The following is a 55,204-nucleotide window of genomic DNA, read 5'->3' as shown; positions in this document are numbered from 1 at the left end:
CCAGCCTGACCGCGAGCCTGATGAATTCGCGCATCAAACGGCTTCACCGAACCTTTTATTGCCTCCAGCGACAGCGCCCCCGCCACCAGCCCGGCAGCAAAAACCTTCTCGCCTTCAAACAGGCCCCGTAGCGCAAGCGCCGTAGAAACCTGCGTCCCGTTCAGCAGCGCCAGGCCTTCTTTTGGCCCCAGCACCAGCGGCTCAACGCCCGCCAGCTTCAGCCCGTCGACGGCAGGGATCTGCTCGCCGTTAACCCTTACGTTCCCCTCGCCCAGCAGCATCAGCGACAAATGCGCCAGCGGGGCCAGGTCACCGGAGGCGCCCACGGAACCTTTCTCCGGGATGACCGGCATCACGCCCGCGTTGAACAGCGCAATAAGGCTGTCAATCACCAGCAGGCGAACGCCCGAATGCCCGCGTGACAGGCTAATAATTTTGCTGGCCATCACCAGGCGAACAACGTCATCAGGCAAAGCTTCACCAAGCCCGACGCTGTGGGAAAGCACCAGATTACGCTGGAGTTCGGCAAGGTGATCGGTGGCGATGGTCGTTTGCGCCAGCTTGCCAAAACCAGTGTTAATGCCATAGACCACGTCACCGTGGGCAACGATAGCCTCTACGGTACCCAGCGCGCGCTCAACGGCAGCGACCGCGCCGGGATCGAGCCTCAGCAACACGTTGCCGTGATAAATTTCGCGCAGGGTGGCCAGTGAAACGGAACCTGGAGTGAGACTGCATAGCTTCTTTTGCGTTGACATGTCGGCATCCTGTTTGCATCGGATTTTTGTCTATATTTGTATATACAACTTAACTAATAAACCAAATAATCCGCCAGCGGGTCATAGGACTTTTTTATCGAACGGTGAGCAGGATCGCGCTTGTGAAATTTATCCAGCACGGGATGCTGTGAAGCATTTACGGGAAAGGGAGTTGGATAGCGCAACCGCGCCTGAGCAGCACGTTCTGATGATAATCAGCAAGAAGAGAGACTATTGCCCGGTACTGAGGCCGGGCATCCGGCTACAAATAGGTGATTTCGCTGAATAGCAGCTGGCCTTCATTTTTTAACAACCGCAGCGTGTGGCTGCCCTCCTGCCACCAGGCGCCCTGGTCGGGTGAAAGCAGTTTATCTTCCAGCTGCCACTCGCCGCTCAGGACATACACTACCCCGCCTCGGGTACCAAAAGTGGTAAAGGTTCTGTCCGCCACGCGCACCTGCGCCCGGCAGCGGTCACGGTGCGTCATGACGTTAAAATCCATCGACATTCCTCGAGTCAGCTCCGCTTTTACCGGCTGCTCGCCGGCAAAGGTAAACGGCTGGTAGCGCTTGAGCGTATGCCGAAACGCTTTTCCCCCGTCGAGCACCACCTCACTGCCTTCCAGCAGCGTCATCACCCGGTCGACCTGCGGGAAGACGGGAAACTCGCCGTTGTGGGCCAAAGAGGCGATGCTGGCCCGCCAGTTGAAGTCGCGCGTGGCGGGCGGAAAGCAGCATATTTCGCGAGTTTCCCCGGCGCCGTTACGCCAAAGGTTGACCGGCACCTTTCGTATATCAAAGAATTCCATCACCACTCCTGAGGACGCGCGAGATCCGCCCGCCCTGGCAATTGCTCTTTAAATTGAGCGGCACGCCGGACGGTGATTTCCGTTCTCAGCGGCCCGCTCATCTGTTCTCTGTTTTGTTCGCCGGATCTTTGTCAGGCTCCAGTGTTATCGGCAGCCGCAGACGGTTGCTGTAGCCCTGGTTCTATTTTTGTGACAATGATTTAGCGACTTTTTTGTCAGGAAGCAAAGCAAATTTCTTCCCCCAGGCGTCGGACGGCAAAAACTGCGGAGTCAGCTGCAATTTTCTTTGTAAGTTGCTGAAATTGAGTATTTAAAATGATTTGTGTTACCGGTCTGCCCGGCACTGAAGCGGCATCTTACAGATAAGGTGAGGTGTATCATCGGGGAAATAAGGCGATAAAACGAGAAAACCGCCGGTCCTGTTCACAGCGTACATCGCTATTGTGAACAAGACCGGCGGTCTTAATTTAGTCGCTCAGGCTTACTGAGCAGCTGGCATTTTACCTTCATGCGTAGGACGTTCTGTCAGACGCTTCTCAAAATTCGCATTAAACTGTTTTTTCTGATCCGGGGTCAGGATGTTGTAGATTTTGTTCTGGGTTTGCAGATGCGCCAGCATGCGCGTTTTGTTCTGCTCTGCCATTTTATCTACCTGCGCCTGAGCTTTAGCCTGGTCGAAGCTGTCGCTGGCAATCAGGTCGTGCATCGCCCGGCGTTCGTCAGCAGACGGGCGCTGCATTTTACCGCGCTGCTCTTTCATGATGTCTTTGATTTGCTGTTTCTGCGCATCGGTCAGGTTCAGGTCTTTGAACATCATCTCATGCATCGGGCCGCGCATCATTTTATGGTGCATCATCGGCGCATCGGTTTTTGCATCAGCAGCCGGAGTCGCATCTGCAGCGTGGGCCAGGTTAGCGGCGCCCAGAGCCAGGGTGGAAGCGACGAACAGTGCAGTTAATTTACGCATATTTTTTAACCTTCTCTTTTCATTAAATTGACGGCTCGCTTAAAACACGGTGCCGTGTTGACGAGAATGAGTTTACGAGCCTTATCGTCAAGGTGGCGGTGGCATTGGTAAATCATTGAAAGGGTATAAAACAATAATGCGTCAATTATGGAGGAAATAAGAATTAAGGCTGGAAAGAGTGCAACAAAATATAACAACACGATGATTTAAAAGATAATATGGAGAGTGTACAGTAATCACTCTGGTGAAGGAACCCTGTTTCCAGGAATTGTCTGTAAATAAATGCACAACACGAAATGATTAAGCAGCTCAATTATTCAGAGCTGCTTAAAATTTAAATGACTTCCAGCATTAATCCCGCCCGCAGCCCCAGCGCAACGTCCGGGTTGGGGAATAAAACGTACTCTTTTTCCCCCGCGACGACATAACGTTTGTCGCCATCTTCAGCCAGCAGAGTCCCCTTTGGAAATGCGGTAAAATTCTGCGTCTGCCCGGACATATGCAGCACAAACTTCTCTGACTGTCGGGTGATTTGCTGCGCCACCCGGTAGCGCAGCGGCTCGGCCTCCGTGGCGGGCGATTCTGCGCCGCTTAGCAAAGCTGAAATCGCCTCCTGGGTTACCGCAAACTGGCTCAAATCGTTCTGGCCAAACGGCTGCGCTTTTCCCAGCTCCAGCGTGCAGCTCAGGGCGCCAAAATGCTCGCTGCTGAAGTGGCTAAAAGTCCCGCCCGGTTTTTGATGGAACACCAGCGCCTGTAGCCCGGCACAGCCCAGCCACCTTAAAAACGTCTCGCTATATGGCAGAGGCCTCGCCGGAAGCACCCCAAACCGTGGATGATAAGAACTGCGAATCGCGGTGTGCATATCCAGGTGCCAGCGGGTTTGCTCTTCACTTCGCGACCAAAATTGCTCGAGGGCATGCTCAAGCCTTGCCGCTCGCTGTGTCTCAACGCTTTCCGGGAACTGCTGCCAGCGCCCGCCAAACATGCGGTTCATGTCGCTGTGGGTATAACGCTTACCGGCCCGCAGGGCCGCCGGATTACCGAAGATAATCATCGTGCGCCACTGCAGCGGCAACTGCCCCGCGATCAACCTGTCGGTCAACTGGCTGAGGATCTCCACCGGCGCCGTTTCGTTGCCGTGGATCCCGGCGGAAATCACCAGCGCCTTGCCCGTCGCCTCGTGCGGCGTCAGGGTCAGAATGCCCTCATCCCACCAGCGCCAGCTGAGGTGAACATTTTTGCCGGAAGTTTGTTCAGGCGCCTTGCCGGCCAGCGTCTGCGCCAGAAAATCCATCATTCTTTCTCCTCTATTGCTGGAACGGGTACACCGAGCCTAAATCCAGAATACGCGTCAGTTCATCAAGCGCTTCTCGCCCCTCGCGCAGCAGCAGCGGGTCGGCTAAATCCGCCTGCGTCAGGCGGTCGCGATACCAGCGATCGACCCAGCCATTTAACGTCATAAACAGCGTATCGTTCATCATCACCGCCGGGTTAACCGCCTTTAACTCTTCGTCCGTCAGCACCACCCGCAGGCGCAGGCACGCCGGGCCGCCGCCGTTGGCCATGCTTTCCCGCAGGTCAAAGACCTGCAGTTCGCTGATGGGGTTATCCGCCTCCAGCAGCTGATTAAGGTAACGCCAGACGCCGGGATGCTGACGAGATTCGTCCGGCAGCACCAGCGTCATGCCCCCGTCAGCGCGGCTCAGCAGCTGGCTGTTAAACAGATAGGTTGAGACGGCATCGGCAACCGAAACCAGGTTGTCCGGCACTTCAATAGCCTTGAAACCGGGGACATGTTTACCCAATTGCTGATAAAGCCCCGGCTGGTCAACAAACGCATGCTGATGGCAGAACAGCACCTCGCGGTTAGACACCGCGATGACATCATTGTGGAATACACCCTGGTCGATAACCGCCGGGTTCTGCTGAGCATAAATCACCTGTTCAGGCCGTACCTGATTCAAACGTGCCACGGCCTGGCTGGCTTCCAGCGTCTGCCGGGCAGGATAGCGAGCGGGCGCCTGACCACTTTTTGAATCTTCACGGCCATAAACAAACAGCTGCACGCCAGGGTCACCGTATTCGCCGCCCAGGCGATTGTGGTTTGCCGCGCCCTCGTCGCCAAATAACGCCACCTGCGGTAGCGCGCCATGTACGGCAAAACGCCCGGTATCACGGAACATCGCCCGCAGCACGTTTTCCGTCGTCGGCGCTTCGCTGGCGCGATGAAATTTATTATTCAGGTTGGCGACGGTGAGGTGCACTTTCCCGTCCAGCGTATCGGCCGAAGGCGCCACCGTTGCCGCGTTCGCCACCCACATAGATGAAGCTGAGCTGGCGGCCGACAGCAGCTGCGGAGCCTGGCGAGCCGCGCGTTCAACAACCTGCTCATCGCTGCCGCTGAAGCCTATCTGCCGCAAAACGCCGATATTAGGGCGCTCCTGCGGAGCAATGACGCCCTGCGGATAACCCGCATCCGCCAGCGCTTTCATTTTCAGCAGCCCCTGCTTCGCCGCCAGCTTCGGGTTAGACACGCGAAACTGGTGCTTAGTCGACGCTTCATTGCCAAACGACAGACCGGCGTAATGGTGGGTCAGCCCCACCAGTCCGTCGAAGTTGGCTTCACGAGCTCGCTTCATGGCTGCTCCTCGCGGCTAAAATCAAGGCCCGGACTTAACGTTTGCGGCAGCGCAAAGCTCGTGCTTTCCAGCGAGGCCATCGGCCAGGCGCAATAGTCAGCCGCATACCAGGCGCTCGCGCGGTGGTTGCCCGAAGCGCCCACGCCGCCAAAAGGCGCGGTACTGGCGGCACCGGTTAACGGTTTATTCCAGTTCACGATCCCGGCACGCGCTTCCAGCAGCAGCTGGTCAAACTGCTCGCGGGACGGCGAGATAAGCCCGCTTGCAAGGCCATAACGCGTGTCGTTGGCCATACGGATAGCGTCGTCAAAGCTGTTATAGCGGTAGATAGCCAGCAGCGGGCCAAACACTTCTTCATCCGGCACGTCGGCCACGCCGCTAAGCTCGACGATCCCCGGCGTCAGTAATGACGTTCCAGGGCGAATCATTTTCGGTTCCAGCAGTGGCTTACCGCCGCGCACGACGTGCTCCTGAAACGCGGTCAGCACACGCTCGGCGGCCTGCACGGAAATAAGCCCGCCGATGAACGGCTGTGGAATGGCATCCCATTCGCCCGGCTGCAGGCGAGCAGAAACTTCAACCAGGCGGCGAATAAATTCATCCCCCTGCTCGCCCTGCTTCACCAGCAGGCGACGGGCGCAGGTACAGCGCTGTCCGGCGGTGATAAACGCAGACTGGATCGCCACGTGAACGGCCCCGTCGATATCCTGCGGATCTTCGACGATCAGCGGGTTGTTGCCCCCCATTTCGAGGGCGAGGATCTTCTCCGGCTGCCCGGCGAACTGGCGGTGAAGGTGGTAACCGGTGCCCGCACTGCCGGTAAACAACAGGCCGTCGAGATCTGACTGCTGCGACAGCGCCTGCCCGGTTTCGCGCCCGCCCTGTACCAGGTTAAGCACGCCGGCAGGAATACCGGCCTCTTCCCACAGTTTCATCACCTGTTCACCGATGCGCGGCGTGAGCTCGCTCGGCTTAAAAATGATGGTGTTCCCGGCCAGCAGCCCCGGTACGATATGGCCGTTAGGTAAATGGCCCGGCAGATTATACGGGCCGAAGACCGCCAGCACGCCGTGAGGGCGATGGCGTAAAGTTGCCGCGCCGTCCGGCATCGCGGTCTGCGTTTCGCCGGTTCTGGTATGGTAAGACTTGATTGAGATAGCAATCTTGTTAACCATCGCGGCCGCTTCGGTCGCGGCCTCCCAGCGCGGTTTCCCGGTTTCCTGGGCGATGGTCTCGGTGAGTGCGGCTTTATTCGCTTCCAGCAGCCCGGCAAAACGCTCGACAATCTCCTGGCGTTCGGCAAACGGGCGCTTCGCCCAGCCAGGAAACGCCGCGCGTGCGGCACGGCAGGCCTCATCTACTTGATCTTTATCCGCCACCAGCCCTTCCCACAGCAGCGAGCCGTTCACCGGGTTATGCTTTAACAGCGCTTCGCCGCGCCCTGGAACCCATTGTCCGTTAATCCAGTTAGTCATACTTTTTTCTCCTCGGGGCACAGGCGCACCACGCGCACGGTGTCTCCGCTGGCGCACTTCAGCGCGTCGGCGGTGGCGGCATCAAGAACCAGTTTCTCGCCTTTCGGGTCAGCTTTGATCAGCATGACGCGGAACTGGTGGTAATTTTCATTGGCGACCAGGCAGATCGGCAGCTCGTCGGTAGCGGGCTGGCCGATAGCCACGGTCTGCAGGCGGCTTTTACGGATAGCACGTACGCGGTCGATATCACATTCCAGCGTAGGGCCGCCGTCGAAAATGTCGACATAGTTCCGGTAGCGGAACCCTTCTGCTTCAAGCACGGTGCGCGCAGGCGCCGTTTGCGGATGCACCTGGCCGATAACCGCCTGCGCCTCTTTGGAGAGGAAGTCGGTATAAATCGGGTGTTTTGGCATCAGTTCGGCAATAAAAGCTTTCTGCCCGGTGCCGCACAAATAGTCGGCACGGGCAAACTCCATCGAGAAGAAACGATTGCCGAGGCTTTCCCAGAACGGAGAATGCCCGTGCTCGTCGATCACGCCGCGCATCTCGGCAACCACTTTGTCGTTAAAGCGCTCGCGGAAGGCCGCCATAAACAGGAAGCGGGATTTCGACAGCAGGTAACCGTTCCCCTCTTTACGCCAGGCCGGATCGAGGAACAACGTACAAAGCTCGCTGCTCCCGGTATGGTCGTGGCTCAAAAACAGCGTCGGCAGCGCGTTGTAGATATTTAACTCTTTGGAGGCGTGAACCAGCGTGCCAACTCGGTAGTTGTACCAGGGATCGTTCAGCCCCACCGCCACTTCGATAGCGCAAATCCCCACCACCTGGCCACAGCTGGAATCCTCCAGCACAAATACATAGCCCTGGTCGCCTTTCGGCAGCCCGCCCTGCCAGGTTTGCAGCGAGCGTTCGATGCGGTCGGCCAGCGTTTTTTCATCGGCGGGCAGCGAGGTCAGCCCGCCGCCGGTTTTCCCGGCAAGCGCGAGCAGCCCCGACAGATCGCCTCGTTCAACCGGGCGGATAACCATCATGATGAGACTCCAGCGAGGAAGCGTTCACAGGCGCGTTCAAAGCGATCCAGACCGAGCTGAACTTCCGCCTCGCTGACGATGAGCGCGGGCGCAAAACGCAGCACGTTAGCCCCGGCAATCAGCATCATCAGACCTTCCTGCGCGGCGGCCTGCAGAATAAGTTTAGCTTTACCTGCATGTTCCGGGCGCAGCGCACAGCCGATGAGCAGCCCTAAGCCACGAACTTCGCTGAACAGCTGATGTTTCTGGTTGATGTGGTTCAGGCGCTCAACGAACCAGTCATGGCGCTGCTTCACGCCGTTCAGGACTTCTGGCGTATTGATAATTTCCAGCACTCGCCCGGCAACCGCTGAGGCCAGCGGGTTACCGCCGTAGGTAGTGCCGTGGGTGCCGACAACCATCACTTTGGCAAAGCGATCGGTGGTCAGCAGCGCGCCGATAGGGAAGCCACCGCCCAGCGCTTTGGCCGTAGAAAGAACGTCCGGCGTCACGCCATAATGCATATAGGCATACAGCGAGCCGGTGCGGCCCACGCCGGTTTGCACTTCATCAAAAATCAGCACCGCGTTGTGTTTGTCACACAGCTCGCGCAGCCCCTGCAGGAACTCAGGCGTGGCGGGCACTACGCCGCCTTCCCCCTGCATTGGCTCAACAATGACCGCGCAGGTTTCATCGTTGATCAGCTCACGGGCGGACGGCAAATCGTTAAATACCGCGTGGTTGATTTGCGGAGGCAGCGGCGCAAAATCCTGGGAATAGGCAGGCTGACCACCGGCCGTGACGGTAAACAGCGTACGGCCGTGAAACGCATTCTTGAACGCTACAATACCGCTTTTCTGCGCGCCAAAATTATCATGAGCGTATTTACGAGCCAGCTTCAGCGCAGCTTCGTTTGCTTCTGCGCCCGAGTTACAGAAGAACACTTTCTCGGCAAAAGTGGCGTCAATCAGCTGCTTTGCCAGCTTCAACACCGGCTCGTTGGTGTAGCCGTTACCGGTATGCCAGAATTTTGCAGCCTGCTCTTCCAGCGCTTTGCGCATTTCAGGATGGGCGTGCCCCAGAGCGTTAACCGCGATGCCGCCGGCAAAGTCGATATAGTCTTTTCCCTGCTGGTCCCACAGGGTGGAACCCTCGCCGCGAACCGGAATAAAAGGCGCAGGGGCATAAACCGGCATCATCCATTCGTCGAAATGTTGGCGTGTAATTGACTGCGACATAGTGACCCCTCACGGTAAACAAAAAGTTTATTAAATGTTAAATAATTGAGTGTTTGCGCTGTAAATGTAGATTGCAGACATCGTGCCAGCCAGCGATAAAAATGCATAAACCTGTGAGGGAAACGAAAAATCAATAACTTAAAAACACCCCTCATTCACTAAAAGTGAATAATAAGTGCATAGTTTTAACGTAGCGCCTGATTAGCGACACGAAAACAAGAAATATTATGCAGTGGTAAAATATAATGCTGGAATTGTGATCGCCTTCGGGATTTGCCTGCCGTTTTCGCCCCCTTTTTGCGCATTGAGATCAATTTTGGTGCAAATGTTGCTTTATTTCTGCCCGTCAGGCGTGCCTATGGCAGCGATTAGCTTCGGCGCAGCAACCTGCGCCGTTTTCTGCTACCATCCTGCAACAATTAACCTGACAACCTGGCAGCGACTATGAAATTTGTCTCTTTTAATATCAACGGCCTGCGCGCCCGTCCTCACCAGCTGGAAGCCATCGTAGAACAGCATCAGCCGGACGTTATCGGTCTGCAGGAAACCAAAGTGCATGACGATATGTTCCCGCTCGAAGATGTGGCGAAACTCGGCTATCACGTGTTTTATCACGGCCAGAAGGGCCACTACGGCGTGGCGCTGCTGACCAAAGAGAAGCCGATTGCGGTACGTAAGGGCTTCCCGGGCGACGACGAAGACGCCCAGCGCCGCATTATCATGGCGGAAGTCCCTTCGGAGTTCGGCAACCTCACGGTGATCAACGGCTACTTCCCGCAGGGCGAAAGCCGCGATCATGAAACCAAGTTCCCGGCTAAAACCAAGTTTTACCAGGATCTGCAGGACTTCCTGCAGGGTGAGCTGCGCCCGGAAAACCCGGTACTGATCATGGGTGACATGAACATCAGCCCGACCGATCTGGACATCGGCATTGGGGAAGAAAACCGCAAGCGCTGGCTGCGTACCGGGAAATGCTCGTTCCTGCCGGAAGAGCGCGAATGGATGGCTCGCCTGCTCGGCTGGGGCCTGGTAGACACCTGGCGCCACGCCAACCCGGAAGCGCAGGACAAATTCTCGTGGTTTGACTACCGTTCAAAAGGCTTCGACGATAACCGCGGCCTGCGTATAGATCTGCTGCTGGCAAGCCAGGGGCTGGCGCCGCACTGCGTGGCAACAGGGATCGACTATGAGATCCGCGGCATGGAAAAACCGTCCGACCACGCACCTGTTTGGGCGCAGTTTAAGCGCTAAGAGAAATACTGAAGGTCGACATATCTTCAGAAAAGGACGGCGAGATGCGGTTTTTCCCCCTGACGAGGAGCAAACAGAATGCGTAAGATCCTGTTTTTGCTGCTGGCCACGCTGGTCATCTCGCTGTTAGTCCTGCTGCCGCCGGGCACCCTTAGCCTGGCGACGCTGCAGAAATACCATGCCCAGCTCTCGCTCTGGCACGCCGAGCGCCCGCTGCAGGTAATGGGGGCTTTTTTCATCGGCTATTTCCTGATTTCCGCCCTTTCTATTCCCGGCACGCGCATCATGACGCTGATGGGCGGCGCGCTGTTTGGGCTGATTGAAGGCACCGTTCTGGTCGCTACCGCGGCCGCCAGTGGCGCAACTGTGGCGATGCTGCTCAGCCGCTATCTGCTGCACGACTGGGTGCAGCGGCGCTTTGCCGCGAGAATGGCGAAGATTAACGAAAGCATTAAGAGCAATATCACGCAGTGCCTGTTTGCCCTGCGCCTTGTGCCCGTATTGCCCTTCTCCATCATCAACCTGCTCATGGGCCTGACGTCCATTTCCACCCTTCGTTTTGCGGTGATAACGCTACTCGGCCTGCTGCCGTCCATCGTGCTGTACATCAGCACCGGCCGCCAGCTTAGTCAGGTAGAAAGCCTGCGGGACATTATTTCTCCCGCCATGCTGCTGCTGTTTGCGCTGATTGGCCTGCTGCCGCTGGTTTCCCACTGGCTGATAAAAAGAGCCCGGCTCAAAAACTAAACGCCCCCGGCGAGCGAAGGCGTTTTGTCATTATCCTTGCGAAAGCAACGTCACCTCGACATTGCCGGTAATCGCCCGCGAATAGGGGCAGGTTGCATGGGCCGCTGCCAGTAAAGTTTCGCGCTGGGCTTCGCTTAGTCCCGGCAGCTTAACGTTGAGCGTGACGGCGAGAGCAAAGTGGCTGTCGTTATCCACTTTACCCAGCGAGACGCTGGCCTCGACAGCGGTCTCCTCCGGCACACGGATCGCCAGTTTTTTCCCCGCCAGACCTATCGCCCCCATAAAACAGGCCGAATATCCGACGGCAAAAAGCTGCTCCGGGTTGGTGCCTGGTTTCCCGGAGCCCGGCGTGCTGAGCTGCACGTCCAGGCTGCCATCGTCCGAACGCCCGTGTCCGCTGCGGGCACCAACGGTGGTGGTATGGGCGGTATACAGCACTTTTTCGAGTTTGGTGGACATGGTGATTCCTCAATCGTGGGTGGCAAGAGCCGCCATTTAACCGCTGCCGTGTATCTGCCATGTGTCCAGCTCCGGGCCAAAATGTATAAGCCTGTATCCACTTCATGACCTGGCTCAAGCACGCTGTCACTGCCCCTCCGCTATACTCCACGCCTTTACGGAAGTGGGATCGACATGACGATGGGCAAGCAAAAGAAAAGGATTACGCGTGCGTAAGATAATCTTCGCCCTGCTGGTGATAGCCGTGGCGCTCTTTCTTTTCCTGCTGCCACCGGGAACCCTGAGCTTGCAGGCGCTTCAGCATTCTCAGGCACAGCTTGTTCACTGGCACGCACAGCATCCCATGTTGGCGGCAGGCGCTTTTTTCTTCTGCTATTTTCTTACTGCGGCTTTTTCCATTCCGGGTGCCACATTGCTGACGCTGTTGGGCGGCGCGATGTTTGGTCTTGTGCAGGGCACGCTGCTGGTTGCTGTCGCTGCCACCGGAGGCGCCACGGTGGCCATGCTCATCAGCCGTTATCTGCTTCGGGACTGGGTGCAGCGCCGCTTCTCACGCATGATGGAGAAGGTGAACCAGGGCGTACAGCGAGACGGCGGTCATTACCTTTTTGCCCTGCGGCTCGCGCCGGTCTTCCCGTTCGTGCTGGTGAATTTATTAATGGGGCTGACGCCGATGGGCGTGGTTCGCTATGCCGTAATTAGCCTGTTGGGCATGCTGCCCGCCATCGTGGTGTACATCAATACCGGCAGGCAGTTGAGCCAGCTGCAAAGCCTGAGCGATATTCTCTCGCCCGGCATGATGCTGATGTTTGCCCTGCTGGGGCTGCTGCCGCTGGCCTCGCGCTGGCTGGTCAGGCTCACCGCTAAATAACGTTTTAAGGACACTCTCTTGCAACGCTTTATTCCTGGTATGCGGGCGCTGATGTTTGCCCTGTCACTGGTCGGCTTTAGCGCCGTCGCACAAGCCCAAAGCTGGCAGGAGATTCGCCAGCAGGCGAACGGCCAGACGGTTTACTTCAACGCCTGGGGCGGCGATCCAGCCGTCAACGCATACCTTGCCTGGGTCAGCCAGGAGGTAAAAAACCACTACGGCGTGACGCTCAAGCTTGTGAAGCTGGCGGACGCAGCCGATGCGGTCAGGCGTATTCAAAACGAAGCGGCGGCGGGCAGAAAAAATGGCGGCTCCGTAGACCTGCTTTGGGTCAACGGCGAAAACTTTAGCGTGCTCAAGCAGGCGGGTTTACTCAGCGAAAGTTGGGCCGAAAGCCTGCCAAACTGGCGGTATGTCGACCTTAATAAACCGGTGCGCGAGGATTTTTCGGTGCCGGTTAACGGCGCGGAAGCGCCCTGGGGGAGCGCGCAGCTGATGTTTATCGGCGATAAGCAACGCACGCCCGGGTTCCCGCAGAATGCACAGCAGCTACTGGAGTTCGCCAGGGCTAATCCCGGCAGGCTCAGCTACCCGCGCCCGCCGGATTTTACCGGTACGGCGTTTCTGGAGCAGTTGCTGATTGTGCTGACCGAACGGCCGGAGGCGTTGAAAACCGCGCCTAACCCGGCGAGCTTTGAACAGGTTACCGCCCCGCTCTGGCGCTATCTCGACCAGCTGCAGCCTTACCTTTGGCAGAAAGGCAAAGCCTTCCCGCCGACGCCAGCGAGAATGGATCGCATGCTGGCCGACGGCGAGCTGTTAGTTTCCATGACGTTCAATCCGGCGCACGTGGACAATCTGATTGCCCGCCGCCAGCTTCCTGCGTCGGCAGTCTCCTTTGGCTTCCGGGAAGGTATGCTGGGTAACGTGCATTTTGTGGCTATCCCGGCGAACAGCAGCGCCAAAGCCGGTGCGCAGGTGGTAGCCAACTTCCTGATATCCCCGGCAGCGCAAATTCGTAAAGCTGACCCGGCGGTATGGGGAGATGCAAGCGTGCTGAACGGCGATGCACTGCCCCAGCGTCAAAAAGTACAGCTGCAGAAACTGATGCCCAAAAGTCAGCACCCTGTACCCTTCCTTGCCGAACCGCACGCCGCCTGGGTCACCGCCATTGAACAGGCCTGGCTGCAACGCTACGGTTCCCGATGAGCCGCAGCTTTGCGCTAGCCGGATGGCTGGCGGCAGGCCTGGTGTTTATCCCCGTGCTGCCGGGGCTTGCCCTGATGATTCCGCCCTTATTGAGCGGTGAAACCTGGCTTGCCCTCTGGCAGGACTCGCAGTGGCCCGAAGCCTTACTGGCCACGCTGGTATCAACCCTTATCAGCGCCGGCGGCGCATTGCTGCTGACGTTGATAATTATCTGCGGCCTGTTTCCCGGCGAGCGCTGGCAGCGCTATCTTCGGCGTCTACCGCTGCTGCTGGCTCTGCCGCACGTCGCCTTTGCCAGCGGCTTTTTCTTTCTATTTTCAGACAGCGGCTGGCTGGCCCGCCTGCTTAACCTCTCGCTGCCGCCGGATAACTACGGCGTAGCCCTCGGGATTATGCTGGCGCTGAAGGAAGCCTGGTTCTTGCTGTGGTTCTCGGCCGCGCAGCTGCCAGGCGAACGGCTGAGCCAACAGCTAACGCTCGCCAGAACGCTCGGCTACGGCGGGCTTCAATCTCGCCTGTTTGTGCTCGTGCCGCAGCTTCTGCCTCGCCTGGGCTGGGCGCTGGTGGCGGTAGTTGCCTACAGCCTGTCCGTGGTGGACGCCGCGCTGATACTGGGCCCCGGTAACCCACCAACGTTTGCCGTGCTGGCCTGGCAGTGGCTAACCGACAGCGATATCTCCCGCCAGCACATGGGGCTTGCCGCATCCGGCGTCTTGTTGCTGATGCTCGGAGGCATTGTTATTGGCGGGCGTGTAACGTGGAAACTGATCGAGCCGCGCAGCATAAAATTTTCAGGCAAACGTCATCAACTGAGCATTATCTTTATGGGCGAAGGGATAAGCCGCGCGCTCTCACTGCTTGCTCTCGCGGCTATCCTGATGCTCGCCATCTGGTCCTTCGCTGAAGGCTGGTTCTATCCCGCCCTGCTTCCGGAGAACTTTACCCTTAGCGGCTGGCGGCAGGCAGAACTTGCGCCGCTTTGGACAGGCCTTATTGCGGGGCTTATCAGCGCCTTTCTCGCGCTGCCCATTGTGCTGCTTTGGCTGCAGGGCTGCCCTCGCCGCTACGATGGCTGGCTTTTTCTTCCGCTTTTGCTTCCCGCGCTACCGCTGGCCGCCGGGCAGTATCAGCTGCTGCTCAGGCTGGAGCTGGAAGGAACATGGCTCGCGCTTATCTGGAGCCATCTTTTATGGGTCGTGCCCTATACGCTGCTGATCCTGAAGCCCGCCTGGCAGCAAATCGATCCGCGCCTGGTGCTCACGGCGCAAACTTTCGGCTGGTCGTCTGGAAAAATTCTCTGCTTCACCAAAGTTCCACTGCTTGTGCGCCCGCTGCTGGCGGCGATGGCGGTTGGTTTTTCGGTGAGCATTGCGCAATATTTGCCTACGCTTTATGCCGGAGCGGGCCGCTTTACGACCGTGACCACGGAAGCCGTAGCGCTCAGCAGCGGCGGGGATCCGCCACAGTTTGCCCTCCAGGCGCTGCTGCAAACGCTGCTGCCGATGGGGATGTTTATCATCACGACCTGGCTTAGCCGCCTGGCCGGTGCCTACAGAAAAGGATTATGTTAATGCTCAGCGTGAGGAACTGTTCAATACTGCGCGACGGCAAGCCGCTGCTGGAAAATATCAGCTTCGACGTTCCGCCCGGAGGCGTAGTGACGCTGATGGGGCCATCTGGCGCGGGAAAATCAACATTTTTGAACTGGACGATCGGTGATTTGCCGGCAGCGTTCACCGCAGACGGAACGCTGGAGCTTAACCAACGCCGTCTGGAATCGCTGCCCGTTGAACAGCGCCGCATCGGCATGCTGTTTCAGGACGCCCTGCTGTTCCCGCATCTCGACGTGGGGCAAAACCTGCTGATGGCGGCCCCGGCCAACATCAAGGGGCGCTCGCAGCGGCAGCGGCTTGTCGCAGAGGTGCTGAAAAATGCAGGGCTGGCAAACTATGAACGCAGAGATCCTGCGACGCTTTCCGGCGGCGAGCGCGCGCGAATCAGCGTGCTCCGCGCCCTGGTTGCCGAGCCTGAAGCCTTACTGCTGGATGAGCCTTTTTCCAGGCTGGATCTGCCGCTACGCCAAAATTTCCGGGAATTTGTCTGGCAAAAAACCCACCAGCTCGGGCTGCCGGTGGTCATGGTAACCCACGATGAACAGGATATTCCCGCTGGCAGCCAGGTTATTTGGCTTTAGCCCACCGAACATGAGATATCGCAAAGAAGCCAGAACCCACGGTGACTAAACTGGCGGCTCTTTTGCTATCCTTCAGGTTATTAGATGAAACGTGTTTCTCCGTTAACCACCGCCCTGCTGCTTGCCGGGCTGTCCCATGCCACCTTTGCCGCCGCGATGCCTGCTGAAATGAACCTTTCTAGCGTAAAAGCCGAAAATGGCGTGGTGATCGACACCCGTCCGAGCGCGTTTTACAACGGCTGGCCGCAGGCCGTGAACACCGTCGGCGGCCATGAGCCCGCCGCGCTGAACCTTTCTGCCTCGTGGCTGACGCTGATGAGCGACGAGCAGCTTGGCGAGTGGGCTAAACAACATCAATTAAATAAAACCGGGCTGATTGCGCTCTACGGCGACGACGCTCAGGCCGTTAAGACTCGTTTAGAAAAGCTGGGCTTTACTCAGGTTTCAATGCTGAAAGACGGGCTGCAGGATCCTTCCCGTCTGCAGAAACTGGCGCATTTTGAGCAGCTGGTTTACCCGCAGTGGATCCACGATTTACAGAATAAAAAGCCGGTTACCGCCGCGCCTGCCGGCGACTGGAAGGTCATCGAAGCCGGCTGGAGCGCGCCGAAGAAATATCTTCTCAGCCACATTCCCGGCGCGGGCTACATCAACACCGAAGAAGTTGAAAGCGAGCCGCTGTGGAATAAAGTGTCCGACGACAAGCTGAAAGCCATGCTGGCGAAGCACGGCATCCGGCACGATACTACGGTCATTTTGTATGGTCGTGACGTCTATGCTGCGGCACGTGTGGCGGCGATTATGCTGTATGCCGGAGTGAAAGATGTACGCCTGCTGGACGGCGGCTGGGCAACCTGGAGCGCGGCTGAGCTGCCCGTGGAGCGTGGTCTGCCGCCACAGCCTGCTCCGGCTGACGATTTTGGCGCAACAATCCCCGGCCAGCCGCAGCTGATGCTGGACATGGAACAGGCCCGGGCGCTGCTGCACCGCAAAGATGCTTCTCTGGTCAGCATTCGTTCCTGGCCAGAGTTTATCGGCACCACCAGCGGCTACAGCTACATCAAGCCCAAAGGCGAAATTGCGGGCGCTCGCTGGGGCCACGCGGGATCTGACTCCACGCATATGGAAGACTTCCACAACCCGGACGGCACCATGCGCACCGGGGACGATATCGCCGCCATGTGGAAAAGCTGGAATATCACTCCCGATCAGCAGGTTGCCTTTTACTGTGGCACAGGCTGGCGCGCCTCAGAAACGCTGATGTATGCGCGGGCCATGGGCTGGAAGAACGTCGGCCTGTACGACGGCGGCTGGTATGAATGGAGCGCCGATCCGAAGAACCCTGTGGTGAACGGCGAGCGCAAGCCAAACTGATCCCGGATTGAGGATTACGCCCCTCACCCTGCCCCTCTCCCCAAAGTGGAGAGGGTTAGGGTGAGGGGTCTTAATCTGCCGATTTCCCTAGCCGTTTTAACGTCTTATACCCGCCCCAGATGCGGTTCAACGTCGTCAGCCAGCACAGCCCGCCGAAGATCCACGCCAGCCAGGCAAACCAGCCGGGGAACAGGCAGCCCAACACAAACAGCAGAATAGTCTCGGTACCTTCGGTCAGCCCGCCCAGGTAGTAAAACGACTTATGGGCATAGCCCGGGTTGGCGATGTCGTGCTTCTGCGCCAGGGCAGCGAACGCCAGAAAACTGCTGCCGGTGCCGATAAACGAAAACAGCAGCCACGCGCCGGCGAGCGCATTTTGCGCGGGGTCAGCGAGAATAAAACCAAACGGCACGAGGGCGTAAAACAGAAAATCCAGCGCGATATCGAGAAAACCGCCCGCATCGGTTAACCCTCTTCGCCTTGCCAGCGCGCCGTCCAGGCCATCAAGCAGGCGGTTAAGCACAATCGCGACCAGCGCCAGGTTATACCACTGCAGCGCCAAAAAAGGCAGCGCCAGTACGCCCAGGGCAAAGCCCGCCAGCGTCAGGCGATCCGGCGTGATGGCAGGTTTGTCCAGCGCGGCGGCGAGGCAGTTAAGAGCGGGTTTGATACGCGGGTGAATATAGCTGTCGAACATTTATTTTTTCCCGTTCGTCGGGCACAGCCCCTGAGAGGGGATATCCAGCGCGGCGTTAAAGCGGGCAGAAAGATTTTGAAAAGCAATCAGGGCGGTAAGCTCGGTCATCGCCTGGTCGTCGAAATGCTGCTTAAGCGTCTGTTTGAGTTCGTCAGATACCCGCGGCGGCGTGGCGGTCATCGCTTCGGCGTAGGCCAGCGCGGCCTGTTCTTTCTCACTGAAACCCGGCTCGCTGCGCCAGTTGGCTACCGCCAGAACTTTCGCCATCGACCCGCTGCGTTCAGCCAGGCGCAGGCTGTTCGCGTCGATACAAAATTCACAGCTGCACTGCTGCGACACCCTGGTCATCACCAGCGAGCGGGTTACCGGGTCGATTTTTGCCCGACGTCTTTCCAGAAAACCGACAAATAGCGCCACCAGCCAGAATAAATAGGGCAGCCTGCCCCACCAGCGGGTCGGGTTCAGCACAGCGCCAAAATGCTTTTCCTGCATCGCCACAATCGGACGCAGGCTTTTGGGCAAAGTTTTCAAAGGCGCAATCCAGGGCGCGCGTTTCGTTTCCATTGTTCAGTCACTCTTCTGATCGGCTGTGATGGCGGTTATTATGCCACGCCTGCCCCACAGAGAATGGACACCGATGCTAAAAAACCTTGATGTTGTCGCGGCTATTATCGAGCGCGAAGGAAAAATTTTGCTGGCCCGCCGCCCGGAAGAAGGCGATCAGCCCGGCCTGTGGGAGTTTCCCGGTGGGAAAGTGGAAGCCGGAGAAACGCAGCCGGAAGCGCTGGCGCGAGAGTTACGGGAAGAACTGGGGATTACGGCGCAAATCGGCGGCTACGTTGCCAGCCATCGGCGCGAGGTTTCCGCCAGGATGATTAATTTGCACGCCTGGCACGTCGCAACATTTCAAGGCGAGTTAACCGCCCATTGCCACAGCGAGCTGGCGTGGTGCGAGCCGCCGGAAGCGTTTGGCTATGCCCTCGCCCCGGCGGATGTCCCGCTGCTTGAAGCGTTTATGGCTTCACGCGACGCCAGACCAGCGGATTAGTCCCTAAGACTTTTTCATCGCGCTGGCACTGCAGCAGAATACCTTCGCTTTTCACTACCGCCCCTTCCGAGTAGTTTTTATTCTCATAAATACAGCACTGGTTGCAGGGCGGCGTCTGCGGCTGATTGCTGTTGGTAAACACTTCCGGCGGCACCACCACGTCAACGTCAGGCTGACGGTGCTGAACCGCCATCGCCGGCAGACTCATCATTAGCATCGCGGCGGCGGCGGCGAGCAGGCTTTTTACTGGCATCATCACTTCCCTCTTTTTTGGCCCAACGTTTCGCTTTTTTTCCGTCATCCTGGGCTTTGATGCCCTTAAAGGCGTGGCGCACCGGCGTGGTTCGCGCCTGATGAATCAGGTCATAAAGCGTTTGCACCAGCGGCTGCATAAAGTCCTGATAGCGGCACTGCTTTTCGCTGATTTGCGTCAGCGTCGACTCCCAGTGCGCGGTCATATCCGGCCTTGCGGCCAGTTCCGGCAGCGAGTGGATCAGCGCCCGCCCGGCGTCCGTAGAATGAATATAGCGCCCTTTCTTGACCAGGAAGGCGCGTTTAAATAACAGTTCGATGATCCCGGCTCGCGTTGCTTCGGTGCCTAATCCGTCCGTCGCGCGCAGGATCTTTTTCAGATCTTTATCCTGCACAAAGCGCGCAATCCCGGTCATCGCCGACAGCAAAGTCGCGTCCGTAAAATGGCGCGGCGGCTGAGTTTGTCGTTCCACGACTTCACCGTGCTCACACAGCAGTTCGTCACCCTTCGCCACCACCGGCAGCGGGGTGCCGTCGTTCTCTTCATCACGCTCTTTGTTGCCCAGCAGCGTGCGCCAGCCTGCTTCAGCGAGGAAACGCGCTTTGGCAATGAATTTGCCTCCGGCGATATCCAGATCGATGGTGCATTTGCGGAACACCGCATCGGCGCAGAACTGCATTAAGTATTGACGGGCGATCAGGCCATAAACTTTAGCCTCATTTTCACTTAATGAAATAGAAGAGCTGCGGGCGGTAGGAATTATGGCGTGGTGCGCGTCGACTTTTTTGTCATCCCAGCAGCGATTACGCAGGTCGGCATCTACCGCGGGCTGCGGCAGTAAATCCGGCTGATGCACGCTGATAGCGTTCAAAACCGCATGGCGCCCGGCAAAATGCTCTTCGGGCAGGTAGCGGCAGTCGGAACGCGGGTAGGTAATCAGCTTGTGGGTTTCGTACAGCTTCTGGCAGATATCCAGCACGTTCTGGGCGCTCAGCCCAAAGCGTTTTGCCGCTTCAATTTGCAGGCTCGACAGCGAAAACGGCAGCGGTGCGATTTCCGATTCCCGTTTATCGTTATAGGCGGTCACCAGCGCAGGATGGCCGTTGATACGCGCCACAACGTGCTCTGCCAGCTTGCGGTTCAGCAGGCGTCCTTCTTCGTCCTGATGCGGCTCGCAGGATTCGCTGGGTTGCCATACGGCGACAAATCGCTCGTCGGCAGGCGTCAAGATATGAGCTTTCACTTCAAAATAATCTTTGGCGACGAAGTTCTCGATCTCTTCATCGCGGCGTACCACCAGGCCCAGTACCGGCGTCTGTACGCGGCCAACGGAGAGCACGCCCTGGTAGCCCGCATTGCGCCCGAGAATGGTGTAGGCGCGGGTCATGTTAATCCCGTAAAGCCAGTCGGCGCGGGCGCGGGCCAGGGCTGAAACGCAAAGCGGAATAAATTCACTGTTGGCACGGAGGCGGGAAATCGCCCGCTCCACCGCCTGCGGGTTGAGATCGTTTATCAGGCAGCGCTGCACCTGCTGGCGTTTTTCAGGTGCCAGTTGGAGATAGTCCAGCACCTCATCCACCAGCAGTTGCCCTTCACGATCCGGGTCACCGGCGTGAACCACTTCGGTGGCCTGAGTCAGCAGCTTTTTAATGGCGTTAAGCTGTTTTGTCACCGAAGGGCGCGGCTGTAGCTGCCATTTTTCCGGCACAATGGGCAAGTCCGCCAGGTTCCAACGGGCGTAACGCCCGTCGTAGGCGTCCGGCTGCGCCTGCTCGAGCAGGTGGCCTATACACCAGGTCACCACCTGGCCGTTGCCGCATTCAATGAACCCGTCGCCTCTGCGATGAGGTTTAGGCAGCACGTCGGCAATCGCTCGTGCGAGGCTTGGTTTTTCCGCAATAAACAGCCGCATCGACTTAACGAATCTCAATCATTGGGCGACCCGCGCGAGCGTCTCTGAGTTCCCCGATTGGGCTGAGCTGAATCCCGTTCCGCTCGGCAGCCGCGAAGACTTCGGCTTCTGCGTCAGCGCGCACCGCCAGCAGCAGGCCGCCGGAAGTTTGCGGATCGCACAGCAGATTGCGCCATGCCTCCGGCATCTCGCCCACAAGCTGGCCGTAGCTTGCAAAGTTGCGCGAGGTGCCGCCCGGCACGCAGCCCTGCTCAATGTAGCTTTCAACGCCCGGCAGTTTCGGCACGCATTCGTACCACACTTCCGCCTGAACGCCCGCGCCTTCACACATTTCGCTCAGGTGGCCAAGCAGGCCAAAACCGGTCACGTCGGTCATCGCCGTCACGCCGGTAATATCGGCAAATTCCGCGCCGACTTTGTTCAACTGGCACATGGTTTCTGCCGCCAGGCCTTTGTGCTCAGGCTTCAGCAATGATTTTTTCTCGGCGGTGGTCAGCACGCCAATGCCGAGTGGTTTGGTGAGGAACAGCTTACAGCCAGCTTCGGCGGAGCTGTTTTTCTTCACTCGCTCAGTAGGCACCACGCCGGTCACGGCAAGGCCAAAAATAGGTTCAGGGGCGTCAATCGAGTGGCCTCCGGCCAGCGAAATACCAGCCTGCTGGCAGACGTAACGCCCGCCCTCAATCACTTCACGGGCGATTTCCGGCGCCAGCGTATTAATCGGCCAGCCGAGAATAGCGATCGCCATGATCGGTTTGCCGCCCATCGCGTAGATGTCGCTGATGGCGTTAGTCGCCGCGATGCGGCCAAAGTCGAAAGGATCGTCCACAATCGGCATGAAGAAGTCGGTGGTGCTGATGATACCGGTGCCGTTGCCCAGGTCGTAAACCGCCGCGTCATCGCGCGTTTCGTTCCCCACCAGCAGATTCGGATCGACAAACTTCGCCTGCTCGCTGTGCAAGATGGTTTCTAAAACCTTCGGGGAAATTTTGCAGCCGCATCCTGCGCCGTGGCTGTACTGGGTCAAACGAACGGTTTGCTTCATGGACATCTCCTGTCGTTAGGCATTTCTACTCTAAATAATTCAAGCTGCAGCCTGAACTATGACGAGTATATGGTAGCGCTCAAACGCCCCGGTAGTAAGTCTGACTGTCCTAAATCGCGTGTCGTTGCTCACTATGCAGGCAAAGCGGAAGTTTTGTGAAGCCAGGCGGCATTTTGCCGATGCGCTCTTTTACTCGAATATGACAGAAATGTTACAACCATCAGGCAACTATCTGGACAACCCACGCCTGTAAGGAATAACAATGAAAAAACGCGTAATGGCTTTCTGTATTGCCGGCCTGTTCTCCTCTGCGGCCTTTGCCCTCGCTCCGCCAGGAAATGATTCCACCACTAAACCCGATCTCTATTACCTGACCAACGCTCAGGCCATCGACAGCCTGGCGCTGCTGCCACCTCCGCCGGAAATCGGCAGCATTGCGTTCTTAAATGACCAGGCGATGTATGAGAAAGGCCGCCTGCTGCGCTCGACCGAACGCGGCAAGTTAGCCGAGGAAGATGCCAACCTGAGCGGCGGGGGCGTGGCTAACGCCTTCTCCGGCGCGTTTGGGTCGCCGATTACCGAAAAAGATTCGCCTGAACTGCACAAGCTGCTGACCAACATGATTGAGGATGCAGGTGACCTCGCCACTCGCGGCGCGAAAGAAAAGTACATGCGAATTCGCCCGTTTGCCTTCTACGGCGTGCCGACCTGCAATACCAAAGAGCAGGACAAGCTGTCGAAAAACGGCTCTTATCCTTCCGGGCATACTTCAATTGGCTGGGCAACCGCGCTGGTGCTGGCTGAGATCAACCCGCAGCGTCAGAACGACATCCTGAAGCGTGGGTTCGAGCTGGGCCAAAGCCGGGTGATTTGCGGCTACCACTGGCAGAGCGATATTGACGCCGCGCGCGTCGTGGGCTCCGCCATAGTGGCCACGCTGCATACCAACGCGGCTTTCCAGCAGCAGCTGCAGAAAGCGAAAGATGAGTTTGCGAAACAGCAGAAGAAATAAGAAGTGAAATCCCTGCCGGGTAGATGCCCGGCAGGATAGCGCTCAATCAGAAGCGAGACACGAACGCTGACGTGTCCGGGGTGCTAATGGTCGTGGAAGCTTTAAGCTGCGGGGTACCGAGATAAAGGAAGCCCACCACTTTGTCCTGCTCACGACCGCCCAGCCCTTCACGAACCATGTCGTTTTCGGTCCATGCGCCGCTGCGCCAGATGCCGTTAAAGCCCTGGGCAACCGCCGCCATCTGCATTGCCATCACCGCACAGCCTGCGGAAACCACCTGCTCCCACACCGGCACTTTGTGATTAACATCGCAATGCGCGACGACGGCGATGATTTGCGGGGCGCGGAACGGTGAAGTTCGCGCCTTCTCAACGCTCTTTTCATCCATGCCGGCGGCAAGTGCCGCTTTTTCCAGCAGTTGGGCAAAGCGCTCACGGCCTTCCCCTTCGATAACGATGAAGCGCCACGGCTGGAGCGTACCGTGGTCCGGGGCGCGCATACCGGCGCGCAGGATATTCTCCAGCACTTCACCTGCCGGGGCGGGTTCGGCCAGGCGGGACGCGCTGCGGCGGTTAATCAAAAGTTCAAGTGCATCCATTTTAAAGCCCCTTACTTACAGGAAATAGCTGGCGAAGCGCGGAGGTTGCCCCAGCCCGTTAAATGATTTTCATTCACAAAATTAACACAGCCGTAGTTTTTGTTACAGCGTCGCCCCGATTTCCTGCTGACATTTCCTCGCCCTCTCTTTAGGATAGCCTTTACTTTCGCCGCTTTAGCCAGCTCATTGCGGCGTGCGGGTAATACCCCTATTGAAGGTTATGGAGAAAACATGCGCACCATTGGGCGATTTATTAGCGGCTTTTTTAAGTGGACCTGGCGTCTGCTTAACTTTATTCGGGAATTCATTCTCAACTTGTTCCTGATCCTGCTGATCCTGGTCGGGGTTGGTATCTGGATGCAGGTAAAAAGCACGCCAGCAGAGCCTGTGCGCGGTGCGCTGCTGTTGGACATCACCGGCGTGGTGGTCGACAAACCGTCGGTCAGCAATAAGCTGGGCGTGATTGGCCGTCAGCTGGTGGGCGCCAGCTCCGATCGCCTGCAGGAAAACTCGCTGTTTGATATCGTCGACGCTATTCGTCAGGCGAAGGAGGACCGCAATATCACCGGCATCGTGCTGGACCTGAAAGATTTCGCCGGGGGCGATCAGCCGTCCATGCAGTACATCGGCAAAGCGCTGCGCGAGTTCCGCGACGGCGGCAAGCCGGTTTATGCCATGGGCGACAGCTACAACCAGAGCCAGTACTATCTGGCGAGCTTTGCCAACAAGATTTGGCTCTCGCCGCAGGGCATGGTTGACCTGCACGGTTTCGCCACCAACGCCCTGTATTACAAAACCCTGCTGGATAAGCTGAAGGTTTCTACTCACGTCTTCCGCGTCGGCACCTATAAGTCTGCCGTCGAGCCGTATATCCGCGACGATATGTCCCCTGCCGCGCGCGATGCGGACGGCCGCTGGATTGGCGAGCTGTGGCAAAACTACCTGAATACCATCGCGGCCAACCGCCAGATAACCGCTCAGCAGGCGTTCCCTGGCGCTCAGGCGCTGTTGGATAACCTGCAAAAACTGGGTGGCGATACCGCGAAATATGCCCTGGACAACAAGCTGGTCGACGAGCTGGCAAGCAGCGCGGTGGTAGATAAGGCACTGGTGAAACAGTTCGGCTGGAGCAAGGCGAACAAAGATTTCAGCTACACCAGTATCTACGACTACAGCGTGAAAAAACCGGCTGAACAAGGTGACGCCATCGCGGTTATCTTCGCCAACGGCGCCATCATGGACGGCGAAGAAACCCCGGGCCAGGTCGGCGGCGACACTACGGCGATGCAGATTCGTGAAGCGCGTCTGGATCCGAAGGTGAAAGCTATCGTCTTGCGCGTGAACAGCCCTGGCGGCAGCGTGACCGCTTCGGAAACGATTCGTGAAGAGCTGGTTGCCGCACGTGAGGCCGGGAAACCTATCGTGGTGTCGATGGGCGGCATGGCGGCATCCGGCGGCTACTGGATTTCCACCCCGGCGAACTACATCATCGCCAACCCAAGCACCCTGACCGGCTCGATTGGTATTTTCGGCGTCATTAACACCGTAGAAAATACGCTTGATGCGATTGGCGTACATACCGACGGCGTGTCAACGTCGCCGCTGGCTGACGTGGCCGTGACCAAAAAGCTGCCGCCGGAAGTTCAGCAGATGATGCAGCTCAGCATCGACAACGGCTACAAGCGCTTTATCGGCCTGGTGGCAGCGTCCCGTAACAAGACGCCTGAGCAAATCGACCAGATTGCCCAGGGCCACGTCTGGACCGGCGAAGATGCGAAGGCTAACGGCCTGGTAGACAGCCTGGGTGACTTTGACGATGCCGTCGCCAAAGCCGCCGAGCTGGCGAAGCTGAAGAGCTGGCACCTGGCGTTCTGGCAGGATGACGCGACCTTCACCGACATGGTCTTTAACGCCATGACCGGTTCCGTCCGCGCTGCGCTGCCGCAGGCTATTCAGGCTTATCTGCCAGCCCCGCTGGCCGACGCCGCGCTGGCGGTCAAAGCTCAGAATGACAAGTTCGGCACCATGAACGATCCGCAAAACCGTTACGCCTTCTGCCTGACCTGCGGCGACGTGCGTTAATTTACTCCAATGAAGCAAAGCCCGGTTAATGGACTGACCCCATTAAACCGGGCTTTTTTTTTCCGTCATCCTCTCTATACTCTGCCGCAAATACAGTAAGCGTTGAGCAAAACTATGCCAAAGAAATCCATCTACGTTGCCTACACCGGCGGTACCATCGGGATGCAGCGTTCCGAGCACGGCTATATTCCCGTTTCCGGCCACCTGCAGCGCCAGCTGGCACTGATGCCCGAGTTCCATCGCCCGGAAATGCCGGACTTCACGATCCACGAGTACGAGCCGCTGATGGACTCTTCGGACATGACGCCCGAAGACTGGCAGCACATTGCCGACGACATTAAGGCCCATTACGACGAATACGACGGCTTTGTGATCCTGCACGGCACGGATACCATGGCGTTTACCGCCTCGGCCCTCTCCTTCATGCTGGAGAACCTCAGCAAACCGGTTATCGTCACCGGCTCTCAGATCCCGCTGGCGGAGCTACGCTCTGACGGGCAAATAAATCTGCTCAATTCGCTGTACGTGGCGGCCAATTACCCCATCAACGAAGTCACGCTGTTCTTCAACAACCGCCTGTACCGTGGGAACCGCACCACCAAGGCCCATGCCGACGGCTTTGACGCCTTTGCTTCCCCTAACCTTGCGCCGCTGCTGGAAGCCGGGATCCACATCCGCAAGCTGAACACGCCACCCGCCCCGCACGGTGAAGGCGAGCTGATTGTCCACCCGATCACACCGCAGCCGATTGGCGTGGTGACTATCTATCCTGGAATTTCTGCCGATGTGGTAGGCAACTTCCTGCGCCAGCCGGTAAAAGCCCTGATCCTGCGATCCTACGGCGTGGGCAATGCCCCACAGCAGGGCGCGTTCATTAAAGAGTTGCAGGAAGCGAGCGCGCGCGGCATCGTGGTGGTTAACCTCACGCAGTGCATGTCCGGCAAAGTGAACATGGGTGGTTACGCCACGGGCAATGCGCTGGCACAGGCCGGCGTTATCAGCGGGTTCGATATGACGGTGGAAGCCACGCTAACCAAGCTTCACTATCTGCTGAGCCAGGGCCTGGATGCCCAGGCGATTCGTGATGCGATGTCGCATAACCTGCGTGGTGAACTCACTCCCGACGAATAAGGAAACGCCAATGGCGCAACGTGCTTTGCTGTTGATTGATTTGCAGAACGATTTTTGTGCCGGTGGCACGCTTGCCGTCCCGGAGGGCGACAGCACGGTTGACGTGGCGAATGAGCTTATCGGGCTGTTTAAAGCGCGTGGTGAGAGCGTGATAGCGAGCCAGGACTGGCACCCGGCCGGGCACGGCAGCTTCGCCAGCGTGCAGGGCGCAGAACCTTTTTCACAAGGGACTCTCGACGGGTTGGCGCAAACCTTGTGGCCCGATCACTGCGTGCAGGACAGCGAAGGCGCAAAACTTCATCCGCTGCTGAATGCCTCAGGCATCGATAAAATCGTCTACAAAGGCCAGAATCCGGCTATCGACAGCTACAGCGCGTTTTTTGACAACGAGCACCGGCAAAAGACCGACCTTGATGGCTGGCTGCACGAACACGGCATTCATCACCTTGTTGTGCTGGGGCTGGCCACGGATTACTGCGTGAAGTTTACCGTGCTGGATGCCCTTCAGCTGGGTTATGAGGTGACCGTTATCACCGACGGCTGTCGCGGCGTAAACCTGCAGCCGCAGAACAGCCTGCTGGCGTTTCAGGATATGGCCGTCGCCGGCGCCACGCCGGTGACCCTCGCCGACTTTACCTGCCAGTAGATTTTACCTGCCAATAATTGTAGGGGCGGCCACCCGCCCCGCACTTTTGTATCGATTCCGCTCACAATCTACGCTTTTTTTGCTCGCCCTCGCCTGGGAGCGCTCTCATAATCACATTCAATGAATTTATTCAGCACTTTAGCTGATTTAGCTTTCCGCCGTTTTCGTCAGTTATGCGTGGCCGGGGAGCTTTTATGTTGTGCCCGTCAAAGAGGAATCATTATGTCATTCACACGTAAAATGTTACCGCTGGTGGCCGCGGTGACGCTAGCCTGCAGCGGCGTTGTGCAGGCTGAATCTTTGCTTTCCGTGGGTTACTTCAACGGCGGCGGCGACGTCACAGCCGGGCCCGGTGGGGATATCAATAAGCTTGATGTCCGCCAGATAACCCACCTCAACTACTCCTTTGGCCTGATTTATAACGACGAAAAAGCCGAAACCAACGAAGCCCTGAAGGACTCGTCAAAACTTCACCAGATCTACCTTTCTCCGAAAGTCATCTCTGACCTCGAAACCCTCCCGACGCTGCGCAAACAGAACCCGCAGCTGAAAATTTTGCTGTCCGTGGGCGGCTGGGGTGCGCGTGGTTTCTCTGCCGCAGCGGCAACGCCAGAGAATCGCGCGGTGTTTATCCGCTCCGTGCAGGAAGTGATGGATAAATATGGCCTGGACGGGATCGATCTCGACTGGGAGTTCCCGGTGAACGGCGCATGGGGGCTGGTAGATAAGCTGGACGCTGACCGCGACAACTTCACCGCCCTGCTGAAAGAGCTGCGTACAGCCGTCGGCGATAAAAAACTGGTGACCATCGCCGTCGGGGCCAACGCCGAAAGCCCGAAAAGCTGGGTTGACGTGAAGGCCATCGCGCCGGTGCTGAACTACATCAATCTGATGACCTACGACATGGCATACGGCACTCAGTACTTCAACTCCAACCTGTACGATTCGAAAAAATGGCCTACCGTAGCCGAAGCCGACAAGTACAGCGCTGACTTCGTGGTGAATAACTATCTCGCCGCCGGGCTGAAGCCGCAGCAGATGAACCTCGGTATCGGCTTCTATGGCCGCGTGCCTAAACGCGCCGTTGAGCCAGGCATCGACTGGTCAAAACCTGACGCACAGAAAAACCCGGTGACGCAGCCGTACTTCGGCGAACGTGAGCTGGCGCTGTTTAAAACCGCGCTGGGCGTAGATCTGACCAAAGACACCTACGTCAAATACAACGACCTTGTGAAGAAAATGCTGAACGATCCGCAGAAGCGCTTTACCGAAGAGTGGGATGAGGACGCGAAGGTGCCTTACCTGACGCTGAAGTCTGCTGAAGGTAAACCGCTGTTCGCGATTTCTTACGAGAACCCGCGCTCGGTGAAGATCAAAGCCGAGTACATCAAGGAGAAAGGCCTGGGCGGCGCGATGTTCTGGGAGTATGGCGCGGATGACAACAATCAGCTGGCGAAACAGCTCGCCGAGTCGCTGGGCATTGACCACGCTAAATAATCAGTAACACGATAAAAAATAAGGGAGACCAGCGAGTCTCCCTTTTTACTTACTGCAGCTTCATGGTCACAAACGGCGCGGGTTCGATGCCAAACTCCGCTTTCAGCTGCTGCTTGCTCTTCATCACCATCTGGCCGTTGGTGTCGATGGTCATGTGCTGCGCATCCGTGTTGTGGCGCGCCTGCCACAGCATCACCAGCTGCAGGCTATTGTCCTTCTGCTCCGGGGTTAACGCCACGCCGTCGGGCCATTTCCCCAGTTCGACAGCCGTCGTCAGACGCTGATAAATCTCAGGCGTCATCACGCTCAACATCTCATCCAGATTGCTCATGTTACGCTCCGTCGAGGAATAATTAGCTGAATCGATTTTTCAACCATCAACCTGATCGCCATTTTGCCCGTCGGTGAAGCTCAGGGAAGCCGAGTTGACGCAATAACGCTCGCCGGTGGGCTGAGGGCCGTCCGGGAACACATGTCCCAGGTGCGCATCACAGCTGCCGCAGCGAATTTCAACGCGTTCCATACCGTGGGAATTGTCGGTCAGATAGCGAATGGCGTCGGGGCCGACAGGCTCGTAGAAGCTAGGCCAGCCGCAGCCTGAGTCGTATTTGCTTTCCGAAAGAAACAGCGGCGCGTCGCACACCAGGCAGTGATAAATCCCGTCGCGCTTGTTATGCAGCAGACGCCCGGAATACGGCGGTTCAGTACCGTGCTTCTGGGTCACATAATATTGCATTTCGCTGAGGTTTTTCTTATTTGAATCAGGGGGTAATTGATTAGACATAGGCGTACATCTCGGTCAGTTCAATTGGGACAGCTCACGGCACCATTCTAACAAAAAATTAACAACACCGTGCTGGTTTTTGTTCTAAACTTAGCCCTGAAATTCTGGCACGGCACAAAGCGTGACGTGAATCACATTATTGCTTGAACTGGCGTTTAAAATCCCCCGCATCGTCCCCATTTGGATTTAAGCCCAAAAGGAAGCGTGAGGCGTTCAGTCGTACAAACCCTGTTCACAGGATTGATTTGTCGCAATGATTGACACGATTCCGCTTGACGCTGCGTAAGGTTTTTGTAATTTTACAGCCAACCTTTTATTCACTAAAAAATAGCTGGTGGAATACTATGACTATCAAAGTAGGTATCAACGGTTTTGGTCGTATCGGCCGTATCGTTTTCCGTGCTGCTCAGGAACGTTCTGACATCGAAATCGTTGCAATCAACGACCTGTTAGACGCTGACTATATGGCTTACATGCTGAAGTACGACTCAACTCACGGTCGTTTCAACGGTACTGTAGAAGTTAAAGACGGCCACCTGGTTGTTAACGGTAAAACTATCCGTGTTACCGCAGAACGTGACCCGGCTAACCTGAAGTGGAACGAAGTGAACGTTGACGTTGTTGCTGAAGCAACAGGTCTGTTCCTGACTGACGAAACCGCTCGTAAGCACATCGCTGCTGGCGCGAAAAAAGTGGTTCTGACTGGTCCATCCAAAGACAAAACGCCTATGTTCGTTAAAGGCGCTAACTTTGAAAAATATGCTGGCCAGGACATCGTTTCCAACGCATCCTGCACCACCAACTGCCTGGCACCACTGGCTAAAGTTATCAACGACAACTTCGGTATCGTTGAAGGCCTGATGACCACCGTTCACGCTACCACCGCTACTCAGAAAACCGTTGATGGCCCGTCTCACAAAGACTGGCGCGGCGGCCGCGGCGCAGCTCAGAACATCATCCCTTCTTCTACCGGTGCTGCTAAAGCAGTAGGCGTTGTACTGCCAGAACTGAACGGTAAAATTACCGGTATGGCGTTCCGCGTTCCTACCCCTAACGTATCCGTTGTTGACCTGACCGTTCGTCTGGAAAAACCAGCAACTTACGAGCAGATCAAAGCAGCAATCAAAACTGCTTCAGAAACCACCATGAAAGGTGTTCTGGGCTACACCGAAGATGACGTAGTTTCTACCGACTTCAACGGCGAAATCTGCACTTCCGTGTTCGATGCTAAAGCTGGTATCGCACTGAACGACAACTTTGTGAAACTGGTTTCCTGGTACGACAACGAAACTGGCTACTCCAACAAAGTACTGGATCTGATTGCTCACATCTCCAAATAAGTTGAGATGAGAACCTGATCCTAAAGGGCGACTTCGGTCGCCCTTTTTTTAAGGCTGCTGACAAAGCGTCATTATCCTTAAAAAAAGTCTGAGCATTGATATAAAAACAAATGATGTTCTCTGGTTTGCCCCAGGCAGCCGAAAACCACGTTTTTTGGCTGCCTGTCATCAATCTGAAAGGGCGACTTCGGTCGCTCTTTTTTTTGCCTGAAAGACCCAGGACTGAGGAAATAAGAAATGATTAATAAAATTTTTGCACTTCCGGTCGTCGAACAAATTACCCCTTCCCTGACCCGCCGCATAAACGATGAGCTGGACGTCATCGTGGTCGATCACCCGCAGGTTCGAGCGTCTTTCGCGCTCCAGGGTGCTCACCTGCTCTCCTGGCAACCCGCCGGTGAAGATGAAGTGCTGTGGCTGAGCGACATTACGCCTTTCCATAAAGGAAAAGCGCTGCGCGGCGGCGTACCGATTTGCTGGCCGTGGTTTGGCCCGGCGGAACAGGCTGGCCTTCCGGCTCACGGCTTTGCCCGTAACCTGCCGTGGACGCTGAGCGCTCACAACGAAGACGCCAACGGCGTGGTCCTGACCTTTGAGCTGCATAACAACGAAGAAACGCTGAAGCTGTGGCCGCATGAGTTCACGCTGTATGCCCGCTTCAAGCTGGGGAAAACCTGCGAGATTGAGCTGGAAGCCCACGGTGAGTTCGAAACCACGTCTGCCCTGCACACCTATTTCAACGTAGGCGACATCGCGGAGGTGAAAGTCAGCGGCCTCGGCAATCCGTACATCGACAAAGTGCTGAATGAAGCGGCAGGCCAGCTTACCGACGGCGTGCAGACCTTCCCGGACCGGACCGATCGCCTCTACCTGGAGCCGGAAGAGTGCAGCGTCATTCACGACGCAAGCGGCCTGCAGCGTACCCTGAACGTGGTTCATCATCACCATTTCAACGTCGTGGGCTGGAACCCGGGTCCTGCCCTGTCCGTTTCGATGGGCGATATGCCGGACGACGGCTACAAAACCTTCGTCTGTGTGGAAACCGCCTGCGCGTCTAAAAAGCAGAAAGCCAGCGCGGAGAAACCAACCCGCCTGAGCCAGACCATCAGCGTGGCGAAGAAAGGCTAAACGGATTTCACCCGCTTAGTGCAAGACCATAGGTTGCCGCACCACAGATAAGCAAAAGGGGCGCCAGCGCCCCTTTTTAGTGCGTGTGTTGCACCAATCAGAAGCTGTAGTTCACACCCGTCAGCAGCACGCCGGTCCAGTTGCTATCGACCATTGGGCTGTCGGTCACTTCTTTCGACAGGCGCATGTAGCGACCCATACCGAATACGTTCCAGTCTGCGTTCAGCTTGTAGTTAACGGACAGCTCAACGTATGGCGACCAGCTGTTGCCCGCGTCGTACTCGTTCAGGCCGCTGCGGTTCGCTTCCTTGCCGCTTACGCCGTAGTAATAGTCGTTCTGTTTCTTGCTGTCCCAGACAACACCCACGCCCGGCGTCAGCGTCAGGCTGTCGGCATTGTAGCGGTACAGCCAGGCGGTGTCCCAGGTAATGCCGTTGCTGTTGTCGAGGATATCCCCGGCCAGCACGGTACGCAGGAAACCATATTCCGTGTTATGCACCCAGGAAAGACCAGCCATCACGGTAGAATGGCGGTAATCCAGCGCGCGCATACTGTCGTAGTTGCTGTCTTTCGGCCTGAAATGCAGCGGCGAGTAATAGGCGGTCACGGAGAGCTTGTCGGCTTCGTCATTCCACAGGTAGTAACCGGCGTTGAAGCCGCGGAAGTAGAAATTGTCACCTTCATAGCCAAGCAGAGGAGCCGGATAAACGCGGTTCTGGTCGCCTTTATAAGGGTTTGGCGAGACCAGCGCACCGGCCCCAATAGACCATGGGCCCTCCGCGTGTACGGCGGTAACGGAGGAGGCAAGCAGTACGCCTAATGCGAGAAGTTTGAATTTGGTCACAATCCTTTCAGTCCTTTAATCAAATAATCAGCGCAAGAAGTGTAACCGCCCTTGGCTCTCATCCCAAATAATTTACTTAATCGCAACCTTCAGCCAACTCATTAGCATCCCGCCGCCAGATGACGACGGATTTTCATCTTTATGTCAGCCATGTGAAAGAGAACTCTGCCGCTTATCTCAAAAGCGAAATTTTTAGGATGAGTTATTGATATGTCATTGAAATTGAGTTCTGGCCGTATGCAAGTTTTGCAAATGCCATCTACGCTTTATTTTAGGAAGGTGAACCGCTGTGCGGCAGCATTGGCGCCGGGTATCAACCTGGCACAAGGGTTGCTGTTTATTTAGCAGACGTCTTCCGGGGAGCCCCCACTACACATACCAACGGCTCTTTAACCTGTGCTAAAAACGAAAGGACGGCATGCCATGAATATATTCGATCACTATCGCCAGCGTTATGAAGCTGCCAAGGACGAAGAGTTCACACTGCAGGAATTTCTTGCTATCTGTAAACAAGATCGCAGTGCCTACGCGAATGCGGCAGAACGGCTATTGACGGCCATTGGTGAACCAGTGATGGTTGACACTGCCACAGAGCCCCGGCTGTCCCGTCTCTTTTCAAACCGCGTGGTGGCACGCTACCCGGCGTTTGAAGAGTTTTATGGCATGGAAGAAGCTATCGAGCAGATCGTCGCTTACCTGAAACACGCTGCTCAAGGGCTGGAAGAGAAGAAACAAATTCTGTACCTGCTGGGCCCGGTAGGCGGCGGTAAATCGTCGCTGGCCGAACGCCTGAAAGCATTAATGCAGCGCGTGCCTATTTATGCGCTGAGCGCCAACGGCGAGCGTAGCCCGGTCAACGATCATCCGCTGTGCCTGTTTAACCCGCAGGAAGACGCCAATATTCTGGAAAAAGAGTATGGCATTCCTGACCGCTATCTCGGCACGATCATGTCGCCGTGGGCGGCGAAACGCCTGCACGAATTTGGCGGCGACATCACCAAATTCCGCGTAGTGAAAGTCTGGCCGTCTATTCTGGCGCAAATCGCGATAGCGAAAACCGAACCGGGTGACGAGAACAACCAGGATATCTCCGCGCTGGTCGGTAAAGTGGACATCCGCAAGCTGGAACACCACGCGCAAAACGACCCGGATGCTTACGGCTATTCCGGTGCACTGTGCCGCGCGAACCAGGGCATCATGGAATTCGTTGAGATGTTTAAGGCGCCAATCAAGGTGCTGCACCCGCTGCTGACCGCGACCCAGGAAGGAAACTACAACGGCACCGAAGGCATCTCTGCCCTGCCGTTTAACGGCATTATCCTTGCGCACTCGAACGAATCCGAGTGGGTCACCTTCCGCAATAACAAAAACAACGAGGCCTTCCTTGACCGCGTGTACATCGTCAAGGTGCCTTACTGCCTGCGCATCTCGGAAGAGATGAAAATCTACGAGAAGCTGCTTAACCACAGCGAACTGTCCCATGCGCCATGTGCCCCTGGCACCCTGGAAACGCTTTCTCGCTTCTCTATCCTGTCTCGCCTGAAAGAGCCGGAAAACTCCAGCATCTACTCAAAAATGCGCGTCTATGATGGTGAAAGCCTGAAAGACACCGACCCGAAAGCCAAGTCCTACCAGGAGTACCGGGACTACGCCGGGGTTGATGAAGGCATGAACGGGCTCTCAACGCGCTTCGCCTTTAAAATCCTTTCTCGCGTGTTCAACTTTGACCATGCAGAAGTGGCTGCGAACCCGGTTCACCTGTTCTACGTGCTGGAACAGCAAATCGAGCGCGAGCAGTTCCCGCAGGAACAGTCAGAGAAATATCTGGAATACCTGAAAGGTTACCTGATCCCTAAATACGCGGAATTTATCGGGAAAGAGATCCAGACGGCCTACCTTGAATCTTATTCAGAATATGGGCAGAACATTTTCGACCGTTATGTCACCTACGCTGACTTCTGGATTCAGGATCAGGAATACCGCGATCCGGACACCGGCCAGCTGTTTGACCGTGAATCCCTGAACGCGGAACTGGAGAAAATTGAAAAACCGGCGGGCATCAGTAACCCGAAAGATTTCCGTAACGAAATCGTCAACTTCGTGCTGCGTGCCCGCGCCCATAATAACGGTCGTAACCCAAACTGGACCAGCTACGAGAAGCTGCGCACGGTTATCGAGAAGAAAATGTTCTCGAACACCGAAGAGCTGCTGCCCGTTATCTCGTTCAACGCCAAAACCTCCACCGACGAGCAGAAAAAACACGATGATTTTGTCGATCGGATGATGGAGAAAGGCTACACCCGCAAGCAGGTTCGCCTGCTGTGTGAATGGTATCTGCGGGTTCGTAAGTCTTCTTAAGGGAGTTTCCTGCGGGTCACGCCGGGCGGCGTGACCCGTTTGCGCACCTGGCATAAGCAGTTGGGGGAACTATGGCCTACTTCATAGACAGGCGGCTTAACGGCAAAAACAAGAGCGCGGTGAACCGCCAGCGCTTCTTGCGTCGTTATAAGGCGCAAATAAAACAGTCGATATCCGGGGCCATTAACAAGCGTTCGGTTACCGACGTGGACAGCGGCGAGTCCGTTTCCATCCCAAATGAGGATATCAACGAGCCGATGTTTCATCAGGGCCGCGGCGGCCTGCGTCACCGGGTCCATCCCGGCAACGACCACTTCGTACAAAACGATCGCATCGAACGTCCTCAGGGCGGCGGCGGCGGTGGCGGGAGCGGCCAGGGTCAGGCGAGCCAGGACGGCGAAGGCCAGGATGAGTTCGTGTTCCAGATATCCAAAGACGAATACCTCGATTTACTGTTCGAGGATCTGGCGCTGCCTAACCTGAAGCGTAATCAGCACCGGCAGATAACCGAGTTTAAATCCCACCGCGCGGGTTTTACCTCTAACGGCGTTCCGGCCAATATCAGCGTTGTTCGCTCGCTGCAAAACTCGCTGGCACGCCGCACGGCAATGAGCGCCGGTAAACGTCGCCTGCTGCACGAACTTGAAGAAAGCCTCGAGGCCGTGAGCCGCAGCGAACCTGCGCGGCTGCTCGAAGAGGAGCGCCTGCGCAAAGAGATAGCGGAGCTGCGGGAAAAAATCGCCCGCGTGCCGTTTATCGACACCTTCGATTTACGCTACAAGAACTACGAAAAGCGCCCGGAACCTTCCAGCCAGGCGGTGATGTTCTGCCTGATGGACGTCTCCGGTTCAATGGACCAGGCCACCAAAGACATGGCAAAACGCTTTTATATTCTGCTCTATCTGTTCCTGAGCCGGACCTATAAAAACGTGGAAGTGGTTTATATTCGCCACCACACCCAGGCCAAAGAAGTGGACGAACACGAGTTCTTCTACTCGCAGGAAACCGGCGGCACTATTGTCTCCAGCGCCCTGAAGTTAATGGATGAGGTGGTGCAGGAACGCTACGATCCGGCACAATGGAATATTTATGCCGCACAGGCCTCGGACGGTGACAACTGGGCAGACGACTCCCCGCTGTGCCACGACATTCTGGCGAAAAAACTGCTGCCGGTAGTGCGCTACTACAGCTACATCGAAATCACCCGCAGGGCGCACCAGACCCTGTGGCGTGAGTACGAAAACCTGCAGGCCACCTTCGATAACTTCGCGATACAGCACATTCGGGATCAGGATGATATTTATCCGGTGTTCCGGGAACTGTTTCAGAAGCAGACCAGCGATACCCACGGGTAACGTAAAATCAAAAGCCGGTGCTTCACCGGCTTTTTCTCTTCTCGATTGCAAAGAAAGCAAAAGAGTAATGTGAATCAGGCGTACGCCCTCTTATCGATGAAGCTCAATGTCGTATCCCCACTGCTTCCAGTGAGCAAACTGTTCTTGCTGCGCTTCCGACAGCACTTTTCCCGTCCATAAAAAAATATGCTGACCGGGGAAAAGCTCCGGGCGTAACGTTTCCACCGGCTCGGCAAGCACGTTAACATTCTTGTCTCTGCGGGATAGACGCCACGCCTCCAGCCACAAGGCTGTTCGATCGTCCGTTTGCCAGCCAATAAGCAGGATCTCTTCCCCACTTTGGCTCTGCGCTTCTGCCAGGCATTGAGCGCAGTGGCGGATCAGTACGCCATCTAGCAAGCTACGCATCAACGAAGCCGTAGATTCATCCTGAGCGAGTTTGTTTCTCACGGGTAACAAGAGATTGTCGATAAGCAGGTCGGCGCTGTGTTCCCGGCTCAGAGCCACAATTTTCTCGCGCAGCTTCGCAGGGTTAACCTTCCTGAGCAGAAGCATCATTTCTTCCTGCAACGTCACCCACAGCTGCTCTTCCGGCACGTGGCTACGCTCCAGCAGGGCTTTTACTTTGCCCACGGAAACGCCTTTGCTCATCCAGTACTTAATTTCTTCAATGCGCTGAACGTCCGCATCATCAAACTGCCGATGGCCGCCCTCGCTGCGCTGAGGTTTCAGTAAACCGTAGCGGCGCTGCCATGCCCGCAGGGTGACCGGGTTGATGCCACATCGCTCTGCTACATCACCGATAGTGTAATAGGCCATAGTGTCCCTCCCCGTACACAGATCTCACGCTTCCATTAAAACACTAGTCAATCTGTTCAATGTGTACAATTTTTTTCCGGGTTGTACAAGTGAAACCTAAAAGCTTTTGGGGAGGTCACCAGCACAGAAGTTACAGTTCGGCCTTACGTTCTGGCCAGGCAATGCTAAAAGAGCCTCCCACGCAGGGTTTGGCGAACAGGTTGCCCTGGAAGTGCGAGATACCCGCCGCCTCCAGCCACATCCACTCTTCCGGTTGTTCAATACCGGTGGCTGAGACCGCAATTTCAAGCGAGGCGCAGCACCTGATGATCGCCAGAATAATGGCCTGTCGTGGCCCGCTTTTATGGATGTCCCGAATCAGCTCACGGTTAATCTTGAGTCTCTCAGGCTGAAACTGCGCCAGCAGCTGCAGGCCCGCAAACCCTGCGCCAAAATCGTCAATCGCCAGCTTAATACCTGCCGATTTAAGCTGCCTGATGGCGTCGGTAAACGCCGCCATATGAGGAATGATCTCGCTTTCGGTGAATTCAATCACCACCTGCTCGGGGACAAGTCTGTTTGTCTCAATATCCGCCAGCAGTTGTTCTACGGCGCCAGGAATCATCACCAGCGTCATTGGCAGCAGATTGATGCATAGCGTTTGCCGGCCAATGTCAGCGGCCTGAGCTGCGGCAAAAGCCGCCTTCGCGTGCAGCAGATCGAGTTGGTAAACATCGCCATCCGGCACTTCAGCTGAAACAGGATCCGCTGCTAACGCCTCGATAGCCGCGACAGAACAGGCCATCGGGTCAACAATAGGCTGAAAGGTTATATGTCCACGTGGAACATGCTTGCCGGATGCCTGATGAGCCGGCGCATCGATGATAAATTCCCATGAACCACGCGGAGGGATTTCAAAATAGTTCTCTTTTTCCGTCGACTCGATAAAAGTACGGAAAAAACTTAAAGCACGGTCATCGTAAGCCAGCTGATAACGGCTGGTGCCCTTCTCAAGCACAACCTGTAATACATCGTTTTTATCGTGCTCTCTTAAATCAAAAAGCTCCATTCCCACCCGCCCGAAGCGGCGTGCCGGCGCGTAATCACAAAGCAGCTCAACAATGTTGTAATGGCGGTCGTCTTTACAGATAGCGCGATATATCTTCTGCACGCCTTCTTCCGGGCCTTCCAGCAGCTGAAAGAAATGCGTGCCGTTGAAAAGCAGTATTCCCGTCACATCCGCTGCAATATTTTTCGCGTTTGCCGCGGAAACCATCGCCTGCAAATCCTCAAAAGGAGTGCCGGTATGAATGTGGCTGCGATAGATGACAGTGGTGAGCATGGTCGTTCCCTGCGGAAGTTTAAGGCCATAACTTAACAGATCGATGCTCTGACGTCGCCACAAACTCAACAAAACCTAAACAACTGAACAACATCCGACGTTTTCGACGTCATTTCATCGCAATGCGAATGTACAACTTACCGCATCAGTAAGTTAAAAATAAATATTTATAACTTACTGATAAAAAACAATTAGCACTTTTAATCAAAAAATAGCAAGCGAAGTAATACACCTTTATGTACAGTTTTTATAGCAATTGCATAACTTAGTTAACATCTTGCAAAGTGTGAACTTACAGGAGCGATTTATGCGACAGAACACTTTTACGCCCGGCCAGAACACCGCAGAAAACGATATTGCCCGCTACTTCAACGGCGCTACACCGCTCTCCCAGCAGGAAACTATGGGGCAAATCGTACTCGAAATTCTTAGCGATGGCCGCAACCTGAATCGAAAGGCGATCTGTACAAAATTGCTCTCTCGTCTGGACAGGGTTTCCGAGCCAGAAGAGGAAAAACATTATCAGGCGCTGTTGGGCATGCTTTTCGCCCGCTAACGTGATAGCCGAACCGGAGTGCCAGAAGATTAACGGCCTGCGTTCCCTCTCGGGAGTGAAGCCACAGAGTTGTAAATGCTGAATCCTTCCTCATTCTCAGGCTCCGGCTAATGACTTCATGCCAGCACTTATTCAAACACTGGCGCGGAAATCAGGAGTAACGACATGCAGAGAAGCGACGATGAACAATTAACGGATGAGATTATCGGTGAAGCAGCGCTATCGCTGCTCAACGGCAACAGCGCAATAAACACCCGCGCCTTAGTGGCCAGATTAGAAGCGATGCTCATAACAGAACAGGACTTACGGCGGCGTAAAGTGCTGCAGAAAATTATCGGTGAAATCGAGGGCAATATTTCCCAGGCCTCAGCGGGAAAGACAGAAAAAGAAGCGTGTGCAAAAGCGGTAGAGACTAACCAGCGCAACGCAAAAAACGTCCACTAGCGGCCCATGGCCAATAACTGAAAAACGGTGAGTGACTATGACACAGCTAATTTCCAATACCTCTGAAATACATACCGGGCATGCCAGCCAGGCATTATCCGACTACATCAGAAGCTCCGGAGACAGGCATGCCGAAGAGAACGCGGCCATTTCTCAGGCAATCACGGCCATTCTGTCTGCCAATAAATCCGTCTCCAACAAAGCCATTATTCTCTGGCTGGTTGACGCCCTGGAGACCACCGACGATGTGGTAATGTGCGATGTCTACCGCAACGCGCTGGAAATTGTTGTCGGCCACACCATGGACGATATTTAAAAAGCGTACAACGCATAAGAGGCCGGCATTGACCGGCCTTTATTATTGTTAACCTAAAGCGCCTTCTTCATAAAATACCTGCTGGTGCCTTCGGGCAAACAGTCGATTTTGCCAAACTCTTCCCAACCATGCTTCCGGTAGAAATCCGGCGCCTGAAAACTGATGGTATATAAAAAGGCCGCCACGCAGCCGCGCTTGCGCCCTTCCGCTTCAAACACCCTCAGGATCTCGCTTCCCAGCCCGTGGGCTCTTAGCTCCGGCGGCAGGTAAAAAAGATCGATAAACAGCACGCCCAATGAAGAACGCCCCAGCATGCCACCCACGACTTTCCCACTCTCGGGGCTGCGCACCACAACCGCCAGCGGCTGGCGATCGTTTAGCCCGCTCATGGCGGCGTTAAACTCGCTAAGCCCCGCTTCGATCGGCAGCGAATGCTCCTCGCTGATGTAATCAGAAATCTCTAGTTTGAAACCCGACATCGCCTTCTCCAGCCAATAGCTAATCGCTGACTTTTCTTTTAAGACTAAAAAGTATTACTGTCTTGATGCACAAACTACGAATGTAAACGGGAAAATACCCAAAGGAAACCTAATGGCAAAAGGCGAAGACGTCCATCAACAACTCATTGAGTTACTGGAGCAGCAGCAGGCTCGCTACCGCGTGGTAAACCACGTGGCGGCGGGGAAATGTGAAGAGGTTTCGGCCATTCGCGGGACCGAGCTTGGTCAGGGCGCAAAGGCGCTGGTCTGCAAGGTCAAAGGAAACGGCGTAAAGCTGCACGTGCTGGCGATTCTGGCGGCGGACAAACAGGCGGATCTGAGCCTGCTGGCGCAGCATCTTGGCGGCCTGAAAGCCTCGCTGGCAAGCCCGGCGGAAGTCGATGAGTTAACGAGGTGCGTCTTCGGCGCTATCCCACCTTTTAGCTTTCATGCTCAGCTCAGGCTGGTGGCCGACCCGGGAATTTTCGAGCGTTTTTTGGAAATCGCGTTTAACGCGGGATTGCTGGAAAAGTCGGTGGTGATGAATACGCAGGATTATTTACGCATTGCGCGCCCGGAGCTGGTAAATTTCCACCGTCCGGAGTAGTTAGCCGTGGCGTTCGAGATAAAGGACAGACAGCACCAGCAGCGAAGCTATGCCGAGGAACACTGCGGTAATGCACATCGTATCGAATAATGCTGGATCGCTCATCCGTCTCTCCTGCAAGCCATCGCGCGCCCGTTATGAAGGTTAATTATTGACCGCATAAATGACAGAATGATGAACGCAGCTAGCCGGCGATCAAGAACAACAATAAAAAGTTACTTCCCTCTTGTTTTGCAAGGAAATATCATGATTTTTGACCCCACGCTATTAATACTTCTGGCCCTCGCTGGATTAGGTTTTGTCAGTCACAACACCACCGTCGCCGTTTCAATCCTGGTACTGATAATTGTGCGCGTGACCCCACTTAGCACCTTCTTTCCGTGGATCGAAAAACAGGGCCTGACGGTCGGGATCATCATTCTGACCATCGGCGTGATGGCTCCCATTGCCAGCGGCACCCTGCCCGCCAGCAGCCTCATCCACTCTTTCACCCACTGGAAATCGCTGGTAGCGATCGTCGTCGGCATTGCCGTCTCGTGGCTTGGCGGGCGCGGCGTTACGCTGATGGGAAGCCAGCCTGGCCTGGTGGGCGGCCTGCTTGTCGGCACCGTTATTGGCGTCGCCCTGTTTCGTGGCGTGCCCGTTGGGCCGCTGATTGCTGCTGGCCTGGTTTCCCTTATTGTGGGTAAGCAATAGCCCCCTGCCGCTGCCAGCGGTGAATACGCCAGGCCAGCGCGCTGCACAGCAGGTAATACACCAGGCCGGTAAAGATAAAAATGGCCGCCGGGTAAATTTGCACCCGGCTGTTGACCTGCCCGGCCACGGTCGTCAGCTCCGGGACGTTGACGATAAACGCCAGCGAAGTATCTTTGATAAGCGAAATAAACAGCCCGGCAAACGACGGCAAAGCGTTGCGCAGCGCCTGAGGCAGCAGCACTAACCTCAGCGTTTGCCACGGCGAAAAGCCGCCAGCAATCGCGGCTTCATTTTGCCCCTTCGCCAGCGAATTCAGCGCCGCCAGCGTGGTGTACATCACCGCCGCCGAGGTAAACCAGGCCAGCGCCAGCGTTACGGTCAGCGGCCCCGGCAGGTCGCGTCCGGTCACGGCGGGCAGCAGAAAATAGAGCCAGAAAATAACAAAAATCAGCGGAATGCCGCGTATCAGGTCAGCCCAGATAAAAAGCACGCGGCGCACAATGCCGCCGTAGCGCCATGCCACACAGGCAAGCCCTAACCCAAGTACAAGCGCCAGTGCACCGGCGCCCACGGCCATAATCAGCGTTAACAGCACCCCGCCCGGTTCGCCCTGGGCCATTCTCCCCCACAGCAAATAGTCGAGGTTATCCGTAATCACCGTAACGTTAGCTATCATGCTGCGCCTCCTGCCTCATCCCCGCAGGTTTTCGCTGCCCACGCCGCCCCGGAGCAAAGAGCGTAAACAGCCCGCTCATCGCCAGACCTAGCAGCAGATAAAGCACCGTACCGACGGCAAAAGCCGCCAGCGCATGCGCGTTATAGCTTTCAATCCGGCGAACCTGACTGGTGAGCTCGGCAAAGCCAATGCCCGTTGCCAGCGAGGAGAGCTTCATTAGATTGAGATACTGCCCGACCACCGGCTGCCAGGCGTTAACCACCCCCTGCGGCAATAACACGCTGCGGAAAAGCTGCCAGTCGGAAAAGCCCTGAGAAAGCGCCGCTTCGGTTTGCCCTTTCGGCACCGCCTGCAGCCCGCTGCGAATCTCTTCGACTAAAAAGGCCGAGGTGAACAACCCCAGCCCCCACGCCGCACAAAGAAACTCCGGCGTAAGCCACCAGACACCGCCGGGTAGCTGCGACCAGCTGTGATCGTCGTTAATAAACCCGCGCCAGCTTTGCGGGAGCGCGTTCCAGGCAGCGAAATACCAGAACAACAGTTGCACCAGCAAAGGCGTATTGCGAAAAACTGAGACCCAGCTTGCGGTGATGTAACGCCCCGCCCGGCCACCGGCAAGCCGCAGCCCCAGCAGCAGCACGGCAAACAGCGTGGCGATAATTATCCCGGCAAGCGTCACCCACGCGGTTGTGAGTAAACCGGAGATAAGCCATGCACGCGGGGCACCTGTCAGCACGCCCGCCCAGTCAAAATAGCTGTTCATGGCTCGTCCCTGGCGTCGGCATGCAGCGGGTCGAGCACCTTTTGCAGAAAACGGCGCGCGCGCGGATGCTGCGGCGAGCGGAAAAACTGCTCCGGCGGGGCCTGTTCGAGAATGGCCCCGCCGTCAATAAACACCACGCGATCGGCTATTTCACGCGCGAACTGCATCTCATGCGTCACCACAATCATGGTAATACCGCTGTGGGCGAGATCCTTCATCACCTGCAGAACTTCGCCGATCATCTCCGGGTCGAGCGCCGAGGTCGGCTCATCAAACAGGATTATTTGCGGTGAAGATGCCAGCGCCCTGGCAATGGCGACGCGCTGCTGCTGCCCGCCGGAAAGCTGCGCCGGATAATGCTGCGCTTTTTCAGCCAGGCCAACCCGAGCCAGAAGCGCCAGAGCCTGCTGATGTGCTTCCTCACGCTTCCAGCCGTGAACGTGGGTTAGCGACAGCGTAATGTTTTGCTCGGCCGTCAGATGGGCGTAAAGGTTGAACTGCTGGAAAACAAAACCGATCCGGCTTCGCAGGCGGCGAAGTGCGTTGCTGCTTAACCGTCGGGTGGGTTTCCCGTCGATATAAATATCGCCGTCGCTGAGGGTTTCGAGCTGGTTGATTAACCTTATTAACGTAGACTTACCCGAACCGGAGGGGCCGCAAATCGCCACCACTTCCCCGGCCGGGATAGTCAGGTCGATGTCGTGCAGGACGGAAGTATCAGCGTAGCTTTTGCTCGCTTTGCGAAATTCCACGCTGGCGGACTGCAGATGCAAAAAATCCGCAGCCGAAGCTGCGGACAAATGAGGCGGTCTTTTAAACATATTATTTGGCTACAATTTTAAAGCTGCGCGGCTGCGGGGTTTTGCTCTCAGGGCCAAACCAGGCGTTATAAATTTGCTCCGCCTGGCCGTTTTGCTCCAGCTTCACCAGCTCGTCGTTAACCGCTTTCAAAAGGGAAGCCTCCCCTTTTTTCACGCCAACGCCAATCTCTTCCTTACTCAACAAGTCCGGCAGGATTTTAAACTTCGCCTTATCCGGCGCTTCGGCCAGCAGCCCGGCAAGAATAGTGCTGTCCTGGGTGATAGCCTGGACGTTACCGTTGCGCAGCGCGGTAAAGGCCAGCGGAATATCATCATAAGAAAGCACTCGAATTGACGGGAAACGCTGCACCAGCGCCTGTTCTCCGGTGGTGCCTTTTACCGCACCCACGCGTCCTTTCGCGTAGTCATCAAGCTTATCCGGCCCGGAAGCCGGGACCAGGAACTGCTGCCCGGTCACAAAATACGGGGTAGAGAAATCCACCACCTGGGCACGTTCCGGCGTAATGGTGATGTCCGCGACGATTAAATCGACCTTCCCGGACTGCAGCAGCGGAATGCGGTTCGCCGGGTTGGTCGCCACCAGCTCAAGCTTAACGCCTAATGATTTTGCCAGCGCTTTCGCGAAATCAACGTCATAGCCCACGATATCGTGCGTTTTAGCATCTATGGAGCCAAAAGGTGGATTAGCGTCAAAAGTGGCAACTTTAACGACTCCGGCTTTTTGAATATCCGCCAGCTGGTCTGCGTGAACCACGGCGGAGGTCAGGCCGGACAGGGCCAGAACCAAAGCGGAGAGCGTTAATTTACGCTGCGTTATACTGTGTGAAGCTGTGTGCGTGAAAGCCTTTACCTGTGCCATTGATTTTCCTTGTTATCCCGTCTGTGAGCGAGCTATGTCCTTACGCTCGCACAAGCGCCGTCACCTCGCCAATGCTTAATCCTGCATTGCATATGCAGAAAACATATTAGTTAAAACAGGGTTAAATCTTTTACTTATAGATTTAAAAAATAATTAAGTTAAGTGATTATTTTAAAAATAAAAAATGCCCCGTTTCAGGCATAAATTTGTGACTGAGGCGGTAGTTTTCAGATCCGGTGGAAAAGTTCCCCTCCCTCTCGCCGATAAGCTTTTCAAATAATAGGAGAGGCAAAATGAAATCACTGGCTCACAATTTGTTGCTATTAATTTGCTGTTCGATTTTGATGTCCGCCCTGGTCACCGCCATTTCACTCTACGGCAGCCACCGAAGTGCCCAAAGTACCGAAAGCGGCCTGCTGGCAAAGGATTTGATGTCTGACATCAAGCCCGCGCCGGTTTACCTGATTGAGCTGCGCCTGGTGCTCTCTCGCGTGGTAGAAGGCACGCTCAGCGTCGACCAGGCCGATGCGGAGATCAAACGCCTGAGCACGCAATGGCACCAGCGTGTCGATTACTGGAAAAGCACTCTGCCACCAGAACTTCAGGCCAACCTGCTCGGAGAACAGTACAAGGCGGGCATGGCGATGATTAAAGATGCCAATGACCTGGTCGAGCTTATCCGCTCGGGCGCGCCGACCCCGCTGTTTGAAAAGCTGAAAGCGGCCGATAAAGACTTCTTCGCCCATCAGAAAGGCATTGAATCCTTTGTCAAAGCTTCCGCAGAGTATGCCGATAACGCGGTCGAAAAAGCGCAGCACAGCAGCGCCAACTCGACGCAATGGCAGCTGATTGGCTCAGGCGCCGCCGTTTTACTGCTGCTGGTTGTCGGCTGGTGGGTACACCGCACCATTTTCCGTTCCCTCGGTGGAGAACCGAGCGAAGTGGCCGAAATTGCCAACGCCGTAGCCTGCGGGGATCTCACCTGCGAAGTAAAAGTCCGCGACGGCGACAGAACCAGCGTGATGGCGGCGATGGAAACCATGTGCCAGCAGTTAACCATGGTCATCCACCTGGTTCACGAGAGCAGCAATCAGATCTCCAGCCGCTCCAGCGAAATCGCCAGCGGCAATATTGACCTCGCCTCCCGCACCGAAGAGCAGGCCAGCGCGCTGGAGCAAACGGCTTCATCAATGGAAGAGATGACCGCCACGGTTAAGCAGAACGCCGAAAATGCCCAGAGCGCCAGCCAGCTGGCTAATACCGCCTCAAGAAGCGCGGAACAAGGCGGCGCGGTTGTGGCGCAGGTAGTAGAAACCATGGACGGCATTTCAAGCTCGGCCAACAAGATAACCGACATTATTGGCGTCATCGACAGCATCGCCTTCCAGACCAACATCCTGGCGCTGAACGCGGCGGTGGAAGCCGCCAGAGCAGGTGACCAGGGACGCGGTTTTGCAGTCGTTGCAGGCGAGGTTCGTAGCCTCGCCCAGCGTAGCGCCAGCGCGGCCAAAGAGATCAAAGGCCTGATTGAAGATTCGGTGAATCAGGTAGCCAGCGGCAGTAAACTAGTCAACGAGGCGGGCAAAACCATCAATACCGTGGTGCAGGACGTGAAACGCGTGGCGGCCCTGATGGTCGAAATCACCCACGCCAGCGACGAGCAAAGCAGCGGCATTGAGCAGGTAAGCACCGCCATCAGCCAGATGGATGTCACCACCCAGCAAAACGCGGCGATGGTGAATCAGGCTTCAGAAGCCGCCGAGTCGCTATTGGCACAAACCTACGAACTGAATACAGCTGTTTCCCAGTTTAAGCTGGCTAGTCTGTAAAATCGTCGCCGGCCAGGGTGCTCAGATAGCGCCCTGGCGTGGTGCCGAGCGCCTTTTTAAACATGGTGATAAACGCCGTGGTGGAGTCATAGCCCAGCGACTCCGCCACGTTTTGCACCGTCATTCCGCCAATTAACAGGCGCAGGGCAACGATAAGCTGCATCTGCTGCCGCCAGCGTAAAAAACTCAGCCCCGTCTCTTTCACCACCAGCCTCGCGAGGTTGCGCTCGCTCATCGCCATGTCCCCGGCCCACTGCGCAAGCGTCTTTTTCTCCTTCATATCCTTCGCCATGCTGTCCGCCATCGCGCGGATTTTCGGGTGCGAAGAAATCGGCAGCTGCAGCTGCTCGACCGGCTGATGAGGGAGTTCATCGAACAGCACCTGAACCAGACGCTGAATAGCCGCGCAGCCGAGATTTTCGTGAGGAACGTTGGACAGGCGCAGGATAAGCTCCCGCACCAGCGGGGAAATTTTCAGCGCGCAGCACTCCTGCGGCATCTTAACCGCGTCCGGCTCAATAAATAAAAAACACAGCCGCGCGTCCGCCGTTACCCGGTTGCTGTGCGGCATTTGCCCCGGTACCCAAACCGCATACTGCGGCGGCACCATCCACATTGAGTTGGTCACTTCGCTGGTAATGCCGCCGTGCAGCGCCAGAATAAGCTGCCCTTTGCGGTGGGTATGGATGGGCTTTTCGTCATAGGTTTGCGCGGCGCGAATGCGAAAGGCCAGCGCGGGCGTCACGATGCTGTCCGGGTCAAAGCCTTCGAGATCCAGGTCACGTTCCATAGCATGTCCGAATTTAGCGATAATCTGTCATTTTAGCTTGATTCGTAAAAAGGCAGAAGCGTGTATCTTTGCCTTACCGTTTTTCAGGACACAGACATATGACCTCCACGACTTCAGCGAGCAAGAAGAGCCGCATTCTGCTTCTGCTCGGCATTCTGATGATTGCCACCACCCTGCGCGTAACCTTTACCGGTGCAGCACCTCTGCTGGACATGGTGCGAGATGCACTTTCGCTGTCCACCGCGCAAATTGGTATTCTGACCACTCTGCCCCTGCTGGCCTTTGCGGTTGTTTCCCCGCTTGCCGCCGGGATTGCCCGCCGCTTCGGCACCGAGCGCAGCCTGTTTGGTGCGTTGCTGATCATCTGCGCCGGTATCGCTTTGCGTTCCGCCGGCCACGCCGCGTTTCTGTATATCGGCACGGCCATCATCGGCTGCGGGATAGCGATGGGCAACGTGCTGCTGCCCAGCCTGCTTAAGCGTGACTTCCCCGGCCAGGTCGCCAAACTCACCGGCGCCTATTCGCTGACGATGGGCGTTGCCGCCGCGCTGGGCTCGGTGATGGTGGTACCGATTGCCCTGCACGGTTTTGGCTGGTCCGGCGCGATGCTGTCGCTGATGGTTTTCCCGCTGCTGGCGCTGATTGTCTGGCTGCCTCAGTTGGGCAGCAGTACCGTGATGAACCTTTCCGGCAACCCCGCGCTGCACAGCCGCGGCATCTGGTCCTCGCCGCTGGCCTGGCAGGTTACGCTGTATCTGGGCATTAACTCGCTGGTGTATTACGTGATTATCGGCTGGCTGCCTTCAATTCTGATCAGCCACGGCTATAACGAAGCCGAAGCCGGGTCGATACACGGGATCCTGCAGCTCGCCACCGCCATTCCGGGGCTGTTTGTCGGCCTGATCCTCAGCCGCCTGAAAGACCAGCGCGGGATTGCCGCCCTGATGGCGCTGCTTTGGTGTATGGCGACGCTCGGCCTGTGGCTGCTGCCGGCCTTCTCTATCTTCTGGGTGTCGCTGGGCGGCTTTGGCTCCGGCGCGGCGATGATCCTGGGGCTCTCGTTCATTGGTATGCGCACCGGTTCCGCGCATCAGGCGGCGGCGCTGTCCGGTATGGCGCAGTGCGTGGGCTATCTTCTTGCCGCCTTCGGCCCGCCGGTGATGGGTAAAATCCATGATGTTACGGGCAGTTGGGCGATCCCGCTGCTGGGCTGCGCGCTACTTTCGGTCGTCATGGGCGTCTTTGGGGCTTATGCTGGTCGCCAGAAAGAGATTGGCGTGGCGGAGAAAGCCCCCGCCTGAAGCGATAAACAAGGGAGGATCGAATGAAACCATCGGCACCGCAGAACATTTTTGATGACCCGGTATTCTTTGAAAATTACCGTCAGCTACGCGAGCAGGACTCAGGCCTTAACGGGCTGCTGGAAATTCCCGAGCTATATTCCCTGCTGCCTGCGCTGGATGGCCTGAAGATCCTCGACCTTGGCTGCGGCTTTGGCGACTTTGCCCGCTTCGCGCGCACGCACGGCGCGGCAAGCGTTACCGGCTTCGACATTTCAGAAAAAATGCTGGCGCAGGCGCGCGCCGCGACCCAGGACGAAAACATTCGCTACCACCACTTGCCGCTGGAGCAGTTCACGGCGTCTGAGGAATCCTCGGATCTGGCTATTTCGTCGCTGGCGCTGCACTACATCGAAGATTTTGCCCGCCTGAGCAGCAGTGTCTTTGCCGCCTTAAAACCCGGCGGGCAGTTTCTCTTTTCCGTTGAGCACCCGATGTGTACCGCTTTCCCGGTGGGCTGGCAGCCGTATAAAGAAGAGGTTATCTGGCCGGTCAACCACTACCATCAGCAAGGTCTGCGTCATACCAGCTGGTTCGTGGAGGACGTGCAGAAATATCACCGCACCACGGAAACCTATGTGAATACCCTGCTCGACAGCGGGTTTGCCCTCACCCGAATGCTCGAAACCAAGCCCACAGAGGAAACTCTGGCGCAGCATCCCCGGCTGGCAAAAGAGATGCGCCGCCCGGCCTTTTTAATTCTTCGGGCGACAAAGCCTCGTTAAAGAGAAGGCCCGCTGTGCTGATTTAAGACAGAACCGTGCCTCGCTTTATGTCCGGCGCTGACTTAACCCGCAGCTTCTTGTTTTCCCCCTCGCCCCTCTGGGGAGAGGGTTGGGGTGAGGGGCCTTTCTGGTTTTATCTCTCAGCAGCAGCGAGGAATGCCTCAACCAGCGGGGAAGGTTTACCTTTGAGCGCATTGCGTTCGGGCTGGAACAGCGTGGCCACAAAGAACGGGTGCCCCTGAAGTTCAACCGCGCGAATCTCGCCCTGTTTATCCCAGCCGGTCGGCTTCAGCGGCTCATCGGCAAGCACGGTGGCAAACAGCTCCGCGATACCGTAATTGCAGTGGTAGCCCTCTTCAATTTCCGTCTCACCATAGGCACGCCCGACAATGGAGTCGGCCAGCAGCGCGATCTTGTCTGAAACTTCCACCAGCGAACAACTGAGGCGGCCAATCACCAGGCGCCCTTCGCTGGCGGTTTCCGCGTGGCCCGCATCTTTCCACCCCAGTACGTTACGTGCATATTCAACCACCGCATACTGGAACCCGGCGCAGGTGCCCAGGAAAGGCACTCCGTTTTCACGCGCAAAGCGGATCGCAAGATAAGCCGCGTCTTCATTCAGATAAGGGCTCGACGGCACGCACCAGATAGCATCGTAGCCCACGAGATCTTCATCGCTGGTCACTTCCAGCGAGGAGAGCCAGTCATAATCCGCGCTAACGCCAAGGGTAGCAGCCGCATTATCTAACGCCTGAGGAATGGCCTGATGAGCAATCACCGCCGGGTTATAATCGCCGATAAGCGCAATACGTAAAGTGGACTTCAGCTGTGTGTCTGACATGCTTTGGTTGGCCTTATGTTTGAGGGGAGAGAACAACATAAGGAATGATAGAGTAGGCTGTTTACTCCGCGCTGACAACCGCAAAAATTGGCAGGCCTTAGCCCCTATCCGGCAAGGCAAACAATGTAGTAACGTGTTGAGTTCACTTCGTCGATAAAAAACAATGAAAGCAAAAATACTGGTTAGCGCCTGCCTGATGGGGTTCAAAGTCCGCTATAACGGCAGCGAAAAGTCGCAGACTGGCGCGGCCCTCGCCCGCCTGCAGGATGAAGGCCGCCTGGTTATCCACTGCCCTGAACTCGCGGCCGGGCTTCCAACGCCGCGTCTTCCCGCAGAGCTTAGCGGAGGCGACGGTGAAGCCGCATTTCTCGGCTGTGCCGCCATTCTGGAAAGCGACGGCAAAGACGTCACCGAACCTTATCTTCTTGCCGCCTGGCTCGCGCTGCAAACCGCCAGGGAGAATAACTGTCGCTTTGCTATTCTTACCGACGGCAGCCCGACCTGCGGCAGCCAGAAAATCTACGATGGCCGCTTTGCAGGCAAAACGATACCGGGTCAGGGGGTAGCGGCAGCGCTGTTGCGCCAGCACGGCATAGAAGTCTTTGCCGAGCATCAGATCCCGCTGTTGCTGAGCAGGCTGGAGGAAGTCGATAAGGAGCAGGTATGATCCGCTGTAAACGAGTTTATGAAGCCCCCGATAAGGATGACGGCTACCGGGTGCTGGTTGACAGGCTTTGGCCGCGCGGGATGAAAAAAAGCGACCTGCGCTACGACGAATGGCCGAAGGCACTGGCGCCCTCAAATGAGCTGCGTAAAGCCTTTCACGGCGAAACAATCGATTTCGCCGCCTTCAGCGAGAGCTACAGGCAAGAGCTTGCACAGAATCTGGACGCCGCCAGAACGCTTGCCCGACACGGTGATGACGGCACCCTGACGCTGCTATACGGCTCAAAAAATACCAACCAGAACCATGCGCTGGTGCTGGCTGACTTTTTACGCCACTGCCGGGATTAATAGCTGAGGTGCAGCTCGTCTTCCTGCGGGGAAAAATCTTTATCCAGCGGCATTAAATGCTCGGCGCGCACAAATGCGTAGCCCTGCCGGCCGTCAAAGGCGATAACTTCGCCGGTCACCAGCCACAGCGGGTAGTTAGCCTCCAGCGGGAGCTGCGTCACCACGCCCGTCACCGGGTTAACAAAACGCTCGCCCGGTTGGCACAGACCAAACAGCTCGACCGCCTTACCAATATTCACCCGCCCGGCTGCGGTACGGGCGCCGATGACCATCGCCAGGCTGCCCGGTTTTAATTGAAACATCTCTGCTCCCCTCACTTTTTTTGCCGCGAGATCAGAGCATTCCTGGCACAAAAAGTAAACGGTATAACCGCCAGATACTGAGATTTTTCTTAATTTATTTCGCGAGCCTTTTCGCCAGCGCCGCCAGAAAAAGCCTCAGCGCGGCGGGAAGATAGCTCCGGCTGCGATAAATGCCGTAAATCCCCATCGACCGGGGGGGATAATCCTCGAGCACTTTAACCAGATCCCCGCGTTCAAACCGCGACTTCGCATCCTCTACCGGCAGCATGGCAATCCCTACGCCGTCCGCTACCGCATCCATCAGCACCACCGAATCATTAGCGCTAAAGTTACCGCCAACCTCCACGTTTAGCGGCTCGTCCTGCTCATCCACCATTTGCCAGATGTTACGCAGAAAATAGCTGTACTGCAGGCAGTTATGGTGTTCGAGGTCGACCGGCGAGCGCGGCATCCCCCGCTTCTCGATATAAGCAGGAGAAGCGTAGAGCATGGAGTCACACTCTCCTAACCGGCGGGCAATAATATTCGGGTCGAGATCGTTAGTGATGCGAATGGCCAGATCGATGCGCTCTTCAATCATGTTCACCGCCTGGCTGCTGACGTGCAGCTCAACCCGGAGGTCCGGGTATTCACGCAGGAAGTCGGATAAAAAAGGCACGATGTAATAGCGGGCGCCAAACTGTGAACAGGCTACGCGTAGGGTGCCGGAGGGCAAATCCTGCTGATTCTGAGCGGTTATGCTTTCTGCTACCTCATTGAGCGCCCGGGTCTGCTGCAGCACCCGCTCGCCGGTCGGCGTTAACGTTAGCTTACGTGAGGAACGATGCAGCAGGCGCTCTCCGGCCCAGTGTTCCATTTGCTCCAGGTAACGGCTGACCATCGGGCGGGACATATTCAGCGCCCGCGCCGCAGCGCTCAGGCTGCCCAGCTCACAAATGCGTATATAGACTTTCGCCGCGATGATTCTGTCCATTTCTTCGCCCATCTGCTCGATTTATGAAATTCATCTTACCTTAATAAAGCCATTACGATTCACAAAATGCAATTTACACTGATTCTCATTCCCAAACGGGCTTATTCATTCAGTTGATCAGGATAGAAAAAGATGAAGACACATACCCTGGCTGCGGCCACCGCCACCCTTTTGTTCAGCAGCGCCAGCTTTGCAGCCCCACTGACGCTCGACGTCTACAACCCGCAGGACAAAGGCGTATTCCCGGTCACCTCTACGTTGATTAGCGGCCCGACGGAAGCCACGCTCGTTGATGCACAGTTCAGCGTCAAAGATGGCGAGGAGCTGGTGAAGATTATCCAGCACAGCGGAAAAAAGCTGACCCGCATTCTCATCACCGCCGGTGACCCGGACTATTACTTCGGCCTGGAGCCGATTGTTAAGGCGTATCCGCAGGTAAAAATTGAGGCCACGCCGCTGGTCGTCGACCATATCAACAAAACCAAAGCAGAGAAGATCAAATACTGGGGCCCGATTCTGAAAGATGGCGCGCCAAAGGAAGTCTTCGTGCCTCAGGTTACGCACGACACCACTTTCACCGTAGATGGTGAAAAAATTGAGCTGCGCCAGCCGGCTTCACACGCGGCGTATTTGTGGATCCCGGCCAATAAAACGATCCTCGGCGGCGTAGGCGTCAGTTCAGGGATTCATATCTGGACGGCCGATTCCCAGACCAAAGCCGCGCGCCAGGAATGGCGTGATGTGTTGGATGAAATGGCTGCGCTCAAGCCACAGCGCGTGATCCCTGGGCACTACATCGGAGAAGTTAAGCCAGGCGCGGCGCCGGTGGTCTTCACCGGCGACTATTTAGCCGACTTCGAGCTGGCGCTGAAAAAAGGGAAAAGTGCCCCGGTCATTGCCGAGATGAAGCAAAAGTATCCGGGCCTTGCCGATGAAAGCTCTCTGGAAATGAGCGCCAAAGTGAATACCGGCGAAATGAAATGGTGATCCGCTAAACGTGAAAAAGGGAGCCTAAGCTCCCTTTTTTGTTATTTGAAGTCGACCTTCATCAGCTCCGGAATTGAATAATCCCGGGTGGTTTCCACGCAGCGGCTGATGTAATCCACAAAGCGCGGCGGCGGCGACATGCCTAAATCTAACAGCTTCTCGTTAGAGAAGCGGACGTTCAGCATGGAGAACTCTCCGTACAGGCGCATCGCACGCAGCATCAGGCGTTCATTGCACGGCCCGTAAATAGACTTAAAGCTGCGGCGGCTCTTCACCAGCTCGCTGTAATCCACCTGCTCGTAATTGGAGAAGATAGGCGTCTGGTTCAGCGCGCTGGACATCGCTTCGTCGATATCAGCAAAGCGGATGCTGCTCACGTCCCCGGCAGAGATGTGGTAGATCTTCTCTTTCAGCGAGTCGCTCTTCGCCAGCAGCAGCAGCGCTTCGGCGCAGTAATCCACCGGAATAACGTCGATTTTGTCATCGAGCGAGCACATGAATTTCCCGAGCATCAGCACCATGCGGAAGACCCAGAAAATGCTGCTCGACGGGCGGCAGCCCTGCTCGCTATGGCCCACCACGATAGACGGACGAGCGATAACCAGCGGCAGCTGCGGGAACTGCTCGGACATCATGCGTTCGATGGTCGATTTGGACCAGGTGTACTGCACCAGGTGCTCTTCTTCCGGCTTGCTGGACATGCTTTCCGTCACCAGGGTACCCGCATCCGGCACGCAGGACATCGCGGTGCCCACGTGCAGGAAACGCTGCAGGCCTTTGACCTGAGACATGCGGCGCGCAAACTGCAGGGTTCCCTCAACGTTTACCTTCCAGATCAGCGCATTCTCGCCAAACGACGCAACCGCGGCACAGTTAATCACGTGCGTAACGCCGGAGATTCTTTCGTCATCGAGAAAATGTTCAGGCTCGGCTAAATCACCCAGCAATATATTTTCCGGATTAATTTGGGCTATCTGTGCATCAGTACAGCCAAAATTAGCAAGGTTATTTCTGATTCTGGCCACGCCCTCCTGAGGAGAGTTCGCTCGCACCAATAACAATACGGAACTAAAAGAGGATTCGGAAAGGGCTCGAGCTAATACCGCGCCGCCCAGGAAACCTGTCGCACCGGTAATCAAAAGATGATTCATTATTATAACCTCAGGAGTGAAAACACGAGCATAGTAAAAGGGTAAGAATAAACGCTTCCTCAATAAAGCGGATTACCCATACATAATGCCCAGCACTTTCGTGTAACGGTTTGTACATCCTTGTTTTGCAAGTAGAATGATTAATCGGGAATTAATTTCAAA

The 55,204-nt window shown here is 56.3% G+C and carries 59 protein-coding genes (1 of these 59 cut by a window edge); 28 read left to right on the top strand and 31 right to left on the bottom strand.

Annotated features, from left to right (window positions below; all coding sequences use genetic code 11):
* From hutH to HX778_RS14400, 8 genes are all read right to left on the bottom strand, one after another.
* Window positions 1–758 carry the 5' portion of a histidine ammonia-lyase gene (gene hutH, locus HX778_RS14435; RefSeq protein ID WP_176982406.1) on the bottom strand. 787 nt of this gene lie to the left of the window's left edge, so 758 of the gene's 1,545 nt are visible here — the first part of the coding sequence; it begins with the start codon at window positions 756–758; its stop codon lies off the left edge, out of view.
* 262 nt (window positions 759–1,020) lie between these two features.
* Window positions 1,021–1,566, bottom strand: a complete 546-nt coding sequence (gene ves, locus HX778_RS14430; protein ID WP_038473377.1) for an environmental stress-induced protein Ves — start codon at window positions 1,564–1,566, stop codon at window positions 1,021–1,023.
* A 481-nt stretch (window positions 1,567–2,047) separates the two neighbouring features.
* Complete coding sequence (spy, locus tag HX778_RS14425) at window positions 2,048–2,533, bottom strand: ATP-independent periplasmic protein-refolding chaperone Spy (RefSeq protein WP_038473380.1); 486 nt, start codon at window positions 2,531–2,533, stop codon at window positions 2,048–2,050.
* Between the two features lie 334 nt (window positions 2,534–2,867).
* Window positions 2,868–3,833 (bottom strand): succinylglutamate desuccinylase, encoded by a 966-nt coding sequence (gene astE, locus HX778_RS14420; RefSeq protein ID WP_038473383.1) that lies wholly within the window; start codon window positions 3,831–3,833, stop codon window positions 2,868–2,870.
* Between the two features lie 10 nt (window positions 3,834–3,843).
* Entirely contained in the window at window positions 3,844–5,175 is a 1,332-nt protein-coding gene (gene astB / locus HX778_RS14415) for an N-succinylarginine dihydrolase (RefSeq protein WP_176982405.1), read from the bottom strand.
* Window positions 5,172–6,650 carry a succinylglutamate-semialdehyde dehydrogenase gene (gene astD / locus HX778_RS14410; protein ID WP_038473389.1) on the bottom strand — a complete coding sequence of 493 codons (1,479 nt, stop codon included), beginning with the start codon at window positions 6,648–6,650 and terminating at the stop codon, window positions 5,172–5,174. The genes astB and astD overlap by 4 nt, the downstream gene beginning before the upstream one ends.
* Entirely contained in the window at window positions 6,647–7,681 is a 1,035-nt protein-coding gene (astA, locus tag HX778_RS14405; protein WP_038473391.1) for an arginine N-succinyltransferase, read from the bottom strand. The genes astD and astA overlap by 4 nt, the downstream gene beginning before the upstream one ends.
* Entirely contained in the window at window positions 7,678–8,898 is a 1,221-nt protein-coding gene (locus HX778_RS14400) for an aspartate aminotransferase family protein (protein ID WP_176982404.1), read from the bottom strand. The genes astA and HX778_RS14400 overlap by 4 nt, the downstream gene beginning before the upstream one ends.
* 444 nt (window positions 8,899–9,342) lie before the next feature.
* On the opposite strand from HX778_RS14400, the gene xthA reads away from it, so the two are divergent.
* Window positions 9,343–10,149, top strand: a complete 807-nt coding sequence (gene xthA / locus HX778_RS14395) for an exodeoxyribonuclease III (RefSeq protein ID WP_176982403.1) — start codon at window positions 9,343–9,345, stop codon at window positions 10,147–10,149.
* A gap of 78 nt (window positions 10,150–10,227) precedes the next feature.
* Entirely contained in the window at window positions 10,228–10,896 is a 669-nt protein-coding gene (locus HX778_RS14390; protein ID WP_176982402.1) for a TVP38/TMEM64 family protein, read from the top strand.
* 30 nt (window positions 10,897–10,926) lie between these two features.
* Here the strand turns inward: HX778_RS14390 and HX778_RS14385 are convergent, their stop codons facing one another.
* Window positions 10,927–11,355 (bottom strand): organic hydroperoxide resistance protein, encoded by a 429-nt coding sequence (locus HX778_RS14385; RefSeq protein ID WP_176982401.1) that lies wholly within the window; start codon window positions 11,353–11,355, stop codon window positions 10,927–10,929.
* 208 nt (window positions 11,356–11,563) lie between these two features.
* Here HX778_RS14385 and HX778_RS14380 point away from each other — a divergent pair, with 208 nt between their 5' ends.
* From HX778_RS14380 to HX778_RS14360, 5 genes are all read left to right on the top strand, one after another.
* Window positions 11,564–12,226 carry a TVP38/TMEM64 family protein gene (locus HX778_RS14380; protein ID WP_038473402.1) on the top strand — a complete coding sequence of 221 codons (663 nt, stop codon included), beginning with the start codon at window positions 11,564–11,566 and terminating at the stop codon, window positions 12,224–12,226.
* A 39-nt stretch (window positions 12,227–12,265) separates the two neighbouring features.
* Entirely contained in the window at window positions 12,266–13,435 is a 1,170-nt protein-coding gene (locus HX778_RS14375; protein ID WP_370527396.1) for an ABC transporter substrate-binding protein, read from the top strand.
* Complete coding sequence (locus tag HX778_RS14370; protein WP_176982400.1) at window positions 13,432–15,006, top strand: ABC transporter permease; 1,575 nt, start codon at window positions 13,432–13,434, stop codon at window positions 15,004–15,006. The genes HX778_RS14375 and HX778_RS14370 overlap by 4 nt, the downstream gene beginning before the upstream one ends.
* Window positions 15,006–15,629: an ATP-binding cassette domain-containing protein gene (locus tag HX778_RS14365; RefSeq protein ID WP_176982399.1), complete on the top strand. Its 624-nt coding sequence runs from the start codon at window positions 15,006–15,008 to the stop codon at window positions 15,627–15,629. The genes HX778_RS14370 and HX778_RS14365 overlap by 1 nt, the downstream gene beginning before the upstream one ends.
* Before the next feature lie 84 nt (window positions 15,630–15,713).
* On the top strand, window positions 15,714–17,003 hold the full coding sequence (locus HX778_RS14360) for a rhodanese-like domain-containing protein (protein WP_176982398.1): 1,290 nt from the start codon (window positions 15,714–15,716) through the stop codon (window positions 17,001–17,003).
* A gap of 70 nt (window positions 17,004–17,073) precedes the next feature.
* Here the strand turns inward: HX778_RS14360 and HX778_RS14355 are convergent, their stop codons facing one another.
* Window positions 17,074–17,700: a CDP-alcohol phosphatidyltransferase family protein gene (locus tag HX778_RS14355; protein ID WP_176982397.1), complete on the bottom strand. Its 627-nt coding sequence runs from the start codon at window positions 17,698–17,700 to the stop codon at window positions 17,074–17,076.
* Window positions 17,701–18,264, bottom strand: a complete 564-nt coding sequence (locus HX778_RS14350) for a carboxymuconolactone decarboxylase family protein (protein ID WP_038473417.1) — start codon at window positions 18,262–18,264, stop codon at window positions 17,701–17,703. It abuts the gene before it with no gap.
* A gap of 73 nt (window positions 18,265–18,337) precedes the next feature.
* Between HX778_RS14350 and HX778_RS14345 the strand changes: the two genes are divergently transcribed.
* Entirely contained in the window at window positions 18,338–18,748 is a 411-nt protein-coding gene (locus HX778_RS14345; protein ID WP_176982396.1) for a pyrimidine (deoxy)nucleoside triphosphate diphosphatase, read from the top strand.
* Here the strand turns inward: HX778_RS14345 and HX778_RS14340 are convergent.
* From HX778_RS14340 to selD, 3 genes are read right to left on the bottom strand one after another with little or no spacing between them, the layout of a single operon-like run.
* Window positions 18,714–19,001 carry a YnjH family protein gene (locus HX778_RS14340; RefSeq protein WP_038473421.1) on the bottom strand — a complete coding sequence of 96 codons (288 nt, stop codon included), beginning with the start codon at window positions 18,999–19,001 and terminating at the stop codon, window positions 18,714–18,716. The two genes, HX778_RS14345 and HX778_RS14340, sit on opposite strands and share 35 nt — an antisense overlap.
* Window positions 18,916–20,913, bottom strand: a complete 1,998-nt coding sequence (locus HX778_RS14335; protein WP_176982419.1) for a DNA topoisomerase III — start codon at window positions 20,911–20,913, stop codon at window positions 18,916–18,918. Before HX778_RS14335 ends, HX778_RS14340 begins: the two co-directional genes overlap by 86 nt.
* Window positions 20,914–20,917: 4 nt before the next feature.
* The gene (gene selD / locus HX778_RS14330) at window positions 20,918–21,958 is read right to left on the bottom strand and encodes a selenide, water dikinase SelD (RefSeq protein WP_176982395.1); all 1,041 of its coding nucleotides are present in this window, start codon (window positions 21,956–21,958) and stop codon (window positions 20,918–20,920) included.
* 262 nt (window positions 21,959–22,220) lie between these two features.
* Between selD and phoC the strand changes: the two genes are divergently transcribed.
* Entirely contained in the window at window positions 22,221–22,970 is a 750-nt protein-coding gene (gene phoC, locus HX778_RS14325; protein ID WP_176982394.1) for an acid phosphatase PhoC, read from the top strand.
* 46 nt (window positions 22,971–23,016) lie between these two features.
* Here the strand turns inward: phoC and HX778_RS14320 are convergent, their stop codons facing one another.
* On the bottom strand, window positions 23,017–23,568 hold the full coding sequence (locus HX778_RS14320) for an NAD(P)H nitroreductase (protein ID WP_176982393.1): 552 nt from the start codon (window positions 23,566–23,568) through the stop codon (window positions 23,017–23,019).
* A 231-nt stretch (window positions 23,569–23,799) separates the two neighbouring features.
* Between HX778_RS14320 and sppA the strand changes: the two genes are divergently transcribed.
* The 4 genes from sppA to HX778_RS14300 all read left to right on the top strand — a co-directional run bounded on the left by sppA (window position 23,800) and on the right by HX778_RS14300 (window position 28,924).
* A complete protein-coding gene (gene sppA / locus HX778_RS14315; protein WP_176982392.1) occupies window positions 23,800–25,650 on the top strand; it encodes a signal peptide peptidase SppA in 1,851 nt (616 codons plus the stop codon).
* A 114-nt stretch (window positions 25,651–25,764) separates the two neighbouring features.
* Window positions 25,765–26,781, top strand: a complete 1,017-nt coding sequence (gene ansA, locus HX778_RS14310; protein ID WP_038473434.1) for an asparaginase — start codon at window positions 25,765–25,767, stop codon at window positions 26,779–26,781.
* A gap of 10 nt (window positions 26,782–26,791) precedes the next feature.
* Window positions 26,792–27,427, top strand: a complete 636-nt coding sequence (pncA, locus tag HX778_RS14305) for a bifunctional nicotinamidase/pyrazinamidase (RefSeq protein ID WP_038473437.1) — start codon at window positions 26,792–26,794, stop codon at window positions 27,425–27,427.
* 222 nt (window positions 27,428–27,649) lie between these two features.
* Window positions 27,650–28,924, top strand: a complete 1,275-nt coding sequence (locus tag HX778_RS14300; RefSeq protein ID WP_176982391.1) for a glycoside hydrolase family 18 protein — start codon at window positions 27,650–27,652, stop codon at window positions 28,922–28,924.
* Between the two features lie 49 nt (window positions 28,925–28,973).
* On the opposite strand, the gene HX778_RS14295 is transcribed toward HX778_RS14300, so the two are convergent.
* The gene (locus HX778_RS14295; RefSeq protein WP_154187571.1) at window positions 28,974–29,255 is read right to left on the bottom strand and encodes a YeaC family protein; all 282 of its coding nucleotides are present in this window, start codon (window positions 29,253–29,255) and stop codon (window positions 28,974–28,976) included.
* 39 nt (window positions 29,256–29,294) lie between these two features.
* The gene (gene msrB / locus HX778_RS14290; RefSeq protein WP_038473445.1) at window positions 29,295–29,708 is read right to left on the bottom strand and encodes a peptide-methionine (R)-S-oxide reductase MsrB; all 414 of its coding nucleotides are present in this window, start codon (window positions 29,706–29,708) and stop codon (window positions 29,295–29,297) included.
* A 344-nt stretch (window positions 29,709–30,052) separates the two neighbouring features.
* Between msrB and gapA the strand changes: the two genes are divergently transcribed.
* Entirely contained in the window at window positions 30,053–31,048 is a 996-nt protein-coding gene (gapA, locus tag HX778_RS14285) for a glyceraldehyde-3-phosphate dehydrogenase (RefSeq protein WP_016535960.1), read from the top strand.
* Window positions 31,049–31,285: 237 nt separating this feature from the next.
* Window positions 31,286–32,176 (top strand): D-hexose-6-phosphate mutarotase, encoded by an 891-nt coding sequence (locus HX778_RS14280; RefSeq protein ID WP_176982390.1) that lies wholly within the window; start codon window positions 31,286–31,288, stop codon window positions 32,174–32,176.
* Window positions 32,177–32,273: 97 nt separating this feature from the next.
* On the opposite strand, the gene HX778_RS14275 is transcribed toward HX778_RS14280, so the two are convergent.
* On the bottom strand, window positions 32,274–33,020 hold the full coding sequence (locus HX778_RS14275) for a MipA/OmpV family protein (RefSeq protein WP_038473451.1): 747 nt from the start codon (window positions 33,018–33,020) through the stop codon (window positions 32,274–32,276).
* Window positions 33,021–33,443: 423 nt separating this feature from the next.
* On the opposite strand from HX778_RS14275, the gene yeaG reads away from it, so the two are divergent.
* Together yeaG and HX778_RS14265 are read left to right on the top strand one after the other, a co-directional pair.
* Entirely contained in the window at window positions 33,444–35,378 is a 1,935-nt protein-coding gene (yeaG, locus tag HX778_RS14270) for a protein kinase YeaG (RefSeq protein ID WP_038473453.1), read from the top strand.
* 71 nt (window positions 35,379–35,449) lie between these two features.
* Complete coding sequence (locus tag HX778_RS14265; protein ID WP_038473456.1) at window positions 35,450–36,733, top strand: YeaH/YhbH family protein; 1,284 nt, start codon at window positions 35,450–35,452, stop codon at window positions 36,731–36,733.
* A gap of 90 nt (window positions 36,734–36,823) precedes the next feature.
* Here the strand turns inward: HX778_RS14265 and HX778_RS14260 are convergent, their stop codons facing one another.
* Window positions 36,824–37,552: a MerR family transcriptional regulator gene (locus HX778_RS14260; protein WP_038473458.1), complete on the bottom strand. Its 729-nt coding sequence runs from the start codon at window positions 37,550–37,552 to the stop codon at window positions 36,824–36,826.
* 130 nt (window positions 37,553–37,682) lie between these two features.
* Window positions 37,683–38,873, bottom strand: a complete 1,191-nt coding sequence (locus HX778_RS14255) for a diguanylate phosphodiesterase (RefSeq protein ID WP_176982389.1) — start codon at window positions 38,871–38,873, stop codon at window positions 37,683–37,685.
* A 307-nt stretch (window positions 38,874–39,180) separates the two neighbouring features.
* Here HX778_RS14255 and ycgZ point away from each other — a divergent pair, with 307 nt between their 5' ends.
* The 3 genes from ycgZ (at window position 39,181) to HX778_RS14240 (ending at window position 40,189) form a co-directional block, all read left to right on the top strand.
* Complete coding sequence (ycgZ, locus tag HX778_RS14250; protein ID WP_176982388.1) at window positions 39,181–39,429, top strand: regulatory protein YcgZ; 249 nt, start codon at window positions 39,181–39,183, stop codon at window positions 39,427–39,429.
* Window positions 39,430–39,594: 165 nt separating this feature from the next.
* On the top strand, window positions 39,595–39,873 hold the full coding sequence (locus HX778_RS14245) for a hypothetical protein (protein WP_176982387.1): 279 nt from the start codon (window positions 39,595–39,597) through the stop codon (window positions 39,871–39,873).
* Between the two features lie 49 nt (window positions 39,874–39,922).
* Window positions 39,923–40,189, top strand: coding sequence for a biofilm development regulator YmgB/AriR family protein (locus HX778_RS14240; RefSeq protein ID WP_370527395.1), 267 nt, complete (start codon window positions 39,923–39,925; stop codon window positions 40,187–40,189).
* A 53-nt stretch (window positions 40,190–40,242) separates the two neighbouring features.
* Here HX778_RS14240 and HX778_RS14235 read toward each other — a convergent pair whose 3' ends face one another.
* Entirely contained in the window at window positions 40,243–40,668 is a 426-nt protein-coding gene (locus HX778_RS14235; protein WP_176982386.1) for a GNAT family N-acetyltransferase, read from the bottom strand.
* 112 nt (window positions 40,669–40,780) lie between these two features.
* Here HX778_RS14235 and HX778_RS14230 point away from each other — a divergent pair, with 112 nt between their 5' ends.
* A complete protein-coding gene (locus HX778_RS14230; RefSeq protein WP_176982385.1) occupies window positions 40,781–41,275 on the top strand; it encodes a YbaK/prolyl-tRNA synthetase associated domain-containing protein in 495 nt (164 codons plus the stop codon).
* Here HX778_RS14230 and yoaI read toward each other — a convergent pair whose 3' ends face one another.
* Complete coding sequence (gene yoaI, locus HX778_RS25265) at window positions 41,276–41,380, bottom strand: small membrane protein YoaI (protein ID WP_304515775.1); 105 nt, start codon at window positions 41,378–41,380, stop codon at window positions 41,276–41,278.
* Between the two features lie 144 nt (window positions 41,381–41,524).
* Here yoaI and HX778_RS14225 point away from each other — a divergent pair, with 144 nt between their 5' ends.
* The gene (locus HX778_RS14225) at window positions 41,525–41,971 is read left to right on the top strand and encodes a DUF441 domain-containing protein (RefSeq protein ID WP_176982418.1); all 447 of its coding nucleotides are present in this window, start codon (window positions 41,525–41,527) and stop codon (window positions 41,969–41,971) included.
* Here HX778_RS14225 and HX778_RS14220 read toward each other — a convergent pair.
* Genes HX778_RS14220 through HX778_RS14205 form a run of 4 tightly spaced genes read right to left on the bottom strand, consistent with a single transcriptional unit; the run spans window position 41,952 to window position 45,090 of the window.
* Window positions 41,952–42,647, bottom strand: coding sequence for an amino acid ABC transporter permease (locus HX778_RS14220; RefSeq protein WP_176982384.1), 696 nt, complete (start codon window positions 42,645–42,647; stop codon window positions 41,952–41,954). The two genes, HX778_RS14225 and HX778_RS14220, sit on opposite strands and share 20 nt — an antisense overlap.
* Window positions 42,637–43,410 carry an amino acid ABC transporter permease gene (locus tag HX778_RS14215; RefSeq protein WP_176982383.1) on the bottom strand — a complete coding sequence of 258 codons (774 nt, stop codon included), beginning with the start codon at window positions 43,408–43,410 and terminating at the stop codon, window positions 42,637–42,639. Before HX778_RS14215 ends, HX778_RS14220 begins: the two co-directional genes overlap by 11 nt.
* Window positions 43,407–44,231 carry an amino acid ABC transporter ATP-binding protein gene (locus HX778_RS14210; RefSeq protein ID WP_176982382.1) on the bottom strand — a complete coding sequence of 275 codons (825 nt, stop codon included), beginning with the start codon at window positions 44,229–44,231 and terminating at the stop codon, window positions 43,407–43,409. The genes HX778_RS14215 and HX778_RS14210 overlap by 4 nt, the downstream gene beginning before the upstream one ends.
* 1 nt (window position 44,232) lies before the next feature.
* Entirely contained in the window at window positions 44,233–45,090 is an 858-nt protein-coding gene (locus HX778_RS14205; RefSeq protein ID WP_038473483.1) for an ABC transporter substrate-binding protein, read from the bottom strand.
* A gap of 293 nt (window positions 45,091–45,383) precedes the next feature.
* Between HX778_RS14205 and HX778_RS14200 the strand changes: the two genes are divergently transcribed.
* Window positions 45,384–46,919: a methyl-accepting chemotaxis protein gene (locus tag HX778_RS14200; RefSeq protein WP_176982381.1), complete on the top strand. Its 1,536-nt coding sequence runs from the start codon at window positions 45,384–45,386 to the stop codon at window positions 46,917–46,919.
* Here HX778_RS14200 and HX778_RS14195 read toward each other — a convergent pair.
* Window positions 46,909–47,709, bottom strand: coding sequence for a helix-turn-helix domain-containing protein (locus tag HX778_RS14195; protein WP_176982380.1), 801 nt, complete (start codon window positions 47,707–47,709; stop codon window positions 46,909–46,911). The genes HX778_RS14200 and HX778_RS14195 overlap by 11 nt on opposite strands.
* Window positions 47,710–47,807: 98 nt before the next feature.
* On the opposite strand from HX778_RS14195, the gene HX778_RS14190 reads away from it, so the two are divergent.
* Complete coding sequence (locus HX778_RS14190) at window positions 47,808–49,010, top strand: MFS transporter (RefSeq protein ID WP_038473489.1); 1,203 nt, start codon at window positions 47,808–47,810, stop codon at window positions 49,008–49,010.
* 23 nt (window positions 49,011–49,033) lie between these two features.
* A complete protein-coding gene (locus HX778_RS14185) occupies window positions 49,034–49,774 on the top strand; it encodes a bifunctional 2-polyprenyl-6-hydroxyphenol methylase/3-demethylubiquinol 3-O-methyltransferase UbiG (RefSeq protein WP_038473492.1) in 741 nt (246 codons plus the stop codon).
* Between the two features lie 133 nt (window positions 49,775–49,907).
* Here HX778_RS14185 and HX778_RS14180 read toward each other — a convergent pair whose 3' ends face one another.
* A complete protein-coding gene (locus HX778_RS14180; RefSeq protein ID WP_176982379.1) occupies window positions 49,908–50,615 on the bottom strand; it encodes a CTP synthase in 708 nt (235 codons plus the stop codon).
* A 163-nt stretch (window positions 50,616–50,778) separates the two neighbouring features.
* Between HX778_RS14180 and HX778_RS14175 the strand changes: the two genes are divergently transcribed.
* Entirely contained in the window at window positions 50,779–51,282 is a 504-nt protein-coding gene (locus HX778_RS14175; RefSeq protein ID WP_176982378.1) for a DUF523 domain-containing protein, read from the top strand.
* Window positions 51,279–51,629 (top strand): DUF488 domain-containing protein, encoded by a 351-nt coding sequence (locus tag HX778_RS14170; protein WP_038473500.1) that lies wholly within the window; start codon window positions 51,279–51,281, stop codon window positions 51,627–51,629. The genes HX778_RS14175 and HX778_RS14170 overlap by 4 nt, the downstream gene beginning before the upstream one ends.
* Here the strand turns inward: HX778_RS14170 and HX778_RS14165 are convergent.
* Together HX778_RS14165 and HX778_RS14160 are read right to left on the bottom strand one after the other, a co-directional pair.
* Window positions 51,626–51,931: a hypothetical protein gene (locus HX778_RS14165; protein WP_038473502.1), complete on the bottom strand. Its 306-nt coding sequence runs from the start codon at window positions 51,929–51,931 to the stop codon at window positions 51,626–51,628. The genes HX778_RS14170 and HX778_RS14165 overlap by 4 nt on opposite strands.
* 94 nt (window positions 51,932–52,025) lie before the next feature.
* Window positions 52,026–52,904 (bottom strand): LysR family transcriptional regulator, encoded by an 879-nt coding sequence (locus tag HX778_RS14160; protein WP_176982377.1) that lies wholly within the window; start codon window positions 52,902–52,904, stop codon window positions 52,026–52,028.
* Between the two features lie 132 nt (window positions 52,905–53,036).
* On the opposite strand from HX778_RS14160, the gene HX778_RS14155 reads away from it, so the two are divergent.
* A complete protein-coding gene (locus tag HX778_RS14155) occupies window positions 53,037–53,891 on the top strand; it encodes a Vmh family MBL fold metallo-hydrolase (RefSeq protein ID WP_176982376.1) in 855 nt (284 codons plus the stop codon).
* Between the two features lie 41 nt (window positions 53,892–53,932).
* Here the strand turns inward: HX778_RS14155 and HX778_RS14150 are convergent, their stop codons facing one another.
* Window positions 53,933–55,042 carry an SDR family oxidoreductase gene (locus HX778_RS14150; RefSeq protein ID WP_038473507.1) on the bottom strand — a complete coding sequence of 370 codons (1,110 nt, stop codon included), beginning with the start codon at window positions 55,040–55,042 and terminating at the stop codon, window positions 53,933–53,935.
* Window positions 55,043–55,204 lie beyond the last annotated feature (162 nt).

This window comes from Cedecea sp. P7760, from assembly GCF_013386425.1.
GTDB classification, from domain to species: domain Bacteria; phylum Pseudomonadota; class Gammaproteobacteria; order Enterobacterales; family Enterobacteriaceae; genus Cedecea; species Cedecea selenatireducens.
This window is presented reverse-complemented; position numbering and strand designations above follow the sequence as displayed.

Coding starts and splice junctions, on each gene's coding strand:
- ves (WP_038473377.1), bottom strand. CDS start 1,566: ATGGAATTCTTTGATATACGAAAGGTGCCGGTCAACCTTTGGCGTAAC.
- spy (WP_038473380.1), bottom strand. CDS start 2,533: ATGCGTAAATTAACTGCACTGTTCGTCGCTTCCACCCTGGCTCTGGGC.
- astE (WP_038473383.1), bottom strand. CDS start 3,833: ATGATGGATTTTCTGGCGCAGACGCTGGCCGGCAAGGCGCCTGAACAA.
- astB (WP_176982405.1), bottom strand. CDS start 5,175: ATGAAGCGAGCTCGTGAAGCCAACTTCGACGGACTGGTGGGGCTGACC.
- astD (WP_038473389.1), bottom strand. CDS start 6,650: ATGACTAACTGGATTAACGGACAATGGGTTCCAGGGCGCGGCGAAGCG.
- astA (WP_038473391.1), bottom strand. CDS start 7,681: ATGATGGTTATCCGCCCGGTTGAACGAGGCGATCTGTCGGGGCTGCTC.
- HX778_RS14400 (WP_176982404.1), bottom strand. CDS start 8,898: ATGTCGCAGTCAATTACACGCCAACATTTCGACGAATGGATGATGCCG.
- xthA (WP_176982403.1), top strand. CDS start 9,343: ATGAAATTTGTCTCTTTTAATATCAACGGCCTGCGCGCCCGTCCTCAC.
- HX778_RS14390 (WP_176982402.1), top strand. CDS start 10,228: ATGCGTAAGATCCTGTTTTTGCTGCTGGCCACGCTGGTCATCTCGCTG.
- HX778_RS14385 (WP_176982401.1), bottom strand. CDS start 11,355: ATGTCCACCAAACTCGAAAAAGTGCTGTATACCGCCCATACCACCACC.
- HX778_RS14375 (WP_370527396.1), top strand. CDS start 12,266: ATGCGGGCGCTGATGTTTGCCCTGTCACTGGTCGGCTTTAGCGCCGTC.
- HX778_RS14370 (WP_176982400.1), top strand. CDS start 13,432: ATGAGCCGCAGCTTTGCGCTAGCCGGATGGCTGGCGGCAGGCCTGGTG.
- HX778_RS14365 (WP_176982399.1), top strand. CDS start 15,006: ATGCTCAGCGTGAGGAACTGTTCAATACTGCGCGACGGCAAGCCGCTG.
- HX778_RS14360 (WP_176982398.1), top strand. CDS start 15,714: ATGAAACGTGTTTCTCCGTTAACCACCGCCCTGCTGCTTGCCGGGCTG.
- HX778_RS14355 (WP_176982397.1), bottom strand. CDS start 17,700: ATGTTCGACAGCTATATTCACCCGCGTATCAAACCCGCTCTTAACTGC.
- HX778_RS14350 (WP_038473417.1), bottom strand. CDS start 18,264: ATGGAAACGAAACGCGCGCCCTGGATTGCGCCTTTGAAAACTTTGCCC.
- HX778_RS14345 (WP_176982396.1), top strand. CDS start 18,338: ATGCTAAAAAACCTTGATGTTGTCGCGGCTATTATCGAGCGCGAAGGA.
- HX778_RS14340 (WP_038473421.1), bottom strand. CDS start 19,001: ATGCCAGTAAAAAGCCTGCTCGCCGCCGCCGCCGCGATGCTAATGATG.
- HX778_RS14335 (WP_176982419.1), bottom strand. CDS start 20,913: ATGCGGCTGTTTATTGCGGAAAAACCAAGCCTCGCACGAGCGATTGCC.
- selD (WP_176982395.1), bottom strand. CDS start 21,958: ATGAAGCAAACCGTTCGTTTGACCCAGTACAGCCACGGCGCAGGATGC.
- phoC (WP_176982394.1), top strand. CDS start 22,221: ATGAAAAAACGCGTAATGGCTTTCTGTATTGCCGGCCTGTTCTCCTCT.
- HX778_RS14320 (WP_176982393.1), bottom strand. CDS start 23,568: ATGGATGCACTTGAACTTTTGATTAACCGCCGCAGCGCGTCCCGCCTG.
- sppA (WP_176982392.1), top strand. CDS start 23,800: ATGCGCACCATTGGGCGATTTATTAGCGGCTTTTTTAAGTGGACCTGG.
- ansA (WP_038473434.1), top strand. CDS start 25,765: ATGCCAAAGAAATCCATCTACGTTGCCTACACCGGCGGTACCATCGGG.
- pncA (WP_038473437.1), top strand. CDS start 26,792: ATGGCGCAACGTGCTTTGCTGTTGATTGATTTGCAGAACGATTTTTGT.
- HX778_RS14300 (WP_176982391.1), top strand. CDS start 27,650: ATGTCATTCACACGTAAAATGTTACCGCTGGTGGCCGCGGTGACGCTA.
- HX778_RS14295 (WP_154187571.1), bottom strand. CDS start 29,255: ATGAGCAATCTGGATGAGATGTTGAGCGTGATGACGCCTGAGATTTAT.
- msrB (WP_038473445.1), bottom strand. CDS start 29,708: ATGTCTAATCAATTACCCCCTGATTCAAATAAGAAAAACCTCAGCGAA.
- gapA (WP_016535960.1), top strand. CDS start 30,053: ATGACTATCAAAGTAGGTATCAACGGTTTTGGTCGTATCGGCCGTATC.
- HX778_RS14280 (WP_176982390.1), top strand. CDS start 31,286: ATGATTAATAAAATTTTTGCACTTCCGGTCGTCGAACAAATTACCCCT.
- yeaG (WP_038473453.1), top strand. CDS start 33,444: ATGAATATATTCGATCACTATCGCCAGCGTTATGAAGCTGCCAAGGAC.
- HX778_RS14265 (WP_038473456.1), top strand. CDS start 35,450: ATGGCCTACTTCATAGACAGGCGGCTTAACGGCAAAAACAAGAGCGCG.
- HX778_RS14260 (WP_038473458.1), bottom strand. CDS start 37,552: ATGGCCTATTACACTATCGGTGATGTAGCAGAGCGATGTGGCATCAAC.
- HX778_RS14255 (WP_176982389.1), bottom strand. CDS start 38,873: ATGCTCACCACTGTCATCTATCGCAGCCACATTCATACCGGCACTCCT.
- ycgZ (WP_176982388.1), top strand. CDS start 39,181: ATGCGACAGAACACTTTTACGCCCGGCCAGAACACCGCAGAAAACGAT.
- HX778_RS14245 (WP_176982387.1), top strand. CDS start 39,595: ATGCAGAGAAGCGACGATGAACAATTAACGGATGAGATTATCGGTGAA.
- HX778_RS14235 (WP_176982386.1), bottom strand. CDS start 40,668: ATGTCGGGTTTCAAACTAGAGATTTCTGATTACATCAGCGAGGAGCAT.
- HX778_RS14230 (WP_176982385.1), top strand. CDS start 40,781: ATGGCAAAAGGCGAAGACGTCCATCAACAACTCATTGAGTTACTGGAG.
- yoaI (WP_304515775.1), bottom strand. CDS start 41,380: ATGAGCGATCCAGCATTATTCGATACGATGTGCATTACCGCAGTGTTC.
- HX778_RS14220 (WP_176982384.1), bottom strand. CDS start 42,647: ATGATAGCTAACGTTACGGTGATTACGGATAACCTCGACTATTTGCTG.
- HX778_RS14215 (WP_176982383.1), bottom strand. CDS start 43,410: ATGAACAGCTATTTTGACTGGGCGGGCGTGCTGACAGGTGCCCCGCGT.
- HX778_RS14210 (WP_176982382.1), bottom strand. CDS start 44,231: ATGTTTAAAAGACCGCCTCATTTGTCCGCAGCTTCGGCTGCGGATTTT.
- HX778_RS14205 (WP_038473483.1), bottom strand. CDS start 45,090: ATGGCACAGGTAAAGGCTTTCACGCACACAGCTTCACACAGTATAACG.
- HX778_RS14200 (WP_176982381.1), top strand. CDS start 45,384: ATGAAATCACTGGCTCACAATTTGTTGCTATTAATTTGCTGTTCGATT.
- HX778_RS14195 (WP_176982380.1), bottom strand. CDS start 47,709: ATGGAACGTGACCTGGATCTCGAAGGCTTTGACCCGGACAGCATCGTG.
- HX778_RS14190 (WP_038473489.1), top strand. CDS start 47,808: ATGACCTCCACGACTTCAGCGAGCAAGAAGAGCCGCATTCTGCTTCTG.
- HX778_RS14185 (WP_038473492.1), top strand. CDS start 49,034: ATGAAACCATCGGCACCGCAGAACATTTTTGATGACCCGGTATTCTTT.
- HX778_RS14180 (WP_176982379.1), bottom strand. CDS start 50,615: ATGTCAGACACACAGCTGAAGTCCACTTTACGTATTGCGCTTATCGGC.
- HX778_RS14175 (WP_176982378.1), top strand. CDS start 50,779: ATGAAAGCAAAAATACTGGTTAGCGCCTGCCTGATGGGGTTCAAAGTC.
- HX778_RS14170 (WP_038473500.1), top strand. CDS start 51,279: ATGATCCGCTGTAAACGAGTTTATGAAGCCCCCGATAAGGATGACGGC.
- HX778_RS14165 (WP_038473502.1), bottom strand. CDS start 51,931: ATGTTTCAATTAAAACCGGGCAGCCTGGCGATGGTCATCGGCGCCCGT.
- HX778_RS14160 (WP_176982377.1), bottom strand. CDS start 52,904: ATGGACAGAATCATCGCGGCGAAAGTCTATATACGCATTTGTGAGCTG.
- HX778_RS14155 (WP_176982376.1), top strand. CDS start 53,037: ATGAAGACACATACCCTGGCTGCGGCCACCGCCACCCTTTTGTTCAGC.
- HX778_RS14150 (WP_038473507.1), bottom strand. CDS start 55,042: ATGAATCATCTTTTGATTACCGGTGCGACAGGTTTCCTGGGCGGCGCG.